This window comes from Roseateles chitinivorans (assembly GCF_002761755.1).
Lineage (GTDB): Bacteria > Pseudomonadota > Gammaproteobacteria > Burkholderiales > Burkholderiaceae_C > Roseateles > Roseateles chitinivorans.
The window spans coordinates 1-47,189 of sequence record NZ_PEOG01000045.1 but is presented as its reverse complement, the minus strand read 5'-3'; the positions used below and the strand labels follow the sequence as shown (position 1 = coordinate 47,189).

Sequence of the window (47,189 nt, the reverse complement as noted above, 5' to 3'; positions counted from 1 at the left end):
CGTCCGCTGACCCTGACCAACAGCGGCAACGCGGCGCTGCACATCGCCTCGCTGGCCATCAGCACGGCGCGCTTCACCATCGACACGAGCGGGACCGGCAGCTGCGGCGCGGCGCCGTTCACCGTCGCGCCGGGCGCCAACTGCCAGATCACCGTGCGCTGGCTCGGCGCGGGCGCCGCCGCCTCCGACGCCGCGGCCACCGACACCGCCACCCTCACGCTGCAAGGCGACATGTCGCCCGCCACGGCCACCGTCGCGCTCAGCGGCACGGCGGGCAATGCCGCGATGTCCAACAGCGGCGGCGGCGGTTGCACGATCGGCGCCGGCACCGGCGCGGCGGATCCGCTGCTGCTGCTGATGGCCGGTTTCTCCGGACTGGTCCTGTGGCGCCGCCGCGCTCGCCGCTGAACACGGCCGCGATCACTCTCCCCCAACGCCCTGGAGCCCCGATGCGCACCCTGCACTTCCCCCCTGCCGATGCCCGACGCCGCGGCGCGTCGTCGCGCCCCCTCACCGCGATGGCCTCGCTCGGCGCCGCGCTCTTCATGACGCTGTCGCCGGTCCATGCCGCCGACGTCGGCCAGCCGCTGCCGGTCGCGAGCGTCCCCGGCGCCGACGGCGCGCCGGTCACCCTGTACGACGGCAAGGCCAAGCTCACCTACATCGACTTCTGGGCCTCGTGGTGCGGTCCTTGCCGCGAATCCTTCCCGTGGATGAACCAGATGCAGGCCAAGTACGGCGCGCAGGGTCTGCGCATCGTCGCGGTCAACCTCGACGCCCGCCGCGACGACGCCCTGGCCTTCCTCAAGGAGGTGCCGGCCAAGGTGACGCTGGCCTTCGATCCGAAGGGCGGTTCCGCGCAGCGGGTCGGCGTGCGGGCGATGCCCAGCTCGGTGCTGCTCGGGCCCGACGGCCGCGTGTTGATGCAGCACGCCGGCTTCCGCGCCGAGGACGAGGCCGCGCTCGAGGCCCGCATCGCCGCCGCGCTGAAGGCGCCCTGAGCGGCGGCGCCTCCGGCCCCTGCGTCCTGATTCCCGTCTCGGGTCCTTGCGGCGCCTGCGCCGTGCCGTCCCGCCCACACCCTGGAGTTCCACGATGTCCCTGCCTCCGACGCCCCGCCGCCGCGCACCGATCGCGACGGCCGCCCTCGTCGCCAGCGCGACCCTGCTCGCGATCGCGACCACCGGCTGCGCGATCCAGCCGCCCCATCCCTGGGAGAAAGGGGCGCTCGCCCGTCCCGAGATGACGATGGGCGGCGACGTGCTCGGCGACCGTTTCGCCCAGCACATCTACACCAGCAAGGAGAACGCCTCCGGCGGCAACGGCGTGGGAGGAGGCGGTTGTGGCTGCAATTGATTCCGGCCTGAGCCTGGACAGCGCCCGCGGCGCCGAGGACGTCGATCGCGCCGACGCGAGCCGTGCCGCCCGTGCGGGCGCCGGCAGCTGGGGCGGCGTGCTGGCGGCGGCGCTGCTGTTGCCCGGGCTGCAGGCGCCTGCGCTGGCCGAGACCCCGCCCGAGCAGGCGGAACTGGCCGTCAAGCTGCTGTCCTACCGCGACCGCCAGCCCGGCTTCGATCGCATCAAGGTGACCGCGCCCTCGGTCTACCTGATGGTGCCGGTGGCCGGGCGCTGGTCGGTCGAGGGCTCGCTGGTGACCGACAGCGTCTCCGGCGCCTCGCCGCGCTACCACAGCGCCGTCTCGGGCGCCTCGCGGCTCGACGAGGAACGCAAGGCCGGCGACATCCGCGTGACGCGCTACAACGACCGCGACGCGTGGTCGGTCGGCGCCGCCTACTCGACCGAGCACGACTACCGCTCGCGCACGATCTCGGCCGACTACCGGCGCTCCAGCGAGGACAACAACACCACCTGGAACATCGGCGCCGCCTTCGGCGACGACTGGATCGGCTCCTCCAACGACCCGACGCTCAGCCGCGGCCGCAACACCACGCAGCTGACCGCCGGCGTCACCCAGGCGTGGACCGCGGTGGACCTGGTGCAGCTCAGCCTCGGCGCCAGCTGGGGCCACGGCATGTACTCCGATCCCTACAAGTTCCCGGACCGCCGCCCGGACCGGCGCGAGCAGTACACGGTGATGGCCCGCTGGAACCACCACTTCAGCGACTGGCGGGCGACGCTGCGCAGCAGCTGGCGCTATTACGCCGACAGCTTCGGCGTGCGCGCCAACACGGTCGAGGCCGCCTGGGTGCAGCCGCTCGCCGGCGGCTGGACGCTGACGCCGATGCTGCGTTACACGACACAGCGCGCGGCGAAGTTCTATTACGACCCGGTCTACGACCCCGCGCTCGGCGCGCCCTTCCCGCCCGGCTACACCGCGACCTCGCCGCAGTACCTGTCCGGCGACCAGCGCCTGTCGGCCTTCGGCGCGATCACCGCCGGCTTCAAGGTCGCCTACGAGTTCGCCCCGCGCTGGACCGCCGACGTCAGCCTCGAGCACTACGAGCAGCGCGCTTCCTGGCGCCTGGGCGGCAGCGGCTCGCCGGGTCTGGATCGCTTCCAGGCCGACTGGCTGCAGATCGGCCTCTCGCACAAGTTCTGAGGCCACCACGATGCTGCGCGACGCCGCGATCTCCTCGCTGCCGGCTGCCCCGGCGGCTCCCGTGCCGCCGGACGGTCCCGCCGAACGGGAGCATCGCCACGTCTTCACCGCGATGGCCTCGCCCAACGAGATCGTGCTGGCCGGCGTCACGCCGGCGCAGGCCGCCGACGCCTGCGCCTTCGCCGAGGCGGAGGTCCGCCGCATCGAGCGCAAGTACTCGCGCTACCGCGACGACAGCGTGATCTCGGCGATCAACGCGCGCGCCGGCCGCGGCGGCGTGACCGTCGACGCCGAGACCGCCCACCTGCTCGACTTCGCCGCCGAGCTGCATCGCCAGAGCGACGGCCTGTTCGACCTCACCAGCGGTTGCCTGCGCCGCGCCTGGGACTTCAAGGCCGGCCGCGAGCCCTCGCCCGACGCGCTGGCGCTGCAGCTCGCGCGCATCGGCTGGCACCGCGTGCAGTGGGACGGCCGGGCGATCGCGTTGCCGCAGGCCGGCATGGAGATCGACTTCGGCGGCATCGGCAAGGAGTACGCCGCCGACCGTGCCGTCACGGTGCTGCGCGAGCTCGGCTTCCGCCACGGCTTCGTGAACCTCGGCGGCGACCTGCGGGTGCTCGGCCCGCGTCCGGACGGCCAACCCTGGGTCTTCGCGGTCCAGCATCCGCGGCGCGAGCACGAGGTCTGCGCGCGCATCGCGCTGAGCAGCGGCGCCCTGGCCACCAGCGGCGACTACGAGCGCTTCTTCATCGCGGCCGACGGCCGGCGCTGCTGCCACATCCTCGATCCGCGCACCGGCCAGCCGGTGCGCCACTGGCAGGCCGTCAGCGTGGTGGCGCCGCTGTGCATCGCCGCCGGCGCACTGGCCACGATGGCGATGCTGATCGGCGCGCCCGCCGCCACGCGCTTGAGCACGCCGGGCGTGGGCTTCCTGCTGATCGATGCCGACGGGCAGCGCCACACCCACGATCCGGAGCAACTGCTCCAGACGCCCGCCGCGGGCCTCGCGACGCCGTCACCGATCGCCACCGCGATCACCGCCTCCCTGCGCGCGGAGCCGGGCCTCCCCTCCGCGTCGCTCCCTTCCTTCACTTCCTCCACGCCGTCATGAGATTCCTCGCCTCCTTCCTCGCCGGCGCCGCGACCGCGATCACGCTGGTCTTCGCCGCGACGGGCCCTGCCCGTGCCGCCACCGACCAGCCGCCCTTCCTCGACGTCGTGCAGGCCTTCCCCGGCCAGGCCCGCGTCGAGGACGCCGGACGTGGTCCGCTGGTCGTCCAGTTCGATGTCGCCCCCGGCTACCACCTCTACCGCGAGCGCTTCGCGATCGAGGCCGAGGGCGCGACCCTGCCCGCGCCGCGCCTGCCTGACGGCAAGGCCGAGTTCGACCCCAACTTCAAAAAGACGATGACGCTGTGGGCCGGCGCGGTCCGCATCGCGCAGCCGCTGCCGACCGGCGACCTGCCCCCGGCGCTGACGGTGCGCTTCCAGGGCTGCGCCGACCGTGGGCTCTGCTATCCGCCGCAGCAGGCGCTGGTGCACCTGACGCGCGGCGGCGACGGCGCGGTGACGGCCCGCTGGGAGTCGCAGCCCGACGCGCTGACGGCGCCGGTCGACGCGCCTGCCACGTCGGCCACGCCTGCCGCTTCGGCGTCGCCCGCGCCGTCCGGCGCCGCGACGACGACGGGCGCCACGCCGGCGACCGCGGCCACGTCGGCGGACGCGCCCATCGACCGCAGCGCCGCCGCGCTGCAGTCGGGCAGTCTGCTGCGGGTCATCGGCATGTTCCTGCTCGGCGGCCTGCTGCTGTCCTTCACGCCCTGCGTGCTGCCGATGCTGCCCATCCTGTCGTCGATCATCGTCGGCCAGGGTGCGCCGGTGTCGCGCGCCCGGGGCTTCACCCTGGCGCTGGCCTACTCGATGGGCATGGCGATGGTCTACACCGCGGCCGGCGTCGTCGCCGGGCTGCTCGGCTCGGGCTTCGCCGCCGCGCTGCAGAACCCGTGGGTGCTCGGTGCCTTCGCGCTGCTGCTGTCGGTGCTGGCGCTGTCGATGTTCGGGGTCTGGGAATTCCAGATGCCCGGCTTCATCCAGGACAAGGTCAACAACGCCTCCAACCAGCTCAAGGGCGGTCGCCATGTCGGCGTGTTCCTGATGGGCGGGCTGTCGGCGCTGCTGGTCGGCCCCTGCGTCGCCGCGCCGCTGGCCGGCGCGCTGGTCTACATCAGCCAGACCCGCGACGTGGTGCTGGGCGGCTCGGCCCTGTTCGCACTGGCCTGCGGCATGAGCGTCCCGCTGCTGCTGCTGGGCCTGTCCGCCGGCACGCTGCTGCCGCGCGCCGGCCGCTGGATGGAGCACGTCAAGACCTTCTTCGGCGTCGTGCTGATCGCCGTCGCGCTGTGGCTGGTGTCGCCGGTGCTGCCGACCGGCGCGCTGATGTTCCTGATCGGCGCCGCCGCGCTGATCCTGGCGATCTGCCTGGGCGCGTTCGAGGCCGGCAAGCCGCGCGCGCTGAAGGCGGGCGGCGCGCTGGTGGCGCTGTGGTCGATCGCGATGATCGGCGGCGCGCTCTCGGGCGGCGACAGCGTGCTGCAGCCGCTGCGCCACCTGGCGCGCGGCAACGGCGGCGCGCTGCCGATGGCCAGCGCGGAGGCCGCCTCCGCCACGCCCGCCTTCGAACGCATCACGACCGTCGCGCAGCTCGACGCGGCGCTGGCCTCGACCAACCGCCCGGTGATGCTGGACTTCTATGCCGACTGGTGCGTCGCCTGCAAGGAGATGGAACACCTGACCTTCGCCGATCCCGCGATCGCCGCCCGCCTGCGCCAGGCGCGCCTGCTGCAGGCCGATGTCACCGCCAACAGCGCCGAGGCCAAGGCCCTGCTCAAGCGCTTCCAGCTGTTCGGCCCGCCCGGGATCCTGTTCTTCGACGCCCAGGGCCGCGAGCTCGCCGCCGCGCGCACGATCGGCTTCCTGCCGGCCGATGAATTCGCCCAGCGCCTGGACCGCGCCAAGCTGTGAATCAATCGGACATCGCCATGAGCACCACGCCCCGACACACCGCCCTCCTGATCCTCGGCTCCGGCCCCGCCGGCTACACCGCCGCCATCTATGCGGCCCGCGCCAACCTCAAGCCGCTGCTGGTCACCGGCATGGCGCAAGGGGGTCAGCTGATGACCACCACCGAGGTCGACAACTGGCCCGCCGACGTGATGGGCGTGCAAGGTCCCGAGCTGATGCAGCGCTTCCAGCAGCATGCCGAGCGCTTCCAGACCGAGATCGTCTTCGACCACATCAACAGCGTCGACTTCTCCAAGCGCCCCTTCACCCTGACCGGCGACAGCGCCACCTACACCGCCGATGCGGTGATCCTCGCCACCGGCGCGTCCGCCCAGTACCTGGGCCTGCCGTCCGAGGAGTCCTTCATGGGCCGCGGCGTCAGCGCCTGCGCCACCTGCGACGGCTTCTTCTATCGCGAGCAGGAAGTCTGCGTGGTGGGCGGCGGCAACACCGCGGTCGAGGAAGCGCTGTACCTGTCCAACATCGCCAGCAAGGTTCACCTGATCCACCGTCGCGACAAGTTCCGCGCCGAGCCCATCCTGGTCGACAAGCTGATGGACAAGGTCAAGGCCGGCAAGATCGAGCTGCACCTGTTCCACACGCTGGACGAGGTGCTGGGCGATGCCAGCGGCGTCACCGGCGTGCGCATCAAGAGCACGCAGGACGGCACCACCACCGACGTCAAGCTGCAGGGCTGCTTCATCGCCATCGGCCACAAGCCCAACACCGACATCTTCCGGGGCCAGATCGAATTGCGCGACGGCTACGTGCTGACGCGCAGCGGCTCGGAGGGCTTCGCCACGATGACCAGCGTGCCGGGTGTCTTCGCCGCCGGCGACGTGCAGGACCATGTCTATCGCCAGGCCATCACCAGCGCCGGCACCGGCTGCATGGCGGCACTCGACGCGCAGCGTTTCCTCGAGCAGCAGGCCGGCTGAAGCGGCGCGGTCAGAAGGACCAGGCCACGCCGGCGATCCAGCGCTGCCGGGGCGGCACCGAGCTGTAGAGCCGCGACACGGTGAACCGCCAGGCGCCGGCGGTGTAGCTCAGCCCGCCGTTGGCGAAGCGGTAGGAACTGCCTTCGCCGCCCCAGGGGCTGACGATGCCCCAGCCCAGGTCGGCGGCGAGCGCCCCCCACAGGCGCCGGTGCCAGGTCAGCTCGACGATGGTCGCCCCGGGATGGCCGGCGGTATAGCCCCTCGACGACGACGCGGCCAGGTCCGGCGACAGCGAGATGGTGCCGCTCCACTGGCCCCAGGTGCCGCCGTCCCAGAGACTGCCGACGGAGACCTCGCTGTAGCGCAGGCGGCCCGCGCGGGGGCCGGCATAGTCGTAATAGGCGCCGGACAGCGTCAGCGTCCGGTGGTCGTCGATCTGCCACCAGCGCGTCGCCGACACAATGGCCTCCGCGGTCGCGCCGCCGTCGGGATTCAGCGTTCCGAGGCCAAGGCCCAAGGCCCAGTTGCGGTCATCGCGGTAGAAGAAGTCGGCCGTCGCGCCGGGATGGTCGCCGCTCAGGCCGAGGCCGCGCGAGACCCGCTCCGACACCACCGACAGCGTGCCGCCCCAAGTCTGTGCACCGGCCACGCCGGGCACCGCGGCGACAGTCGCCAGCGCGGCGATGCCCATCGCCAGGGCCCCGTCCAATGCCCGGTTTCTCCCTCTGACGGCCGGGGCGGTGAAGACATTTTTTTGGGGCTCGACAACCATCGGCGGCGATTGTGGCACCCATGAACGACACTTCTGCAGAATTCGTCGCCCCATGTTTCCATCTGTTCCCAATGAGGCGGACGCTGCCCTCGAGTCGCGTCTGCGCACCTGGTTGCAGGCCGCCGCGGCCGGCGATCGGTCCGGCTTCGAGCAGCTCTACCGGCATTGCCAGCCGCGGTTGTCGCGCTTCGTGCTGCGCTGCTGCGGACGGCCCGACCTGGCCGACGAGGTCGTCAACGATGCGCTCTGGATCGTGTGGCGCAGCGCCGGCAACTTCCGCGGCGAGTCGCGCGTCTCGACCTGGATCCACGGCATCGCCTACCGCTGCATGCTCAAGGCGCTGCGCGATGGCGTGGCGGCCGAGGAGATCAACGCCTCCGCCGTCCACGACGCGGAACTGGCCTCGGCCGAACCGGCCTTCAACGAAGCGGCCGACCGCGAGCAGCGCGACTGGGTGATGCGCGGCCTGGCGACGCTGCCGACGGAACAGCGGGTGACGATGGAGCTGGCGTATTACCTGGGCGAGACCTGCGAGGACATCGCCCGCATCATGAATTGCGCCACCGGCACGGTGAAGGCGCGCATGTTCCACGCGCGGGTCCGGCTGCGCAATGTGCTGCCCGAGCTGGGCGGCCTCCCCCGTCCCGCCAGCGGCACCGAAGGACAGCCATGAGTTCCCACGACACCCCCTCCGACGCCGGCAAGGCCACCGATCCGATCCAGGTGCAGCCGAACGAGCACCGCCAGGTCTGGGACACGATCGCCTGGGTCGTCGCGGGCACCGCGACGCCGGAACAGCGCCGCCAGGTGCTGGCCCACCTGCCGCATTGCGCGCATTGCCGGGACGAGCTCGCACTGCAGCAGCGCATCCATGCGGCGATGCAGGATCCGCCCGGTGCTGGTGCCGCGGCGGACGCGGGCGCGATCCAGGCCGGCCTGGATCGCCTCTGGGCGCGCGATCGGGAGGCCGGGCCCACGATGCCGGTCGAAGGCCCTCGCGGCCGGGCCGCCAATGAAGGCGGCCGCCTGACGCGCTGGCTCACCGCCGCGGTGGCGGTGCAGGCGGTGGCGCTGTGCGTGCTCGGCCTGCGGCTCTGGCCGGGCGAGCCTCCCTCGTCCGACTACGTCACGCTGAGCCAGCCGTCGACGCTGCCCTCGGGCGCGGTCGTGCGGCTGGTGCCGGAAGAACGGGTCGACATGGCCCGGCTGCGGCAGATGCTCACCCGCCACGGGCTGCGCATCGTCGGTGCGGACGAGGACGCGAGCAGCCTGCTGCTGGCTCCCTTGATGCCGGCGGCATCGGGCGCCTCGACGCCCGGGGAGGCGCTGGCGCAGCGGCTGCGCGAGGAACCCGGCGTGCTGCTGGCCGAGCCGGTCGCGACCGCGGAGCGCTGAGCGGTGGCACTGGGCTTCCCCCTTTCGCGGCGCGGTGGCTTCGCGCGCCAGCTCGCCGCCATGGCGGGGCTCGCCGTGATGGCAGCAACGGCCTGGGCGGCCGCGCCGGGCGACGCGGCGTCACCGCTCGCGCCGCCCTCGCCGCCCTCGCCGCCCTCGCCGCCCGCGGCGATGGTCGCACCGGCCGGTCCGACAGCCACCGCGAGCTCGCCACGGGCCGACACTCGCTACGTGATCCTGGCCGTCGAGGACCGGGGCGAACCCCTGTCCGGCGCAGGCGGATCGCCGCGCGGCGACTACCGCCGCATGGCGGGCTATGCCGGCAGTGCGCGCGCATCGGCGCTGTCGGAGGCGCTCGCGCGCGAATACCGGCTGCACGAGGAAGCCGCATGGACGATCGCGCCGCTGAACCTGCGCTGCATGCTGTTCGCGCTGTCCGGCGACGACGACGTCGATGCGTTGCTGGCGCGCGTGCGCGGCGACGCGCGGGTGAAGCTGGCGCAGCCGCTGAACGAGTTCGAGACGCTGGCTGGCGGTCCGCAGGGCGTCGAGGCCGCGATGCGGCCGGGCGCGTCGAGCGCGTCGAGCGGCGCGTCGACCAAACCGAGCGCGGCGTCAGCGTCAAGCGCAGCCGCAGCCGCGGCCCCGCTGAGCGCCACGTCGGGCTCGCCCTACAACGACCCCTACTTCGGCCTGCAGAAAGGCTTCCAGCAGATGTCCGCCGCCGCCTTGCAGCAGGTCAGCGTGGGCGCGCGGGTGAAGGTCGCGGTGATCGACACCGGCGTGGACGCGCGCCATCCCGACCTGTCCGGCCAGGTCGCGCGGCAACGTGACTACGTCTCCGGCGGTGGCGCCCTCGTCGAGGGCGTGCCCGAGCGTCACGGCACCGAGGTGATGGGCCTGATCGCGGCGCGCGCCAACAACCGCCAGGGCATCGTCGGCCTGGCGCCCGGCGCGGTGATCACCAGCTACCGCGCCTGCTGGACCGAGGCGCGCGTGGAACGGCCCGGGCCGGGCACCGCCCGCTGCAACTCCTTCACGCTCGCGCAGGCGCTGGGCGCCGCCATCGCGGACGGCGCCGACGTGATCAACCTGAGCCTGGGCGGCCCCAGCGATCCGCTGCTGACCCGCCTGGCACGTCATGCGCAGGCTCGTGGCGCAGTGCTGGTCGCCGCGGCGCCGCCGGAGCGGCTCGGCAAGGGCTTTCCCAGCGAGGTGCCCGGTGCGCTGGTCGTGGCGAGCGCCGGCGATGCGTCGGAAGCGGAAGCGGACGGCTGGCTGGTCGCGCCCGGACGCGCGGTGCTGACCACGGTGCCCAACGGCGGCTACGACATGGACACCGGCAGCTCGCTCGCTGCCGCGCATGTCACCGGCGTGGTTGCGCTGCTGCGCGCGGCCGATCCGGTCGCCGATGCGCCGCGCCTGCGACGCGCGCTGCTGGGCTCCATGAGCGCAACCGGCGGCATCAATGCCTGCGCGGCGGCTCGGACGCTTGGCGTGTCCGGGCTGCGCTGCGACGGCGACACCGCCGCCACAGCGGCCCGCTGAACGTGCTCGCGGCGCGAGGCACCGCGCGGCTCAAGACCCGGTGATCGCGGGCCGTTGATCGCGGGGCGTGGATCGCAGGCCATTGATCGCAGGCCATTGATCGCAGGCCATTGATCGCGGGCCGTTGATCGCGGGCCGTTGATCGCGGGTCGTGGATCGCGGGTCGTGGATCGCCGGCCGTTGATCACCGGTCGCTCGACCAAGGCCCGCCGATCAGGGCCGCGTCGGCTCGGGCATGGCGGACGAATGGTGATGCGCGATCAGCCATTGCCCATCGCGCCATTGGTACACGTAGGTGTAGCGGGCCTTCACCGTGGTGCCATCTGCGAAGCGGAAGGTGTAGGTGCCGACGTCCTGCGCCACATTGCAGTCGATCTTGATGACGCGCTTGTCGATCGTTCCCTGCGGCTTGTTCTTCAGGAACTTCACGAAGTAGTCGCGGATGTCGGCCGGCGTGGTGCGCGGTTCATTGGTGACGGTGGGCAGCAGCACCGCATCGGGCGCGTAGTTGGCGGCGACGCGGTCGGGGTTGCCGGTGGCCAGCGACGCATTCCAGCGATCGAAGAGCGCCGCGATCTGCGCCCGGTCCGCGCCGACGCAGCTGGCGGAGGAAGCGGCCCGGTCCTGGGCCGAGGCGGTGCCGACGGCGGCGCCGAGCATCAGCGCGGCCAGCGCGGGCACCCAGCCGGCGCGGGACACGCGCCCCGGGCTCGAGCGGACAACGGAGGCATCGCGGGGATGGACGGAGACGGTCATGAGGGAAGACTCCAGATCGATCGTTGAGACAGGCGCTTGCTCGGCGCCGCGCCAGGAGAGGTCCCGGCGCACGATCGATTCTGGAAAGCCCGCATGAACCCGCGGCGCACGGAAGATGAATCGCGGCAGCGCTTCCGATGAACCGCAGATGAACGGACCGGCTACTCGGCCGCGTCGTCCATCCGGTAACCCAGTCCCCGCACCGTCTTGAGCAGCGGCAGCGCATGCCCCTCGTCGATCTTGGCGCGCAGCCGGCGCACATAGACGTCGACCACGTTGGTGAGCGGATCCACCTGCGCCCCCCACACGTTGGCAAGGATCCGTTCCCGGCTGAACAGGCGCCCCGGCGCGCTCATCAGCAGCTCCAGGAAAGCGAGCTCCTTCGCGGTCAGCGTGATCGGCCGGTCGGCGCGGCGCACCTGCATGCGCTCGCGATCGAACTCGAGGTCGGCCACACGCAGCACGGCGGCCTCGACCCGCTGCTCGCGCCCGCGGCGCTGCAGCGCGACGAGCCGCGCGAGCAGTTCCTCGAAGTCGAAGGGCTTGACCATGTAGTCGTCCGCGCCCAGGCGCAGGCCGCGGACCTTGTCGGCGGTGCTGTCCATCGCGGTCAGCATCAGGATGGCCGCGTGCCGGCCCTCGGCGCGCAGCGTCTGGCACAGGTCCAGACCACCCAGGCCCGGCAGCATCAGGTCCAGGATGATCAGGGCCGCCTCGCCGGTGCGCGCGCGGGCCAGCCCCTCGGGTCCGGTCGTCGCCACCTCGACCACATAGCCCTCGGCGCTCAGGCCGCGGCGCAGGAAGTCAGCGATGCGGGCATCGTCCTCGATGAGCAGGATCCGTCGATTCATTCGTCGTGGGCACCGGCTGTCACCAGGGGCGCATCGTGGGAGTCGGGAAAGATCAGGTGAACGGTGGTGCCAGCGCCGACGCGGCTCTCGATCTCCAGGCTACCGCCGTGCGCGGCCAGGATGGAGCGGGCGATCGACAGGCCGATGCCGGTGCCGTCGGCGCGATGGTCACGGGCCAGCCGTCCGCGCATGAAGCGCTCGAACACCAGCGGCAGTTCGTCCTCGGGGATGCCGATGCCGGTGTCGATCACGCTGATCCGGTGCCGGCCGTCGCCGGCGGTCCAGGCGACGCGCACCGCGCTGCCCGGGCGGGAGTAGCGGATCGCGTTGTCGAGCACGATGACCAGAGCCTGGCGCAGCCGCGTCTCGTCGACAAGCACGTCGATCCCGTCCGGCACCGCGTCCACCGCCAGCGTCAGGCGATGGACCGCGGCCAGCGCCCTGGCCTGCGCGATCGCGCCGTCGAGCAGCGTCCCCAGCGGCAGCCAGTCGCGCGCGATGTCGAGCTCGTTCGCCTCGGCGCGCGCGATCAGCAGCAGGTCGTCGACCAGGCCGGTCAGTTGCTTGACGGCGGCGACGATGCGCTGGAGGGCGAGCCGGTAATCGTCGACGGACGGCGCGGCCGCGCGCAAGGCGACATCGGCCTCGCCGCGGATCACCGTCGCCGGCGTACGCAGCTCATGGCCCAGGTCGGCGAAGAGCTGTCGCCGGCGATGGTCGAGTTGCTGCAGCGACTGATGCGCGCGTTCGAGCTCACCGGTGCGGGCGCGGACCTCGTCCTCCAGGCCGCGACGCACCTTCTCGGCGGCCTCGCGGTGCTGCTGCACCTCCTGGACCATCGCGTTGAAGCGCCGGGCGACATGGTCGAACTCGTCGCCGTTGCCCACGGGGATGCGGTGATCGAGCCGACCGGCCTGGACCGCCTGGGCGCCCTCCAGCAGCGCATCCAGCGGCCGCTTCAGGCGCCGGCTCAGGTGCAGGCTGAGCAGGACCGCCAGCGCGAAGGTGATGCCGACCATCGCCACCGCCTGCAGCCGCAGGCGCTCGATGCCCTGCTCGGTGGCGGCGCGGGCGATCGGGACCGCCTTGCGCTGGCTCTCGATCGCGCCGTTGAGCAGGTCGCGCAGGTCGCGACCGTGGGTCATGTCGAAGACCTGGTTGAGCTGGCGCCAGACGGCCTCGAAGCCTTCGCGGTCCTGATGCGGCGTCAGCGCGCGCAGCTGGCGCCGCAGCTCGACGAGGCTATGGCCGAGCAGCGCGCTGATGTCCACCAGCTGCGTGGCCTCGGCCGGGACCGGCACGCCATCGCGCTCGGCGATGTCCTTCCAGGATTCGAGATGGCGGCGCGTCATCTCGTCGAGACGACGCACGCTGGCATCCATCGCGTCGAGCAGGCGCTCGCGCGCGGCGTCGGTGGCGCCGGCCCCCATCACCTGCTGGGCGGCCCAGTTGCGCAGGCGCTGCTTGTTGGCGGAGAGGTCCAGCAGCTCGGACAGCAGGTCGCTGGTCAGGCGACTGTGGCGCGCATAGCCGTCCACGCGCACCGTGCCGAGGTAGACGAAGCTGGCCTGGAGGCAGACCAGCGCCAGCATGGCGGACAGCGCGAGGGTGAGGCGGAGTCGGTACATGCGGCGCGATTCTAGAAAGCCGCCGAGGCGTCAGCGGTCGCGGTCCTTCTCCTTTTCCTTTTCTTTCTCGCGGTCCTGCTCGCGGGACCGATCCTGGCCGCGTACATGCGCCCGGTCGGCGTCACGGGCATCGCGGCGATGGTCGTCGGGGCGACCCGCCTCGCGCGCCGGCGGCGCGCTGGCCGGCGGTCGATGCGCCGCCGCATAGCCATCACGTGCGTCTTCCCGGCCCTGCTCACGCGACGGCGCCCGCTCCCATTGCTGACGCTGTTGCTGTTGCTGTTGCTGTTGCTGTTGCTGTTGCTGTTGCTGTCGCTGCTCCTGCAACTGTCGCTCGCGTTGCTGCTCCTGCTGTTGATGCACCTGCTGCTGGCCCCACTGCTGCTGGCGTTCCTGCTGATGGCGTTCCTGCTGCAGGCGCTCTTGCTGTTGTCGTTCTTGCAGTTGGCGTTCTTGCTGCAGGCGCTCCTGCTGTTGATGCTCCTGCTGTTGACGCTCTTGCTGTTGCAGGTCGCGCTCATGCTGCAGGACGGCGGGATCCGATGTCGGCCCGGTCGACGGCGGCAAGCCGGTCGCCGCTGGCGCCGGGACCGCATGGCCGGGCGGCATCGACGTCGGCACGGCAGCCTGCGGCGCGCCACCGAACGCGGCGGGACGACCGGCGTTGACGTTGGGCGGCAGCGGCGCGCTCACCGGCGGTGGCGTCGCCGCCCGGACATGCCCGAAGGTCGGCATGGCCGCGGCGAGGTGCGCCGCCGCCGGGACATCGCTGTGGAAGGCCTTGCCGTCGGCGGTCGATCCGGGCGGCGCCACGATCGTGACGTTGGTGATGTTGGTGACGTTGCGAACGTTGTTGACGTTCGTGGTGTTGTTCACCGTGTTGTTGATGACGGTGTGATTGATCTGCGTCGTGTTGTTCTGGATGCGCATCCCGATGTTGGTCACCGGCGGCGCGCTCACGACGACCGCCGGCGGCGTGCCGATCGGCGCCGGCACGATGAGGCCGGGACGCGAGCCGGGCGGTGGCGGCACGAACACGCCCATCGGGCCGACGGGACGGGTCCCTCCCCCGATCGCGACCTGGATCGAGAGATGCAGTCCCGGCGGCGGCGGCACGAAGGCCACACCGCGTGCCGCCCAGAAGCCGGCGACGAACACGACGGCGCCATCGCGATGCTCGTAATAGGGCTGGACCCAGACGTCATCGGTGCGCGGCGGCGATGCCCACCGACCGGCGCACCACACCCAGCGGCCCTGCCAGCCCCAATAGCCGCCGGTCCAGACGGCCCCGGGATAGGGCTGGGGCGGCGGCACCTCCACCAGCATCGGCGGCGGCGCGACGTCGACAAGGATGGGCGCCGGCTGCACCAATGGCGGCTCGACCTGGACGCTGATGACCGGCTCCGGAGGCGGTGGTGTCCAGACGGGCGGTACGCGATAGGAGGCGTCGGCGTGAACGACGGTGTGCGACGGCGCGACGCATCCGGCGAGGAGCGCGGCAAGCGCGGCGGTCGCCAGCGCTGTGAGACGGTAGGAGGTGCGCATTGGGAGGAGATCGAGGGTGACTGCGATGTCCCGCCAACGGGGGTTTCGCGCGCACCGTTGACCCTCGAAATGCCGTTTCGTATCGGGCTGTTAGCCAGATCAAGAGGGGGTCAAGCGAGGGTTGTGCAAGGCTCAGGAAACCGTCATGCGTTTGCGAATCTCACATCAACGAAGCGTTGATGAGCGCCTTCGCGCTCCACTGCATCGGGGTGCTGAATCGAGCGCGGATTTCCGAAGAAGCGGCTTGCGATTCCCATGAATGCCTGCGCGTTTTGGACCGACCGATCTCAGCAATCGACCGATGGAGCCCGTAGTCGACCGCGTTCATCATCACTTGGCGCGGCTCGATCCAGCCCGCGATCACCATGGGAGTGGAGATGAAAGATCGAGACATCAACGCTCAGCCCGAGCGCCAGAAGCCGGCCGCGGCGACGGCAACCCCACAGCTTCAACGCAGCGCTCCGGACGCGATCCAATCGCTCGCTGATCGCTCCCCTCGGGTGCTTGCCCAGCGCCGGACGCTTCAGCCGGCACTGGGATCGCCATCCTCGAACCGCTCCGTCGCGCAAGCGAAGCTGAATATCAGCTCAGGCGGTTTCACCTACGAGTATTTCCTCGGCAAGGACTTCCGCAGGGACCATGTCGGAGGCGCTGAACGAGCGATCGCAGTGCTGCGGCGACGCTACCAGGCGGACCACGACGACACCGCGCCCGTGACGACGCTCGACGATCTGGACGGCGATCACGACGCGACGGAGGTCGCTCCGGTGACCAGCAAGGGCAGTGGCGTCACTTACGACTTCTCGCTGTTCATGGACGTCTCGGGCCACACGGCCTATTGGGACGCATCGAACAAGCCGAAGACCTTCTCCATCAGCAGCGCGGTCCTGTCGGGCTACTTCCTGAATGGGGGTTCGAAGGGGCTGATCACGCACATCAGCTCGACGTCCTGAAGGGCGCGAGGCGCTGAAGTCGCCGCCGGTGCGGTGGCACACGCGGTGGGCCATCGTGCTGACCTTGCGATAAAGAGCCTGCTTGGTGCCGCGCATGAGGCGGCGGATAGCGGCCGGGTAAGGACGCGCTGCGGCGCGCCCTTCTCGCTCGACGTCTACATGAGCAATTGATGCCCTCAAGCTGGCCGTGACTTCGTCCGGAGCGTCAGTAGTGCGGACAGCATCGCGACCGGCACCAGGGCGATGAACAGCCCCAACCCGTAGGGCGCCAAATCAGCGAGCTCCGGTGCGTGAAGCTGACTGCCATCCGGGGAACTCCACACGTCGATTTCGGTGCCAGGCGCATGCCGGTCAACGAAGGCCTGCGCCCGTTCCAGGTCACGGTCGATGATCCGCATCGAGTGCTGGCCGTCGAGCGCGATGACCTCGAGCGCCCGAGCAACGGTGCCCTTGCCTGTGCCGAAGGCCCTTTCGATGTCGATCCAGTTGGACTGAATCAAATGAACCTTCCGAACCTTGAATGACTCCGACCGCGAGGCATGGAGGAACGCGACGATGGCCGCCATGCCAAGGACGACGCCGAGCAGGAATGCGAGCAGTCTTCGAAGCGGCATGGGATTCACGAACGGACCGCGCCAAGGCGGAGTAGGAACACGAGCGGCTGACTGTCGCCCGAAGAAGGGCGAGCACAAAGCAAAACGCCCGCGAGACTTGCGTCTTGCGGGCGTTTGCTTCTATTCGGTGGGGTGGCTGATGGGACTCGAACCCACGACAACCAGAATCACAATTTTAGCCAACATCCTAGCATCGGCGCGGCCTAGCGGCCGACTCTTGGGAACAAGCGGCGGTTGGGTGTTCATGACCGCCAGTTCGTTGCTGCCCGAGGCTTCGAGTTCCTCGTCGAGCATGCGGTCGTACTGGTCGCCGGGCGCCTTGCCGCGCACCGGCCGGGCGTCCAGGGCGTCACGCATAGGTTGCACCCTCCTTCTCCAGGCGGATGTCCTGCCCGGCGATCTGACGGCCGTCGGCCATCAGCTTCATCTCGCCCACCGCGGCCTTGATGAACTCCGATTCCGGCGCGCTGGGCATGCGCAGCAGATCCGGCAGCGTGTCGGTGATGATGGTGATCAGCCGGGCCCGATTGCGCATCGACGGCTCGATGCGAAGGATCTCGCAGGCGATGTAGGCCTGGCGGTTCGCATGCTTGAGCGCCTGATCGCGCTCGCCGCCGTCGATCGCGTTGATGTTCCAGAGGTAGGCCGCCGACTCCTCGACGATGTACCAGCCGGCGTCCTTGCGCAGCGCCGGGATCAGCACCAGCGCGCGGGTGTCGTTGACCCAGGTCTGGACGGCCACGATGTCGCCGTGGACGCGGGAGAAATGCGCCTTGCGCAGGTCGAGTTCAAGAGCCATGGCTACCCCGGAAAGTTCGCGGGGAATCTGCCATCCTTGGCACGGAAGCTCGAAGCGCGGCGGGCATGAAAAAACCCGGCGCTGGGCCGGGCTTCGAGGCGGGTGGAGATCAGCGATCGGGTGGCCGGGTCGGACCACCGGAACCACCACCGGGGCCGGGATTGCCGGTACCGGGCCCGCTGGGCTCGCGGCCCTTCTTCACGATCAGCGCGACGATACCGATCACGATCAGCAGGCCCAGCACAGCGCCGAGCGTCGTGGTGTGGCCGGCATCAGCGTCCTCGGCCAGCACCGCCTTCGCGGCGGAATCCGGCACCGTTGCGACGGCCTTGGGCGGGTCGGCGGCCTGGGCCACGGGCGCGGAAGCGAACGCGGCGACCGCCAGGGCGAGCGCCACCACCGGGCGCAGGAACAGGGAGCGATTCGACATGGGGAGCCTCTCATCGAGTTGATGGGTGAGGCCGCGCCGGCGGCGCACCGATCAGCCCCCCCGAACCTAGCGGCACGAAGCGCGGCGCGACCTCGGGCGGGAGGCTGCCATCCTTGGTACGTCGCTACAGTCAATGGATAGGAGGACGAGACATGTCGACATCACAAGTATTCGGACAAGACGAGTTGCAGCGCAAGCCATTTGCCGAGAGGGTCATCCACTTCGCAAAGGGCCTTTGTGATCAGGAGGTGCTTCCCGCGGGGCGGGTCCTTGCCATCGACGCGCCGTGGGGCAGCGGCAAGTCGTGGGTTGCCACGAGGCTCGTTGAGCAATTGCGTTTGGAATCCGAGGTGACTCCGATATACATCAACGCATTCGAGTTTGATTTTCACCATGACCCATTCTCTGTGCTGCTCTCCGCGATCTTGGACACCGTAAAAGGAAAGCGAGGACGTGGCGACGTCGTCAACGGGTTGAAAGCCGCTGGTACCGCGGTGCTATCTGCGGCCTCGCCAAAGGCGATTGCAGCTCTAGCGAGTGCCGCTGGATCTGTAATCGTGCCCGGGGCTGGGACGTTGGTGAACGCGATAAGTGACGGGCTTGGAGACGCATCGCGAGATGCGTTAAAGACTTACGCCGAGGTCAAACGTACCAGCGAAGCATTTCGCGAACAATTAAAAAAGGTCGCCAGCAGTTCGCAGAATCGTATTGTGATCGTCATTGACGAACTCGACAGATGCCGACCAACCTTCGCTCTTGAAATGCTTGAGCGCATCAAGCACCTTTTTGATGTACAGAACTTGGTCTTCATTCTGGCGGTGCACAAGCCTGCACTTGAGTCCGCAATCAAGCACACTTACGGCGACGGAGTCGTGCCAAGCCTCTATTTAAGGAAATTCATTTCTCTAGAGGTGGCATTACCGAATAGCTTAGGTCGCGCCAAATCACTTGAGGACCGATCTCATTATTACCGCGAATTTATGAATGCCCGCTTCGGCGACGTTGGCAATGATATCGATCTCGCTTTGCCACTTGTGGAACTAGCCCCATATTTCGATGCAACGCTGCGCGACTTGGAATACATAATTCTGCTATCAAAACTTGCGCCGAACGCGATGCATCGAGGATTTACTGCAGTGTACGCGCTGCTGCTATGGATGTTTGATCTGGAAAGCTTTGAAAATATTAGGCAAGGACGATCCGATTCATATCAGAAGGAGTACCAGCGTTTTGCCAAATTCGGAAGCAGTCACGGAAATGTCGGAACGCTCCTCGTGAGGGCGCTTGCATCACACGCCAGCGGAGTCAATATGACGACGGAGGACCAACAGATCGTTAAGGAGGTTCGTCTCTCGTGTAGAGACATGGATCTCGGGCTAGTGCGGCTCTAAAAGCTAAACCGCCATCGGCGAAGTCCAGCGCTTCCTGGCCGATGACTTCCCGCCCGCCGGCGCGATCGACATCGCGAACCGCTCCCCAGCCTCCAGTACCTGGCCGAACTGCCGGTAGGCGTCCGAGCCGTGGCTGTCGTCGTTGTGGACCGGCTCCGACGTGAAGCGCCCGTTCCGCTGGTCCCACTTCTTGCGGTAGTTGCTGAGCCGCGCGATCCCCTTGCCGCAGCCCTCCTCGCTGAACCAGCTTGAGGCGAACGCGGCCCGCGTCGCCTGGATGCACCTCATCGTCGTTGCCCTTCACGATGATCTTGTAGAGGTTGCAGAGCCGCCACATCTGGTCATCGAGGTTCGCGGCCAGCGGCGCGATGTCGACTGCTGCGCTCAAGCTGCGCCCCGCTTCTTGTGGCCGGCCCAGCGCCAGGACCAGACCTTGGCCTCGGGGTCGACAGGCGCGTCCGCCGGCAGCACGATGCAGTGCAGCGTCTTGCCGGCGACGCGCAGCACCTGGCACCGGCGGCCGGTGGACTCGACGACCAGCTCGTCGCCGCCGCCCGGGATCTCACCGAAGACGACGCGCAGCTTGGCCTCGGACCAGGCCGGCTTCGGCGCCATGTCAGGCCTGCGGCACGCTGAGCAGCGCCGCGATCAGCAGGATGGCCAGCACCACGGCCGCCACCAGCGACTGCCTGCGCCGCCTGCGCCGCCTGCGCCGCCGCTCTGCGGGCGACAGCGAGCACCAGGCGCAGGCGTCATGGCCCTCGCGGTCGACCGGGTCCCAGCAGTGCCGGCACGTGGAGCGGTAGCGGGCGCTCATCGGCCATGCTCCCCGGGCCGGCGACTCAGCCCGAACTCGCGCATCAGCGCCGGCACCATCTGTCGCGCGATCTCCTGCGCCATTCGGCCGGCGAGGTCGGAGCTGCGCATACCTGCATCGCTGCCGGACTGATGGCATAGAACAGGTCCGCGCCGGCGAACTGCACACGGGCGTGCAGCTGGCGTTTCAGCTGTCGCGGTCGACGTCGGTGAGCAGCACGTCGAGCGGGACGCGCTCGAAGCTGACGGCCTCCATCGGCATGGCGGCGTCGAACCGCTCAAGCGATGGCGACTCGTCGAAGAAGGGATCCGCGTACACCTGGTCGCGGCGCTCACCGCCGACCTTCATGGCCTGCGGGCGCATCAGCGCGGAGTGCCGGGGCAGCATCGCCTTCGCCGCCTCGATCTCCCGCGTCAGCGCGTGAAGGTGCTGCCCCCGCTCGATCGCGGTCTTCGTCGTGCAGGTCAGCGTCGAGCTGACCTGGTGCAGTTGCTCGATCAGCCGGGCCTGCTCTTCGCGCGCCCGGCGGCGTTGGTTACGGCCGAAGCGGCTGCTCATCGCGGCCCCCAGGTGTGCGGGGGGTCGAGCAGCAGGAGCGCGGCGAACGCCGTCGCCGTCAGATCGAAGCCGGCGCGGACAGGATGATGCAGCGGAATGATCGGCATGGGGCCTCCGGAGGGTAGAGGCGCCAATCTGTCATCCTTGGTACGACTTCCTCGCCCCTAGGGCTCGATTGGCTTATTGCCCGGCCGCCTTGACGGCCTGAAGGAGTTCGCTGCGAGCCAGGGCTACCCTTACAACCAAGTCTTCAGCAGCTTGCTCAATGAACGCATTTAGGGCATTTTGGAGTTCTGTACTGCGCCGCATATATTGTTCCGCCAGTCCTGTCGGCCACCCGTTAGCGTGCTGACGCCGGTAATAGATTTCGTGCCAGTTCAGGTCGAAGAAGGGGCCCATCAGCCGAAAAATTCGCTGGGACGTTCCCCTCATCACTCGCAGATCAAAGACTTCAAGCGCCTTCATCTCTGTGAACACGCTCTTCGAGATGTGCAGCTCGAAGGTACTGTCCTGATCGGGCAGTCCGGCAACATTTGCCCACACGGTAATTCGATCGTGCAGATCCGCCTGGAAAGCTGAGAGGGACCAAAGCAATGAGTGATATCGCTCAGCTTTAACCTGCAGCGCGTCTGCAATGTCCTTCCGCCGTGCGTGCTCTCGAGCAATCTGCTCGCGTTCCGCCGCAGCTTCCAGTGCTCTGGTGGTGGTTTTGATCGCGACCATGCCACCGATGACCGCTCCTAGCGCGGACCCTAGACCCGTCATCGCTAGCTGAAGTACCGGCAATGCCGAAGACCACCATGAACCGAATTCCTGCATTCCGACCCTCCTCCTGTTGTGACCGAAAGTATCGCGGAGGCCGCGTGCGAGCTACATTGCAGCCCGGATCGACAAGCGCTTCAAGGCCCAGCTGGCCCAGTTGGAGACGGAGGGCAACCTCAAGCTGCGGCATCTGCAATCTGAGATCGATCGCGCGCTGGACAGGTCGCGGCTTCTTCACAACAAGGAGTTCGAAGTCCTCGGCGGTGCTTGGTCCCGCCTTTATGACGCATATTGGTGGGCTCGACGTGCGACCTCGCTTTTGCAGCTCCGACCCTCCTTCCAGGGCATGTCGGCCGCTCATGCAGAGGCGTTCATTGGTGACCTTGAGCTGCCAACCTGGGCAAAGGATGAGCTCCGCGCGCTTGACGACTACAGAGAGCGGAACACGCGCCTCCGTGAATTCTCAGAAAGGTTCGATTACAACAAGGGCAACAACCTTCGCCTTCGTTGTGTGCGTTATGTCGAGAAGCGATCGGTCTATATCCGACCCGAGATCCGCACCGACATCTTGGCTCTGCTTCGCATCGTTGGCGAAGCGCTAATTGAACTGCAGCTGCGCATTGACCACGAGCCAGTGCATCCAATTGAGCGAACGCGAAGCGAGCGCCTAGAAGCGGAAGAGACCGGCCTGCTGACGAAGATCCAGGCGGCAATCCAAGACCGCATATGGGATGCGTCGGTTGCGCCTGCAGCCGACAAAAGCTGAATGTCCGGCTCTCCCCTCAGAATGCGCCTGGCGCCACCTGAAAGCAGGCCACGTCCTTGCTCCGCCACATCGCGACGACCTTATCGCGGTCATCGAACACGGCCACCAACCGCTTCCGGTCGTACTCGCTGAGCCCGTCGTACCAGCTCGCCTTGAGCTGCTCGTCGGGCGTGTAGTCGCCCTCGCGGCGCATGGTCAGACCGACCTCCTCCGGGTCGACCGATCCGTCGCCGAAGACGTGCTTGTGCAGCCATCCCAGCGTCTCGTTCATCACGACGGCGCTGCGGCCACTCCAGATCTGCACCTCGGCGCCGGAACGGATGAGCCCCATCATGGTCGCGATGACCGGCCAGTTCGGCAGGTCGTCGACGCAAGCGGCGAAGAATGCGGGCCAGTCCGGCGGCCGCGGCGCGCCGCTACAGACGAAGCACGTCGCGCCAGAATCGGTAACGCCGTTGTCGTCGCAGTTGGCGCACCGCTCCACCAGGTGCCGCCGGTGCTCGATCAGCGCCAGCGTGCCGTCGAGGTCGAAGATGGAGGGGGTCATCTGCCGCTCCTAGGCTTGAGGAGCGGGCAGACTGCCATCCTTGGTACGGACGCTCGCAATTGGAGACGACTAATTTATGACGTTCGCGGCTGGCCTCACTTGAAGCAGAGAGTATCGTTCTTATCGATTTTCCGGAGCGACGGCTCAGGAATGTTCATAAATTGATTGGTAACGCTCGACGTTTTGACAACGACGGCTGCGCAACGATCAGGCTCCACGACGAATCGTGCCCGGTATTTCGCACCGGCTTCTGGAGTGAATGCAACCGTGGAAATGCAGCTTTGGACGAAGTAGCCCTGAGGTTTCGCCGCCCCCATACTAAACATGAACTCGCGACCTGGAAGGAGCGGCAGCGGTTTTGCGTCGCCCCTAAATGGCTCATATTCCGGAGGCAGTTTCACAACTTTCGCACACCCAGGCTCACCTTCAAAGAAGTACATAAAATACTGATCGGCGTTCACGAACTCAATTGATGTGCCGGACATGCGCTCATCAACCCTATATAGGCTATGACAGGCTGACAAAAGAAAAGTGGCGACCGCTATCGCAGCAGATTGGGCGAAGGTTCTAGTCATTTGAAGGTTTGCAAGATGTATCGACAGTTGCGGAGATCCTCACTCCACACGGCTGTCGGTTTTCGCGGGCTCGTGACGTCCGCCGCGCCGTGTGAGCGCGACGAGATGCCACCTCGACCGGCGGCGATCCTACGCTGCGCGACAGCGCGCCGATTTCGTATTAGCCCTTCCCCTCCTGAGCCACCGGCCCGACGACGTTGCCCTTCAGCGCTCCCAGCAGCTCCGCCAGCGGGTCGGCCTTCTGCTTGTTGTCCAGCTCGAACAGGCCCTTGTGCTTGAACGGCCGCTCCATCGCGCTGTTCTTGTCCCAGAACACGTACTTGATGGCCCCGTCCTTGTCGATCTCGAAGGACTTGATCACGGCCGCGGTGTCGGCGTCCAGCTCGTGCGGCAGCATCAACCTGCCGTTGGGCTTGGTGATCTTGCGGATGTCGGAGAAGACGATGCGCCCGGCCTCGCGCAGCAGGTCGGCGACCTCGATGGTCAGCTCGCGCTCCACGCCGGCGGCCAATTCGGCCACCCTGGCCTTAACCCACCCGTCCCGCATCAGCTCCGAGGCCCGCTTGTGGATGGTGTCCGGCTTCATGCGGTCAGCCTTGAACGCGATGCGATAGGCCTCCGACTGGCTTGCGCCTCGGACGATCTCTTGGGCGAAGCGCTCCCGCTTCGGGGTGGATCCAGTGGTCATTTCTCGTTGAGGGCCAGCCAGAGGGCCAGGATGAAGGCGATCGGGGCCTCCGCGACCCCGAGGTGCGATGCGACGAGGCCGACGATCAGCGCGGCGATGCAGGCGACGTAGCGCATGGTCAGCTCCGGACTTCCAGGATCCCGATGCCGTGGCGCTCCAGCATCAGCTTGAACTCGGGGGTGACGACGCCCTTGACGTCTTCGACGACGACCTTGCCATCCTTGGTGCGGTAGACGAAGTCGGCGACGTAGGCAGTGGGCCGACGCTTCTTGCCGTCGGGCCCGACCGTGGCCGGGATCAGCTCGTACCGGACCCGGCGCTGCAGCTCGGTGATCTCGCAGGCCCGCTGCAGGACCAGCAGCTGATGCCACCGCCGGTGCTCTGCCTTCGAGTCGAACGTGAGATCGCCCTCCTGCACCTTGCGGTTCCCGTACTTGCTGCGGCCCTTGGGCGGCCTGGGCTGATCGCGGAGCTGCTGCTGCGTCGGCTGGCCGGCGACGCGGGCCTTGAGATCCAGGAAGTCGCGCAGCGACATCTGCACTGGGCGGCTCATGCGAGGCCCTCGAAGAGCTTGGCATCAAGAGCCGCAGGGCTGGCCAGGGGCGCGCAGCAGGCTGCAGGAGTTGCTGTTCGTGTTCTTGGAGGTCCCGCACTTCAGCACGACGGTGCTGGCCCGAAAACTCTCGAGCACCCGTCTCTGGACGTGGCGGCAAGCCTCGCAGGTCGCCCGCTGTTGGGCGAAGGTGAAGACCGGCAGCATCTCGGCGATCGTGGTCACATCCGCGGCTCCTCGGCCTTGATGACGCCGGCGTCGATCAGAGCCCATTTTTTTTGGTCGAGGGTGAGGCGGAGCTCTTCCCTCGCCCGCTCGGCGAGCCTGTAGGCCCAGTTCCGTGCGTTCCCGCCCGGTTGACTGCGCAGTCGGTCGGTGACTTCCGCGATGCGCTGCAATTCGCTGGCGACGCGCGAGCGGTCGGATCGGCTGTACGAGATCGCGGCGACGACCGGTCGCGGCGCGCTGCGGCACAGCGCCTTGAACTCGACCAGGTTGGGCGGCGCCGGCGGCAGGTGCTCCAGCGCCCAGGCGATGGCCTGCACCGTCTGCTCGCGGCCGTAGGCCCGCAGCTCCACCGCCCCGTGGCGACGCAGCTGCTGCGCGTACAGGGCCGGGTCTTGCCCGGGCGGGCACTCCCACTGGCGATCGAAGGCAGCGCCGTAGGTGCTGCGGAGCACGGAGAAGATCCGCGTTATCCAGTGGTCGGGCAGCGCCGCCGGCGCGGGCTCACGGGAGGAGTCGAGTTTCTGCATCGATGACCTCGACGGGCTGGACCGGCGGCGGTGCCGGCATCGGCTTGCCGGTGAGCGCCCCGGCGACGGCGAGCTGGCGCTGTCGGCGCTCAGCGAAGGCGGATTGCGGCTGTGACGGCATCGGCCCGTGGTGGACCTGCCGCATCAGCTGGGCGGCGCGGATTCGCTCGCCCTCGACGATGCCGAGCAGGTAGGCGAAGGGGTCCTTGGCGCTGAGCGCCTTGGGCACGGAGGCGACGAACTCCTCGGGCGTCGCACCGGCCCCGAGCAGCGTGGTGAGCCGCACGTTGCTCGGGTTGACGTTGCCGATGCCGAGCGCCTTGAGGCGACGGCACAGCATGCCGGCGACGCCCGGACCGACGGCAACCGTGGTCGCGGGTGGCGGTGGCGGTGGCGGTGGCGGTGGCGGTGGCGGCGCCTCGCGCGCGCCCGCGGGGGGAGCGTCGTTGGCGGGTGCTAATGCTCTGTATTCAGTATTCGGTATTCGGTATTCGGTGGTCGGTGCTGGATTCACGGTGGAATCCGGCTGGTGTCACGCGTGACACGTCAGTGACTTCAGCAGGTATGGGATCGGATGCCGGAGGCGCCGGGGTGGTCGGCGGGGGCGGTACCGGTGCGGGATCCAGAGCCGGGCTCGGCGCACCCTTCGCCGGCTTCTTCGAACGGTTCAGCGCCTGGCGATCGGCATCGCTGCGGCGGCGCCGCAGCATCTCCAGCACGCGCGCGGCGAGGGTCTCGTGGTACAGCCTGCCGTCGCTGGCTTCCCACTAGCCGCGCAGCATGACGCGGCGGTATTGCTGCCAGAGCTCGGCGGGCATGCCGAACTTCGCCGGCAGCACCTCCTCGTCGGCAGGCAGGCTGCCGCACGGCGCCTGGCGCCATGCAGCGAACCACATCATGAGCAGCCAGGGCTTGGCCCCCGGCGGTGCGAGGTCCCAGGTGTCGGACTGCTCGACCTGCTCGTAGTCGAGTTCGAAGCGCCAGCCCTTGGCCTTGGTGTCGGCAAGGTATGGCGGTGCGGGGTGGGACATCAGATCAGCTCCAACTGCTGGGCCACCGAGAGCGGGTCACCGCGCTTGCGTTCCCAGCTGTCGCAGCTGCTGGACCGCCTTGAGGCCATTCGAAGCGACCGCGAATGCCTTTACGTCTTCCCGACGCGCGATCGCAACCAGTACACGGCGGACGGCTTCAAGACGCTCTGGCAGCGCAGCGTGCATGCCGCCATGAAGGCCGGGGCACTGAAGGCCGAAGACCGGTTCACCTTCCACGACCTGCGCGCGTACTACGTGACGCTGCACAAACAGCAGACCGGGAAGCTGCCGGACATCCACAAGAACCCCGCCACGACGGCGCAGGTTTATGACCGCAACAAGGAGGTCCCGCGGTCGGCGAATTGACCGCGATTTCCCAAATTGGGAAATAAACCCATCATTCGCGGGTTTCACGGCGCCCAACGGAAAACGCCGACAAGACCTAAGTCATTGTCGGCGTTGTCTTATTCGGTGGGGTGGCTGATGGGACTCGAACCCACGACAACCAGAATCACAATCTTAGCCAACATCCTAGCATTGGCGCGGCCTAGCGGCCGACTCTTGGGAACAAACGGCTGTTGACGGCCCGCGCAGTTGTTCACTCTGCGGCCGACCGTTCCCACGCCACCGTCGCCCAAATACTGTATAAAGATACAGTATGTTTTGCCTCGCAACTCCCCTGTTCCGCCGCGGCCGCAAGGTGCCCACGGAACATCACGTCACGACCACGAAGGGCGGCCGCTTCAGGCTCACCGAAGGCTTCGACCCGACCTCCCGGCGGACAGTGCGCATCGCCCGCCTAGTCCCCCTGAACGGTGATCGCGGGCTTGACAATGACGAGCTTCGCCCGCTGTGGGATGCGACGGTGATCTTCGCCAGCGGTGCCTACTGGTCGGTCACCGGCATCGAACGGGAGGAGATCGACGGTACGGAGGTCTCGCTGCGGCAGAGCTGGGCCATGTGGGAGCTTCCGCCGGAGGTCTGTGAAGAGATCCAGTCGACGATCAACGTGGGGGGCCAAGCGTCGGTCCCGTTGACCCTATGGGGCAGGACCGGTGTTCCGGCTCCGCCGCCCGCCCGAGTCGATCCACGCGACCACGGCGCCCACAACCTGCACCGCTAGTCGGAAAACAGCGAGCTCCGAGTGCCATGAATTACGTCCTCCGAATGCACCAAGTCGCCGTGCTGGCGCGCGATCATGACGGCGCTGAGCGCACTATCCGCCGCGTGCTGGAGGAGCACCTCGGCGGGGGCGCCGGCGTGGTCGCGGCGTTTCTCGCCGCGGGCGGCCAGGCCTACGGCGTCGGCTCGCCGCCCAGCGCTGCGGCCCGGCCGTGGCGCGACGCCGAGCTGGCGGCCCTGGATGCGGCGCACCTGGAATTCCCGGCCCTGGTCTTGCGCCTGGACGGCGAGGACCTCGACGAAGCGCTGGCCGAGGAGTTCGTCAGCATCGAGCCCCTACAGATCACGGGCCCCGCGACGGCGGCCGATGCCACCGACCGTAGCCAAGGGCGGCAGTTGTAACGATCGCGCATTCGGAAAGCACGTAGAGCTACGATCCGCGCGTGTTCGCCGCCCAGCCCACCGTCATGCTTCTGGACGACTATCCGGACACAACGGAAGTCTTTGCGATTTGGTTCGCCTCCCAGGGATGGCGGCCGCTGAGTGCTGCGACAGTGAAAGAGGCCCTACTGCGACTGGAGTCCGAGCGCATCGACGCCGTCGTCATGGAGCCATACCTTCGAGCCGGCAGCGCCATGGCGGTTGCCGTGGCAGCACGCCGGCGGTACTCAGGGGAGATTCTGCTCGTGTCCATGTCGGCAAACGGCCGAACTGGCGACCACGTGGCCTACGAGCCGACGCTGTTCAACGCCAACTTGGTGAAGCCGGTACCCCTGGAGACCTTGATGCGCGTGCTGTCCAGGGCGCCAGTGAGGCCGTCCGGCACCGGCCTTGCTCGATCAGGGCATGGCGCCAACGTTGCTGCAAGCCCTCACGACTTGGCAAGAGGCCGAGTCCCACGCCCACCGACTTAGCCTCGAACTCAGCGCCGCTGTGGCGCAGCTCGACCGTCCGAAGGCGGAGCGGATGGCGCGCGAACTGCAAGACGCTCGGAACTATTCGGCCGAGATGCTTCGCACCACGCTCGAGCTGCTCGCGAGCCCCGAAGGTAAATGAGTGGCGCCGCCAGCCCGCGGTGCCACACCTTCGGCTTGTCCCAGCCGGGCAGTTGAAGGCGGGCGGTGGAGTCTTCGCGAGACGGGTCGCCGAAGAAAGAAGGCCTCGGCGCGTGGCCGAGGCCTGAAAGCCTTGCGCTGTCATCGCTAAGGCTCCTGCTCAGGGAGGAAACGCAGGGGGCTACAGCAGCGCTGCACGCCCAGATGCAGTCTACGGCCAATGATGAGCGGACAGCTCCCCCCAACTTGGTACCCCGCCGTTGGAAATCGCCTAGACGAGGCGGGCGAGCAGCTCATCGGTCTTGACCGCGTCGGCCTGGTCGAAGACCTCAACCGGCGCAGGCTGAATCAGCGCGCGAGCCTCGTCGACCGTCCCGGTCAGCCATGTCGCCCAATGCTCGGGCTCGACGTGGACCACGGCCCGCTTGTCCTGCTTGTCCGCCGGCAGCTTCGGGTCCGGCTTGTGCAAGCGGGCCAGCATCGGATGGTCGTCGCAGTTGCACGTCAACATGGTGAAGTTCGGCACGATCTCGCCGGTGGCCGGGTCGGTCCACGTGTTCCAGATGCCGGCCAGCATCCAGGGTAGGCCGTCGGCGCGGCGCAGCTGCCACCAGATGTTTTTGCCCGTCTCCCAGTTCGGTTCCTGGTACCAGGTTGCGGGGATCAGACAGCGCCGCCCCTCGTTCCAGGCCGCCCGGAAGGTCGGGCTCGTGGCAACGGTTTCGGTGCGGCAGTTGTTCGTGCTGCGCGGCCGCGGCGCCGGGGGCTTCTTACCTGGCACCGTCTTCGGCTGCATCATGTCCTTGCGCGTCGGCGCGCCGGGTCGGATCAGCCCCCACTGACCGAACTCACCGACCGCCCCACCCTCGCCGTCCGAGCGAAGGAACAGGCCTGTGTCGAACGGGCCCACGGTCGGCTTGATGCCCGCGGGCGCCGCCTCTGGGAGCCACAGCTTGCCAAGGTGCCGGCGCACGTAGATCTCGAAGTCGTCGCGCGGGCTCATGTGGTAGAGGTTGCACATGCCGCCGACTGTAGCGCGCCACTAGGTGCGCTCTTCGGCGCCGGCTCGGCCTCCGCTCAGCGCCAAGAAGCAGTACGAGGCCAGCAGCATCACCGCCGCGAAGACCGCGTGACCGAAGACGTCGCTGCCGCCACCTCGCCAATGAACGATCCCGAGTGCAATCACACTGCCTGCGATCACCGCGTGCGCCATTCCGACCAATCGCCAGATCACCTTCATCCCATCCCTCAGCTTATTTGTTTGTATCAGCACTGTAACGGCCTAGGAGTGGAGCCCCTATCGCGAGATTCGGGGGGTGTGAGCCTCGCGCCACGTCGCCCGACGCCCGTACTCGCGGGTGTCGCCGGCCTAGCCGCGCGGGTAGGATCGCGCCCATCGTCGCGCCGTGACCCGCACCCACATGACCGCAGCAGAACAAGAGGCCTCGACCGATCGCATCGATGCGATCGCGGAGTACTTCTCGTCGAAGTGGCGCGACTGCCCGCCGATCCATGTGGTGCCGACGGCAGCCGATCTCCCCTTTCCCGCGCCGAGCGACGCCGAAGGCGCATCCCGCCGCGGCGAGACGTTCCTCGTCGCTGGCGCGCTGGACCAGCGCCGAGCCGTCGAAGTCATCGCGCACGAGGTCGTCGGCCATCACGGCCTGCGCCGAACGCTGGGCGGCGCCTGGCGCTCGTTCCTGGCCAGCACGCTGGATGGCACGCGTCGGGATCCGGCGCTGCGAGCGACGCGGCAGCGCATCGAGCAGATCTATGCGGCAGACGGCGGCACCGTCGCACTGCCGCCGATGAAGCTGGCCGACGAGATCGCGGCCACGATCGCCGAACGCTCCATCGATCCGCGGACGGGGGAGATGGCAGTGGCGCGACCGCTTCAAAAGCAGGCCGCCGCCGTGGCCGGCCATGTCGCCCGCGAAGTGCTGCTGCTGGATCGGGCTGTGTGCGCCGACCAGTTGCAGGGCACGGTGCTGCTGGCGGAGCGCCAGCTCCGCGTCGGTGGGACTTTCCTCGGGTGGAGGCGACGCATCGCCGGCTGGTATGCTGGCTTCATGGCGTACAAGTTCGATCCCAACGCCCGTCCGATGAGCCTGCAAGAGGCCCAGGATCTGCTGCGCGCCGAGAACACGCGCCTGAAGAACAAGGACGAGAACGGCATCGTTCTGCAGGTCCTCGCCCTCGCCGCGATCGTGGTGTTCTTCGTCGGCTACCTGGCCTGGGCCGGCATCAAGACCTTCGGCTGGCTCCACTGAGCCGCCCCTACGCGGCGGCCCCTGCACTCGGGAACTGCTTGGCCTCTTCGAGCAGCTGATCCAGCGGCGCCGCAAACCTGATGACTCTCACCGGCGCCTCGTTCGCGAGTGCGGCGAGCCATTGATGGTGTCCATCCATGACGTGCCCATCAGACGAGATCAGGATCGACCTCTCCCCTCCCTCGCGGTTCGCCGCCTCGGCGACCTTGGCAGGCGACCATCGGGCCTGCGTTGGCTTCAGGTCTTCGGCGGCGATCTCGTCCTGCTCGTGAGGGATCCCGCGCGCCAGCAGGAACTGCGTCAGGGCGCCGCGGTGCTCGGCTCGAATCTGCGGCATGTCCTCGCGCGCGATGCCGCGGTGCCCGCTTTCGGCGGGGAAGTCCTGCCAGTCCTCTAGCCCGCCAGGCTCTCCGCCCGGTCCCTGATTGCGCGGATCACCGCCGCCATCGCGCGGCGCAGCCGCGGGTTCGATTCCAGGGTCGTCGCCAGCTTCTTGGTCTTGGCCAAGGTATCGCCGGACGGCGTCTTCTGCAGGTAGGCCATCGAGCACGCTCCTCGCCGCGGTCATGATGTCGCTGATCTCGTCCGGGCGGTCCGCGCTGTTCGCCAGGAACGAGAAGATGTCCTTGGTCTCCGGGCTGAGCCCGCCCTCGGCCTCGAGGTCGAGTTCGCCGCTTCCGATCGCCTGAGCCAGCTCGGTCGACGACTCGCGCATCGTCGGCACGAGGTCGACGTCGCCGAGCTTTCTGCCCACGGCAGCACGGTCCGTGGGCGTCGTCCGGACCCGGACCAGCACCGGCTTGCGCAGCTCATCGATAACGGCCGGGTCGATGCCCAGCGCTGGCGCTTGCTCTCGCAGGTACTGCCGGTAGTCTTCCGCCTTCTGGCCGTTGGCCAGGAAGACCCGCTGCAGCGCGATGGCCCGGGCGTTGCCGTCCTCGACGTGGCCGTCTTCGCCGACCACGGGAGCCCCCTCGGCTGCGGTCTCCGCTGCGCCGAGCTGGGCGGGGTCGAAGTTCCGCACGATGTTGCCGACACGCTGCTCAAGGTCCGCCCGCTCTCGGCCCTGAGTCGCGATGCCCGCGTCGTGTTCGTCGCGCGGCCGGAGATCGGCGTCGTGTGAGGCCGTGATGTCGCCAAGGTCGACGACAGCGAACTGGCCGCCCAGGCTGTCGCCGCCGGCATCGTTGAACCAGGTCACAGCGCCGGGCGCTCCGCCGGCTTGGGGTGCCGCCGGCGCGAACACGTCGGCGTCCGTCAGCACCTGGGGCGCGCTGGCGTCCACGCTGGGCTGCGCTGCACCGAAGACCTCGGCGTCGGTCAAGGGCTGCAGATCGCTCATCGCGCAGGCCCCCAACCGTTGCCGAGCCAGACGAAGCGACCGCGCGGGGTCATGTAGACCTCGCCGACGGCGCGCTCGCTGGGATCGAGGTCACCGGCGCTGTTCAGGCGGCTTGCCGCGCCAACGGCCACCGCGGGAGCACCGTCAGAGAGCTGCGTGCGACTGGCCGCCATCCTCAGGACCCTCGGCGAGGTCATCACGCGGGCCGCGAGGTTGGAGCCCACGATGGGCGCCGTCGCGGCAAGTACCGGCAGCACGTCGCCGGTGCTCAACGCATGGACCCCAGCCGTGCCAAGCCCGGACCCCACCGCGATCTGCGCGCCTGCGCCGGCGGTCCCGCTCGGATTCGCGAAGACCTTGCTGCCCTCCCGCCGGGTCTCCGAGATCTTCGCGATCTGACCGAGGCGCTTGAGCAGGTCGTCCGAACTCGTGGCGCCGAAGATCGTCTGCCGCGCCGGCGGACTCATCTTGGCCAGGCTGGTCAAGAACGTCTCGGGCGAGAAGGCGTCGCCCATGGCGTTCTGTTGGCCGGCGGTGGCGCGCCCCATGCGCTGGAGCACCGCGGCCGCGACCTGGTTGCGCTCCTCCAGCGGCAGCGCCGACATCACGCGCTTGATGATGGTGTCGCCCTCGGCAGTGCCTGCGATCGCGGCCGAAAAGACCTTCTCCGGCGCGTCGCGGCCAACGATGCCCGACAGCTCCTCGAGGCGCTGCATGTGCTTGGAGGTGTAGTCGTTGGCTTTCGCCCAGGCCTCCTCTGCTCGCGGCCCCGCGGCCTTGGCGGCGTCGCCGAGGTCTTCAGACAGCGCCCCATAAAGGGCCCGCCACTTCGATCGAGGAACATCCGACACCAGCGAGCCGTCGGTGATCTCCTTTCCCACCAGCGTGCGCAGCTTCTTGATGGCCTCGTAGGGCAGCGCGGGCGGTGGCGAAGCCATCGGCATCACGGAGCTCTGCCCGGGCACCTGGGTCGAAAGGTTGAGATCGTCGCCAAGCGCCTTCTCGATGCCTTGGATCTTGGCATTCTTGAACCACTTCGACAGGTTCGGAGCGCCTTCGATCCCTGCATTCATCTCGGCCAGCGCCTGACGCGTGCGATCGACCGCGATGGGTTGGCCCTTGGGCAGCAGTTCCCCGAGTTCTTCGTAGAGCCCGGCCTGCACTTCGTTGAAGCCGCGCTTGAACGTCTCGACACCCCGCTTGATGGCCTCGCCCGCGTTGACCGCACTGGCGCCGGGCGCGAGGTCATCGGACAGCTTCTGCACGGCGGCCTGCATGTCGTCGGCCTGGCGCTGCGCAAACTTGGAGATCACGCCGGCGCCGCCGGGAACCTTCGCGAGCCCGGACTCCAGAGCGGTCGCGACGCGCCCCTGCGTCGCCTGCGCGAGGCTCGGCGTCGTGCCCGCGGCCTCGTCGAAGAGCTGGACGGCCTGCTCGACGCGCTGGCGGCCCTCTTCGCCGCCGCGAAGCAGGCGCCGAGTCCCTTCGCGCGCCAGCGCCGGCGCGCCGCCCGGCAGCAGGGAGCCGATGACCCCGGCCGCGATCTGCGCGCCGATGCCGCCACCGTTCTCGCGAGTGACGCCGGCGGCGGTGCCGCCGCTGGCGGCGGCTGCGGTCTGGGCTCCCATGCCCTGCTGGAGCTTCGTGCCTACGTTGGCGGCAACACTGCTGGCCGACCCGGACAGGACCTTACCCACGGCCGCCGACGCGCCCGCGCCGGCCATCGCGCCGGCGGCATCGCCGACGACGCGCTCGGTCGCGGTCTCGGGTGCCGGCAGGCCCGCCGTGGTCATGTTCCGCTGCAGCGCCACTGAAGTCGGCAGGAAGCGGAACCCGTTGTTCTCGCCAGCGACGGCGTCGGCCGTCTTGTTGTACGCGGCGCCGAGGACGTCGGCCGCCATGCCCGGCAGCGCGGTGAGCCCAGCGATGCTGTGACGCACCGTGAGACCGAGCTGCCGCGCGATCTCCTGCCCGGTACTGCGCTGCGGAGCAGCCGGCGCCTGGACCTGCGAGCCGCCGATCCCGTACTCGGCATCGAATTGCGACCGCGCGGCGTCGACCTGGTCCTTGGGGACTTGAGGGGCGACAACCTCTGCGAAGTACTGAGCCCGCGCCGCCTCTTGGTCCTCAGGCTTCAGCGCGCGGAACTCAGGCGTCGCGATGACCTCGGCCCACTTCTTGGTCATGGCTTCTTGCCTCCCCAGAGGTTGCTGTAGTCCGTCGCCGCGCCCGAGGCGGCGGCCGCTGCCGGCGCCGCCGCGGGCTGCGAGGCGGCGCCAGCCGGCGCGGGCAGGTTGAACTCCCGCGCGATCGCGGCCTCGCGGCGGTCGAGCGCCTTGCGGACCTCGCCGAGCTGAGCGTAGAGACCGTCCCGGCCAAAGGAAGCGCCCTGGAACGACGTCGGGCTCGCCAGGGCCTTGTTGATGAGTTCGATGTCCGGTCCGGCCAGCGCACCCAGCGCCTGGGCTTCCTTGAACTGCAGTTGCAAGTCGGCGACCAGCGACTGGATCCGCGCGCGGGCCTCGGGCGAGACCTGATCGCCAGGGTTTCGCGGGTTGAAGCGCTTCAGCTCGGTCTCGTACTCGTTCAAGCCCTGCTTCAGTGAGCGCATCGCGATGTTCATCCGCTGCACCTCGCCCGGGATCTTGCCCGGGGCGCCGGCCTTGTCGCCCGGACCGCCCGGGATGGGCTCGAGGTGCCCGCTGCCGTCCGTCTTCCAGCGGTACCCCGTCGGCGGGTCCTTCTTGGCACCGAAGGCACCGGCGGTCACGGCGCCGAGCTTGGCGGAGATGTCGGCTCGTTCCTTCGGGTCGTCGGTGTTGCCCAGGCCGAGCTGCAGCGTCGCCACCGTGCTCGCGAGTTGGCGCTGCGGCGCCTGGGCGTCGAAGGCGGCCTGCTCCCTGCTGTTCGCGGCTGCGGCCCGGTTGTCGGCCCGGATGGCCAGGTTGTTCCGGAACTCGTTCTGCGCGTAGTTGTAGATCGCCATCGGATCCTTGAACGCGGTCAGCGCCGACGCGAGCTGGCCGGTGTCCTTCATCACCGTCGACGGCAGCTTGCGGCCGTCCGAGGTCTCTCGCTCGATCACGATCTGGCCGCCCTTGCCGCGCGTGACGCTGGTGACGTGGGCGCCGTCGGGGATGAAGCGGTTGTAGAAGTCCTTCACGCCGTCCAGGTCCCCGGCCGCCAGCGCAGCCGAGGCCTTGCCCAGCGCCTGCTCGCGCTCGGCACCCTCCATCTGCAGCTTGATCATCGACTGCGCCGCGTAGTCGCGGTAGACCTGGCTCGCCTCGTTGAGCCGGCCTGCCTCCGCCAGCTTCATCGCACGGAAGCTGGAGGCCGCGAGGTGGTCGTCCACCGTGCCCGCGCGGGTCGTTCCATCCTCGCCGCGCAGGCGGTTCTGCAGCCATTCGGAGGTCGCCGCGTCGGCGCCGCGAATGGCTTCCTCGTCCGCGTCGGCCTGGTCCGCCTTGCGCAGCGCTCGCTCATTGGTGGCCTGCTCCCAGCCGAAGCGCTGGTCATCGCGCAGCCCCTGCTTGATGCTGTTCAGCATCTGCATGCCGGCAAGGGGATTGGTGCGCGAGATCACGCCGGCCATGGCCTGCTGGCGCGCCGAGGTGACCTGGTCATCGGTCAGGGTCCCGGCGGTACGGTTGCCGAGGAAGTCGGTGACGCCGCGCTGCGCGACGGTGCCGCGCATCGACGGGTCCGCGGCCGACGCGACGTCATAGCTGCCGTCCTCGTTGGCGGTGAGCGTGTAGAGCGGCTTCCCGTCGGCGTCCTTCGCATTGGCGATGGCCTCGAGCTGCTTGCCGTCCTCAGCCGTGAAGCCCTGCGACTGCTCAGGCTTGGCATTCGCGATCTGAGCGAGCTGGATGTCGTCACCGACCCGTCGCGTCGTGTCATAGGCGAGCCCGAAGTTCCGAACGAAGTCCGAGAATCCGCTGCGTCGAGCCATATCGATCACCCCTTCTTTCCAAAGAGCCCGCTGCCGTACAGCGAACCGACGCCGGCTGCGAGACCGCCCAGGCCACCTAGCAGACCGCCAAAGCCTTCGCCCTGGTTGAGCTGGTCCTGCTGCGTCTTGTAGGAGGCCTGCTGGCCCCACATGCTCGTGGCGTTGGCACCCATCTGGGCAGCGATCTGCGCTGCTGAGCCATAGCCCGAGTTCTGCCCTGCGAGGGAAGCCGACGTCAGGCCGACGCCACTGCCGCCAAGCGCGGCGCCGGTGGTCGTTGCTTGCGAACTCATCGCTGGGTAGCCGGCCAGCGCGTTGACGGCACGGTCGGTCAGGGCGCGGCCCTCCTCTCGCGCCGCGGTGCGGGCGTTGTTCGCGGCACCGGCGCCGGCCACGGTCTGCGTGAGCTGCAGCTGCTGGTCCATAGCGGCGGCGCGGCCGCTGGCCGGATTGATGCCCATCCGCGCCATGCTGCGCGCGGACTGGTCGCGCGCACTCGATGCCGCGGCGTTGACGTCGGCCATGGCTTGGCCGGCGAGTTCCTCGCGGCGCGCGTCGGTGTTGAAGTCCTGGGCTTCCTTGACCAGCTTGTCCTGCATGCCCGACAGCTGGTCCCGGCGCGACAGCAGCCACTGCCGGTCGGACTGGGACTGCTCGTAGGCCGTCTTGCTGCTGTCCAGCGCAAACTGCAGCTGCTGCTTCTGCAGCGGCGCGAGTTCGTTGCTGTTGGCCAGCATCTGCTGAATCGCGTTGTCCTGGATGCCCATGGACTTGATCTGCGCCTCGACGAGACGCGGATCGGGAGCCGGCGCGCTGCTGCCTTTGCCGCCGCCCTCCAGGGTCATGCCGCCACGGCGGCCTGCCCGCGGCCGGAACGCGTGTTCCGGCAGCAGGTCGAAGTCAGTTCGGTGAAACCGTCCCATAGCGGCAATCCTCTCGACGCATCACATAGAGAATCACATCACCGCCATCCTCTGCGGCGCCCTTCAGGCGTGCCTCTTCCTTGAAACCGAGCGCCTCATCAAAGCGCCGCGCATCCGTGTTGCTGGCGTCCACGTAGCCCGTGATCCGCTGCACCCCACAGACCTCAAACGGGTAGCGGAAGCAGGCCAGCAGGTACTCCCGGGTCAGCCAGCGCCGGCCGGGCACCGCCGCGACGTGCATCCAGATGTTGGGCCCGTTGAACCCCTCGTAGATGACCCCGGCGACGATGACGCCGTCGCGGCGCAGGCCGATGGCCCGTGCCCCTTCGCAGAGGCGGAAGCCGGGCAACCGCGTCCGCATGAAGTCGGCGACCTCGGTGAGGTTGAAAACCAGCTCTGCGCTCATCGCGCCAGACTGCCATCCTTGGCACGCTGGCCCCGCATCAGGCCGACGGGTCTTGCGCCGTTGGCGGCGTCGGCGGCGGCAGGATCTGCGCGCCCTGCAGCGGCCCGCCGTTCAGCGCCCGCAGCAGCACCGTCCCCAGTTCCTGCGGGTCTCCGATGGAGACGACGGCGTGCGCGCGGTGCGGCGGCGATCCGGAGTCGGCCGCGGCCTGGCTGAACCAGGACTGCACGCGCAGCGACACCACGGCGCGCAGCAGGTCAACCTCCATGGTCTCGATTCGGTGGTAGGTCAGCGGCAGCCCGTTGAGGCTGATCTCTTGGAGCAGTTCCATTTCAAATCCCCGTGTGACGTGTGACGAAGAGTGGCGCGACGTACTGCAGGCTCGAGGTCTCGTTCGAGTCCGCGAGGTAGGAGAAAGTCGCGATCTCGTTGGAGACGAGGTTGCCGTCGCTGGACCGGTTGAACATCCGTTCCAGCTCGCGCATCCGCCATGTCGCGCCGGACACCGTGCCGGTCCTGCGGAAGCCGCCGTTCGGTCCGATCACGCCATAGGTCTCCGAGGCGTTGCCGACGGCGAAGCTCTGCGACCCGGCGGAAGCTGCGATGGTGGGCGTCGCAAGGGCGCCGAGCAGGACGTTCTGCCCGGCCATGAGGTCCCATGCCAGTTCACCGTTCTCTCGCTTCACGTAGCAGAACGGCGGGCCGATCGGCGACGTCCGGCGCCCGTAGCAAAGGATGCGCGGCGCCAACAGGGTCGCGAAGCCTGTGGCATCCGAGCTGGACTGATCGCAGCGCCGCGCCTTGAATCGGTACAGCGTCGAGGTCGGGCGCGTGACCTCGATCAGCTGGGTGTGGTAGCCCTGGAGCACCTCCAGCACCGGGATGATGGGCACCGACGAGGTGAACTCCAGCGTGTGATAGCCCATCGAGCCCGAGCCGGTGAGGAGCCCCGAGTTCGCCGTCGTGGAGACCACGGACGCGCTGCCGAGGTAGTAAAGCCCGGTGCCGCCTGGCGCGAGCACGATCGAGGTCTGGTCGGCCCGGGTCACCACGATCCCAGTCGGGGGCGTCAACGACGGCTTCGTCATCGCCCAGACGGTGACGGAATAGCGATCGCCGGCGACGGCTGGTGAGGTAACGCGCGGATAGCCCAGATCGTTGTCCACCGTGTAGCCCCAGGCCGTCGAACCGCGGGCGTCGAGGACGCGAATGGTGGAGCCGGTGTAGCCGGGGAAGGTCTGCGAGAACGCCACGCCCGCTGGGATGTCGAAGGCACCGAGGCACACCCCAGCCGTCGGCATCGTGTCGGCGTCGAAGATGATGTTCCCGCTGAGGTCGCGGCACCGAAACGTCATGATGAGATCCGCACGGCCTCCTGGTCGTTCCAGTAGAAAACCTGGATGAGGTTGTCGCGGATCTCGACCCGCGCGCCCGACGGCACGGTGCGCAGCACGCCGATCGTGGCCGACACCGCCGACAGACTGCCGATCGACGCGGTGTTGATGTGGACGAGGTTGACCTGCGCGTTGCCGATCTTGGCCGAGGTGATCGCCGCGTCTTGGATCTTCGCGTTGGTGATCTCGCCGTCGAGGATCTTGACGTGCGTGATTGCAGCGTCCTTGATCTTCGCGTTGGTGATCTGCGCGTCGCCGATCTTGACGGTGCTGATGGCGCCATCGGCGATCTTCGCGTTGTCGACGGCGAGGTTCTCGATCAGGGCGTTGCGGATGGCACCGTCCTGGATCGCTGCGGAGCCGACCGCGATGGCGCCGGCCGACAGCTTGCTGGCGATGATGGCGCCATCGACGATGAGGTCGGCGCCGATCGCTTCCTCCAGTCGAATGTCCTGCGCTGCCTGCTGCACGGCTCCGGTACCGTCGGAATACTGGAACCAGACCCCCACAGCGATTTCAACCACATCGGCAGGGATGGGTCGTGGAGTGTTCGCGCCAAAGAGCGCGCCTTGGCGGGTCCACACATTCGTCGGAGGCAGTCCACCGTAGACGTATCCAGACAGGGTTCCGCCCCAACCTGTATCGCCGCCACCGACCTCCGTGCCATTGGCACGCCACATCCGAAGGAACACATACATGTTCCGGTTGTTCCCGGCACCCGCGTAAAGGTTCGCGACGGCCTTGTAGGTCTTGTTCGGCGCCACCGGGACCCGCCGGGACCAGAACCACACATCTGTGGTGCCGCCGAACACAGTGACGTACCGCGAGCCGATTGCTCCGGCCGTCGTCGTGCCGTTCTCGAAGCGAAGAACCCCGCCAGTGCCGACGCTCATCGAGTGCGTGCAGTTCCAAGCAGAGATGTCTTGCACCGCCGGGTCATCGTTCAGGGCAGCGCCTCGTCCCGTCACCAGCAGCTTTCCCGTCGTGATTGCCCCGGCGGCGATCTCGCTGGCGCCGATCGCTCCGGCCGCGATCTGGCCGGCCGTGATGCTGTCGGCGACGATCTTGCTGGCGTCGAGCGTGCCGGCCTGGATGCGGTCGCCGCTGATCGAGTTCGCCGCCATCTTCGGCGTCGTGATCGCCCCGTCGGTGATCTGCGTTGCGACGATCTGGCCAGTGAGGTCGGTCGCCGGTACCGTCGCCGTGTAGGCGGTCCCGTTCCAGCGATAGAGCTTCCAGTCGCCGGTGTTGAAGACCAGCCGGGTGACGAAGCTGCCGGGCACGGCGCCGACGATCGTCGCCGGCTCGATGCCGCTAGCGAACTTCGTGAGGTCCACCGCCTGCGCGGCCAGCTTCGCGGCCGAGACGGCACCGTTGGCCAAGTTGCCGGCCTCGACGATCAGCGGGCCGAGGTCGCTGTTGCCGACCTTGCCCGTCGTGCGCGCGATGCCATTCGTGCCGCCGGCCGGGATCGATGACTCGACGCCGTCCTCGCTGACCCACTTCAACCAGATGTGCCACGTCGTGCCCAGCGTCGTCGGATGGGCGAACACGGTGCCGGTGAACTCGGTGATCAGCTCCGCCGACGAGAACGTCGGCAGCGGTCCGCTGACCCACTGCGCGCCATAGACGCGGGTGCGGGCGTGGCCGTGCCCCTGCGTGTAGGTCGGCAGGTCGTGCTCGATGATGAGCGTGTTGAAGGTCGGCGTGACCTGCGCGCCGGTGGGTGTCGGCGGCGGCGTCAGGTCGGGCTCCACGGACTCGCCGCCCCCGCCACCGATGCCTGGCGCGGGCCCTTTGATCGGCGCCTTCCCGCCGCTGCCGACCAGGTAGCCGGCATTCAGCTCGACAAGGCCGGCGTCGACGAGGTCGCGCACGGTGACGCCGCGATCGAGCTTGTCGCCGAGGTTGCCGAGGTAGGTCGACATCGCCTCCCGGACCTTCTGAAGGAAGTTCGGGCTGTTGACGGCCGGGATGTCCTTGCGGCGGTCAACCATCGCGGAGCTCCTCGAGCGAGTGCGCGATCGCGACGCCCTGCACCGCGCCGGCGGTCTCCACCTCGATCTGCGTGGTGAAAGTCCGGAAGCCGCAGGGCAGCCGCACCGGTGCCGTGCTGGGCACGCTGACGTCCGCCACGAGCCCGGTATCGGCGAAGACGCGCAGCGTCACCGGATAGGTGTCGGCGATGACCTTGGCGCAGCTGAAGCCGGGCACCGGGGCCATGTGGTCGAAGACCTTGCTGCGGAAGCGCGCGGAAAGCCCAGCGCCGGCATCCCAGCGCTGCACGCTGGTGCCGCTGAGGATGAACATCGCGTCTTGCAGGTCGTCGACATAGACCGCGTCGGCGCCGACGTCGGAGAAGAAGATCCCGTCCGGATAGGACGGGTCCACCATGAACGACGCCTGGACGCCCTCGGCCGGCGAGTAGAAGCCGTAGTAGCGGCCCTCGAAGAAGGCGCCGATGATGGTCTCCGGCCGCAGCGCCTGCCAGTCGTCGCGCGTCATCGACTGAGCTGTCAGCAGGCGCGGGCCTGCCGAACCGAGGTACGCCAAGCCGTCCGGCGAAGCCCAGGCGACGCCGTGCCCGACGCTGACCATGGACGCGGCTGCGACACAGGCCTGCAAGAACTCGACGGGCTGCTCGTCCATGCTGTCCGGCGTGCCGCCGGTGCACACCACCGGACGGCCGTTGGTGGCGACGACCAGCGTCTGACCGAAGGCGGCCAGCGCGATCGGCGTCACGTCCGACGGCGTCAGGCCGTACTGCATGGGCCAGGCCGACGCGGTGTAGGGCTCGCAGAAGCGGATCTCCTGGCCAGAGATCCCGGCCAGCATGCCGTTCCACAGCGGGGTCAGCGAGTGCAGCGGCGGTTCCGTCAGGTTCAGCGCCCCACCCTGCGGCACACCAGGTGCCGGCACCCAGGTCAGCGACGGCAGCACTTCGCCCAGCGCGCGGTTGTCGTCCGTCGTGCCGGTGGCCGTCGAGATGATCTCGCGCAGGAAGAAGAGCGACGTGCTGCCGGAGCTGCCGGTCTCGGTTCGATACACCCGGATCCGGTTGATGCCGTAGCTCCCGCCCGGCGCCGCCGACAGCGCGCTGAGCGTCACGGTGTCATCGGCCTTGCAGGTGATCGTGGCGCCGGGCGATGGAGCGCCCTCCTCCCCGATGTCGCTGACGTAGGTATAGACGTAGGTCCGGGTCTCCATCTCGGTGCTGGAGCCGCCGGCGGCGGCCAGCGTCGGCGCCGCGGCCGGTGCAGGCAGGCCCAGGGCCCGCCACGCCGTCGGTGGGTTCGCGCCCAGCGCCATCGTCGTGTCCGTCCACTTCGGGAATCCGTCGCCGGTGTAGTAGGTCCGCTCGCCGCTGTCGGCCGAGTTGAAGCCGCGCACCACGCTCGTCGGCGTCGCCCAGCTCAGCCAGTAGTTGGTGTCGCTGGCGACATCGCGGCCCATGCGATAGATCGACTTCCGTCCGGCGGGCACGACGGCGCGCGCGGCCGGAGCCTTCAGCGGCCGCAGGTCACCGCGGCCCGGCTTCTGGTTCTGCGAGACGACGCCGATCGCCTCCGGCAGCAGCTTCGGGTGAGGGGCCTTCGCGGCGCCGGCGAAGGTAGCGAGACGGATCCGCGCCATTCACTGCACCGCCATGCAGCGCTGGTGCCGCTCGAGCTGCCGCGTCCAGACGCCCATGCAGGTCTTGTTGCCGGGCGTGGAGCAATCGAACTTGTTGACGAAGCGGAACTCGAGGAGCTTGTCGCAGGCCTCGCGGTATCGACCGGCGTTGAGCAGCGGCGCCAGGTTGCGGCAGGTCGCGCTCATGCCGTACTGGTAGCTGAAGTCCAGGTAGAGGTCGAACTCCTCCTGGTGCAGCGGAGCCCGGACGCAGCCCTTGAAGCCGGCCTCTGCCTTCTGCGTGTAGGCCAGGGTCCGCTGCAGCGCCTTCACCGGCGTCGTCTTGTCGCCCATGCGCACCGGGTCGCCGCCCTCGTGCGTGGTGCTGCCGAAGCCGAGCGTCGGCACGTCGCCTTTGACCGGGATCACGGCGGTGTCGGTGTAGCCCTCGTGGGTGGCGAGCCCGACCAGTGCGGCCGCGCTGAGCGTCAGCGCGCCGATGGCGATGCGGAGCTTGCTCATTCGTCCAGCTCCATGTCGGCGGTGTCGGTTGCGACAGGCCTGCGCGAGAACCTGCGCTTGAGCTTCTGGCCCCAGTCCGATTCCTCGCGCCACCACTTCCGCAGCAGGTAAAGGATCTGCAGCACGACGAGGACGCCGGATCCCACGGCGACCCAGTTGACGTGCTGCCACCACGGCGCCGAGGCCAGCGTGAGCCCGCCAGCCGGTGCCGTGCGCGTCGCCAGCTCGGTGACGATGTCCTTCATCTCTTGCTTCATCTCAGCCCGCCTCCCCGGGTCGATTGGTCTTCGGTGTGACGGTCAGCGAGGCGCTGACCTCGATGCCGAGCGTGTTCGCGAAGGCGCCGTAATGGGCCTGCGCGCGTGCGCCGTTGCCGGCGTATTCGTTGGCCTTGCTGTAGGAGCGGTAGAGGACGTAGTCCACCAGCGCGGACTGGTAGATGTCGGCCACGGCGATGTTTCCGGCGACGTCGTTCCAGGTCTGGCCCGGGTTCGGGACGACGATGTCCGTCGGGTAGATCGAGACCAGCGCATCCACCGAGGCGCCTGCGGCGGCCGCCGGCGGATAGACCTCGAAGAGGCGCGGGGCCCTCGGGTCGTGCATGAAGTGCTGGATCACGGTGACGCCGGCGAGCTGGCGCCAGCCCGGTTCGATCTCGTCGAGCTCGCGGCGCTCGGTCTGGCGGACCGGGCCGCCGTCGGTATTGCAAGGGATGTCCAGCAGCTTCACGGCGGTCGCCGGCAGCGCCTGGCGGAAGCCGGCGACGAGCGGCAGCGCGATGACCGCGGCGGTGGCGTCCGGGCGCTGGATCACGATCTCGCGCTGGCCGTCGTTGAGCCATCGCACGAGTTCGTCGACCTGCCATGCCACGGACCCGACGTCGACGAGGATGTCGACGACGCGCCGGATGACTTGCTTGGCTGCGACCGCCATGTCAGCACCACTGCGGCCGCTGGCGCGGCGTCGCGTTCGTGAAGTTGCGGAAGACCTGCGCCTGTGTGGCGCCGATCGCGGCCTCGTACTCGCCGGCGGCGATCGACGCCAGCTCGGGGCTGAAGTAGTCGGCCTTCGGGTTCAGCAGCAGCCGCTTCTTGGCGCCGCTCACCAGCGCGTCGCGGAACTGGATCGCCATGTCGTCGGCGATGCCCGTCGCGGTGTCGCCTGGCTTGAGCGAGGCCTGGAACTGCAGCTTGGCGCCGGCGCCGTAGTCCGTGGCCGTGAGCACGTTGACGCGGTCGCGCGAGGCGACGCCGGCGTCGAGGCTGGGATGCAGCTCCGGGTCGGCCTCGAAGCAGTTGAAGTTGAGGACGTCGATCGGGCTGCCGTTGAGCGTGGCGCGCTCCAGGCGCTCAACGACGGCCCCGGCCGGCAACGTCAGCGCGTAGGTCCGCTGGCCCGCGATGGTCACGATCTCCGGCAGCCACGGGCGCCAGGCCCGCGTCCGCTTGAAGAAGTCCTGCGCCGCGAGCCGCAGGGCCCGCGCGATGGTCGGCTCCGCCGCCCCGGTGACGTGGGGCAGCAGGTCCGGCAGGAAATAGGACCACTGGGCCATGCGGGCCTCAGGTGCGGCGGCGCGACTGGCGGACGGCGGCCTGGGCGGCAGCGCCCTCGATCGGCGCGGACGGCAGCTCAGCGGCGCCCTCGACCGGCGCGGCGTTCTCGTCGCCCTCGTCGTCGGGCTCATCCTCGCCTTCACCGGGCGGCGAGCCCTCGGGCGTGTGGCCGACAGCATCCAGGGCGCTGTCGAGCAAGGTGCCCACGGGCGCAACCAGCGTCGAGGCGGCCTGGAAGTCGGCCGGGTCGATCGGCCCGAAGTCCTCGGAGTTCAGCAGCCGCTCCAACAGCGCGGGGTCGTCGACGTCGCAGACGAGATCGCCGAACGAGTCGGGTGCGAAGGTGAACGGCTGGCCGTTGGCGCCGCGGACGATGACGGTGCCATCGCGACGCGGCTTGATCGTGGTCTGGAGCTTCATGGTCGGGGTCCTTCAGGGTCGGGAAGAAAAAGGGGAAGCGCGCAGCCTCCCCCGGTGTGGCGATCGGCCGGAGGCGACCGAGTCAGTCGGCCTCAGGCGGCGCGGTAGAAGACGGTGACGCCGAGGGTGCCGGCGGCGGCGGCCGTCGGCGCGGTGCTGACCTTCAGGCCGATGCGGCGATCGACGGCCGACGGCTGCACGTTCGCCAGGGCGTTGCCGTTGAAGGTCAGACGCTGCTGGAAGTCGGTGTTGGCGGCCACGGTGGAGCCCCAGTTCTTGCCGCCGTCGGCGGCGTCCGTCGACAGGTCGGTGCCGGCCGCATTCAGGATGCCGACCTGCAGGACCATTGCGGCGGCGCCGGTGTCGACGTCGGTACCGTCGACCTGCACGTCCACCGGAATGCAGCCCGCGGGCAGGATGCCGATCTGGCCGGCGTTGTTCAGCGCCAGGTCGGCGGCGAGCACCGCCAGCGGGAAGCGCACGGCGACGATCTCGGCGCCGGCGGGATAGACCACCGGCTTGCGGCCGGTGATGTAGTCGTTGCTGTTCGTGAAGGACACGTTGATCTCCTAGAAGGTTGGGTCCTGTTGAAGACCGACCGCTGAAGCGGCCGGTGTCCGATCAGCGGTTGGCCGCCGCCGTGTCCAGCGCGAAGACGCCGAAGTCCTGGTCGCCCTGACCGTCCACCGTGAACCGGACCTTCTTGACGCCGAAGATCGAGGACGTGGTGATCACGACCTTGTCGCCGTTGTCGCGGGTCTCCTCGTTCCAGGTGAAGCGCATGTTGGTGCCCGGGGAACCGAAGGCCACGACCGCGGCCTGCGAGCCCAGGAACAGCGCACGCGCCGCCTCGACGTTGCCGCCCGCACCCGCGTTGTTGAAGCGGATGACGTTGCGGTGGCTGTGCAAGATGCAGCCGCGGTACATGCCCAGCGAGCCCTTGAACAGCGGGCTGTTGCGGCCCTCGGCCGAAGCCGCCGCCTTCTGGATGTCCATCCACTGGCCGGTCGACGTGTTGGCGCGCAGGTCGTCTTCCTGGAAGGTGTGCATCACGCACACGAAGGTTTCGTTGCCGTCGATCTTGCAGGGCTGCAGGACCGGGATGCCGGTGGCGCCGCCGCCCTGGCTGTCGGCACGGGTCTTCGCGCGGTCGACCAGGCGCAGATCGAACTTGTCGTTCGCGTCGATGTTGTTGAACGCGGTGGCGTCGTTGCCGAACAGCTGGTGGTTGGCGTCGGGCGCGAACAGCGCGTTGTTGGCGCGGCCGGCGTAGTTCAGCGGCAGCAGGAAGTTGGGGTTGATGCCCCGGTTGCCGGACAGGTAGATGAACAGCAGTTCGTCCTGCAGGCGCGCCCACCAGTTGGACTGCTGACGCTTGGCCTTTTCACGCAGGTTGTGCAGCGTGCGCTTGCGGGTCATGCGACCGCCGGTGTTCACACCGCACCGGGCCTGATCGATGTAGATCTGGTCGGTGTAGAACTTCTGCGCTTCTTCCTTGCCCTCGAGGGTGTCCTCGCCCTCGACCGGCGCCATGCGCAGCTCAGCCAGCAGGTCATAGGTGATCTGCTCACCGGCATCCGACTCGAGGTCGGTCAGGATCTGGATGGGGACCTCGGCCTCGGCGCCGCGCGCCATGAAGCGCTGGTTCCAGTACGAGGATTGCGAGGTGTCGAGCGCCAGCATGCCGCCGAATCGCTTGACGGCCTTCGGGTCGTTGACGCCAACGATGGTACGGGCCATGGAGATACTCCTTCAGGTTTGAAAGAGCACCTCCTGCGCTCGGGCTTGACGTTGCGGCTTGTTCAGCCGTGATCGGATTGCGCCATCCTTGGCACGACTTCGGCAAGGTCGCCGTCGCGACGTTTCTCGATCTTGAGATCGACGGGGGCGGTGACGCGCAGCCGCGCGACACGCCCGCTCTTGTGGACGACCTGGACCATCGCGCCGGCGAGCACGAGGGCCTCGCCGGGCTGCAGGTCCATCACGAGCGACGACTTGCGGTTGGTCATCAGGTCCCCGCGAGGTAGCGCGAGCGCTGGTCCGGCGTCATGCGGGCCAGCTTGGCTTCGAGCTTGTCGCCGTCCAGCGAGTCGAGCTCGGCGAACTCGTCGCCGGTGTCGCCGGGGTGATCGCCGCCGGGCACATGGGCGAGCGTGGTCGGGGCGGCGGCGACAGGCGGGGTACGCGCTGCAGGAGCCGCAGCGGCGCGCTCAACGAGATCGAGTACTCGGAGTTCGTGCAGAAGATCCAGGCCTTCGCCGACGGCATCGGCGCGATGCCGGAGTTCCCCGACATGCTGGACGTGGTGGCGCGGGCGCGCGAG

61 protein-coding genes and 1 pseudogene are annotated in these 47,189 nt (G+C 68.6%); 19 read left to right on the top strand and 43 right to left on the bottom strand.

All coding sequences use genetic code 11. From position 1 onward, the window contains the following. The 7 genes from CS062_RS26245 to trxB all read left to right on the top strand — a co-directional run. The coding region (locus tag CS062_RS26245) for a JDVT-CTERM domain-containing protein (protein ID WP_233218100.1) at window positions 1–408 on the top strand (408 nt) is incomplete at its 5' end. 41 nt (window positions 409–449) lie between these two features. Continuing rightward, window positions 450–1,001: a TlpA family protein disulfide reductase gene (locus tag CS062_RS16530; protein ID WP_233218099.1), complete on the top strand. Its 552-nt coding sequence runs from the start codon at window positions 450–452 to the stop codon at window positions 999–1,001. A 94-nt stretch (window positions 1,002–1,095) separates the two neighbouring features. Continuing rightward, window positions 1,096–1,356 carry a DUF4266 domain-containing protein gene (locus CS062_RS16525; RefSeq protein WP_099862693.1) on the top strand — a complete coding sequence of 87 codons (261 nt, stop codon included), beginning with the start codon at window positions 1,096–1,098 and terminating at the stop codon, window positions 1,354–1,356. Continuing rightward, window positions 1,343–2,560, top strand: a complete 1,218-nt coding sequence (locus CS062_RS16520) for a DUF3570 domain-containing protein (RefSeq protein WP_233218098.1) — start codon at window positions 1,343–1,345, stop codon at window positions 2,558–2,560. Before CS062_RS16525 ends, CS062_RS16520 begins: the two co-directional genes overlap by 14 nt. A 10-nt stretch (window positions 2,561–2,570) precedes the next feature. Next, complete coding sequence (locus tag CS062_RS16515) at window positions 2,571–3,671, top strand: FAD:protein FMN transferase (protein WP_099862692.1); 1,101 nt, start codon at window positions 2,571–2,573, stop codon at window positions 3,669–3,671. Continuing rightward, window positions 3,668–5,581 (top strand): protein-disulfide reductase DsbD, encoded by a 1,914-nt coding sequence (gene dsbD / locus CS062_RS16510; protein WP_099862691.1) that lies wholly within the window; start codon window positions 3,668–3,670, stop codon window positions 5,579–5,581. Before CS062_RS16515 ends, dsbD begins: the two co-directional genes overlap by 4 nt. Before the next feature lie 17 nt (window positions 5,582–5,598). Continuing rightward, window positions 5,599–6,558: a thioredoxin-disulfide reductase gene (gene trxB / locus CS062_RS16505; RefSeq protein ID WP_099862696.1), complete on the top strand. Its 960-nt coding sequence runs from the start codon at window positions 5,599–5,601 to the stop codon at window positions 6,556–6,558. Window positions 6,559–6,568: 10 nt separating this feature from the next. Here trxB and CS062_RS16500 read toward each other — a convergent pair whose 3' ends face one another. Next, complete coding sequence (locus tag CS062_RS16500; protein WP_143742381.1) at window positions 6,569–7,267, bottom strand: hypothetical protein; 699 nt, start codon at window positions 7,265–7,267, stop codon at window positions 6,569–6,571. A 115-nt stretch (window positions 7,268–7,382) separates the two neighbouring features. Between CS062_RS16500 and CS062_RS16495 the strand changes: the two genes are divergently transcribed. From CS062_RS16495 to CS062_RS16485, 3 genes are read left to right on the top strand one after another with little or no spacing between them, the layout of a single operon-like run. Beyond that, window positions 7,383–8,003, top strand: a complete 621-nt coding sequence (locus tag CS062_RS16495) for an RNA polymerase sigma factor (RefSeq protein WP_099862689.1) — start codon at window positions 7,383–7,385, stop codon at window positions 8,001–8,003. After that, a complete protein-coding gene (locus CS062_RS16490; protein WP_099862688.1) occupies window positions 8,000–8,725 on the top strand; it encodes a zf-HC2 domain-containing protein in 726 nt (241 codons plus the stop codon). The genes CS062_RS16495 and CS062_RS16490 overlap by 4 nt, the downstream gene beginning before the upstream one ends. A 60-nt stretch (window positions 8,726–8,785) precedes the next feature. Then, window positions 8,786–10,273 carry a S8 family peptidase gene (locus CS062_RS16485; protein ID WP_143742380.1) on the top strand — a complete coding sequence of 496 codons (1,488 nt, stop codon included), beginning with the start codon at window positions 8,786–8,788 and terminating at the stop codon, window positions 10,271–10,273. Between the two features lie 213 nt (window positions 10,274–10,486). Here the strand turns inward: CS062_RS16485 and CS062_RS16480 are convergent, their stop codons facing one another. The 5 genes from CS062_RS16480 to CS062_RS16460 all read right to left on the bottom strand — a co-directional run bounded on the left by CS062_RS16480 (window position 10,487) and on the right by CS062_RS16460 (window position 15,420). Continuing rightward, window positions 10,487–10,933, bottom strand: coding sequence for an SgcJ/EcaC family oxidoreductase (locus CS062_RS16480; RefSeq protein WP_099862695.1), 447 nt, complete (start codon window positions 10,931–10,933; stop codon window positions 10,487–10,489). Between the two features lie 257 nt (window positions 10,934–11,190). Continuing rightward, window positions 11,191–11,880: a response regulator transcription factor gene (locus tag CS062_RS16475; RefSeq protein ID WP_099862686.1), complete on the bottom strand. Its 690-nt coding sequence runs from the start codon at window positions 11,878–11,880 to the stop codon at window positions 11,191–11,193. Next, on the bottom strand, window positions 11,877–13,508 hold the full coding sequence (locus CS062_RS16470) for a sensor histidine kinase (RefSeq protein WP_099862685.1): 1,632 nt from the start codon (window positions 13,506–13,508) through the stop codon (window positions 11,877–11,879). The genes CS062_RS16475 and CS062_RS16470 overlap by 4 nt, the downstream gene beginning before the upstream one ends. A gap of 30 nt (window positions 13,509–13,538) precedes the next feature. Next, window positions 13,539–15,053: a hypothetical protein gene (locus tag CS062_RS26240; RefSeq protein ID WP_158238813.1), complete on the bottom strand. Its 1,515-nt coding sequence runs from the start codon at window positions 15,051–15,053 to the stop codon at window positions 13,539–13,541. Window positions 15,054–15,213: 160 nt separating this feature from the next. Next, window positions 15,214–15,420 (bottom strand): hypothetical protein, encoded by a 207-nt coding sequence (locus tag CS062_RS16460; protein WP_099862684.1) that lies wholly within the window; start codon window positions 15,418–15,420, stop codon window positions 15,214–15,216. Window positions 15,421–15,430: 10 nt separating this feature from the next. On the opposite strand from CS062_RS16460, the gene CS062_RS25880 reads away from it, so the two are divergent. Then, window positions 15,431–16,006, top strand: coding sequence for a hypothetical protein (locus CS062_RS25880; RefSeq protein ID WP_143742378.1), 576 nt, complete (start codon window positions 15,431–15,433; stop codon window positions 16,004–16,006). A gap of 176 nt (window positions 16,007–16,182) precedes the next feature. On the opposite strand, the gene CS062_RS16450 is transcribed toward CS062_RS25880, so the two are convergent. From CS062_RS16450 to CS062_RS16435, 4 genes are all read right to left on the bottom strand, one after another. Further along, complete coding sequence (locus CS062_RS16450) at window positions 16,183–16,629, bottom strand: hypothetical protein (protein ID WP_143742377.1); 447 nt, start codon at window positions 16,627–16,629, stop codon at window positions 16,183–16,185. A gap of 111 nt (window positions 16,630–16,740) precedes the next feature. Next, window positions 16,741–16,977, bottom strand: coding sequence for a hypothetical protein (locus CS062_RS16445; RefSeq protein ID WP_099862681.1), 237 nt, complete (start codon window positions 16,975–16,977; stop codon window positions 16,741–16,743). Next, window positions 16,970–17,419, bottom strand: a complete 450-nt coding sequence (locus CS062_RS16440; protein ID WP_099862680.1) for a hypothetical protein — start codon at window positions 17,417–17,419, stop codon at window positions 16,970–16,972. The genes CS062_RS16445 and CS062_RS16440 overlap by 8 nt, the downstream gene beginning before the upstream one ends. Window positions 17,420–17,528: 109 nt before the next feature. Beyond that, entirely contained in the window at window positions 17,529–17,849 is a 321-nt protein-coding gene (locus tag CS062_RS16435) for a hypothetical protein (RefSeq protein WP_099862679.1), read from the bottom strand. A gap of 152 nt (window positions 17,850–18,001) precedes the next feature. Here CS062_RS16435 and CS062_RS16430 point away from each other — a divergent pair, with 152 nt between their 5' ends. Next, on the top strand, window positions 18,002–19,240 hold the full coding sequence (locus tag CS062_RS16430) for a KAP family P-loop NTPase fold protein (RefSeq protein ID WP_099862678.1): 1,239 nt from the start codon (window positions 18,002–18,004) through the stop codon (window positions 19,238–19,240). Window positions 19,241–19,243: 3 nt separating this feature from the next. Here the strand turns inward: CS062_RS16430 and CS062_RS16425 are convergent, their stop codons facing one another. From CS062_RS16425 to CS062_RS25875, 5 genes are all read right to left on the bottom strand, one after another. Then, window positions 19,244–19,528 (bottom strand): hypothetical protein, encoded by a 285-nt coding sequence (locus tag CS062_RS16425; protein WP_099862677.1) that lies wholly within the window; start codon window positions 19,526–19,528, stop codon window positions 19,244–19,246. A 96-nt stretch (window positions 19,529–19,624) separates the two neighbouring features. Further along, window positions 19,625–19,855 (bottom strand): hypothetical protein, encoded by a 231-nt coding sequence (locus CS062_RS16420; RefSeq protein ID WP_099862676.1) that lies wholly within the window; start codon window positions 19,853–19,855, stop codon window positions 19,625–19,627. Window position 19,856: 1 nt separating this feature from the next. Beyond that, on the bottom strand, window positions 19,857–20,057 hold the full coding sequence (locus CS062_RS16415) for a hypothetical protein (protein ID WP_099862675.1): 201 nt from the start codon (window positions 20,055–20,057) through the stop codon (window positions 19,857–19,859). 186 nt (window positions 20,058–20,243) lie between these two features. After that, complete coding sequence (locus CS062_RS16410) at window positions 20,244–20,615, bottom strand: hypothetical protein (protein ID WP_099862674.1); 372 nt, start codon at window positions 20,613–20,615, stop codon at window positions 20,244–20,246. Window positions 20,616–20,795: 180 nt separating this feature from the next. Further along, complete coding sequence (locus CS062_RS25875) at window positions 20,796–21,434, bottom strand: hypothetical protein (RefSeq protein WP_143742376.1); 639 nt, start codon at window positions 21,432–21,434, stop codon at window positions 20,796–20,798. Window positions 21,435–21,534: 100 nt separating this feature from the next. Here CS062_RS25875 and CS062_RS16405 point away from each other — a divergent pair, with 100 nt between their 5' ends. Further along, entirely contained in the window at window positions 21,535–22,143 is a 609-nt protein-coding gene (locus tag CS062_RS16405; protein WP_099862673.1) for a hypothetical protein, read from the top strand. Between the two features lie 16 nt (window positions 22,144–22,159). Here the strand turns inward: CS062_RS16405 and CS062_RS16400 are convergent, their stop codons facing one another. The 8 genes from CS062_RS16400 to CS062_RS16365 form a co-directional block, all read right to left on the bottom strand. After that, a complete protein-coding gene (locus CS062_RS16400) occupies window positions 22,160–22,690 on the bottom strand; it encodes a phosphatase domain-containing protein (RefSeq protein WP_099862672.1) in 531 nt (176 codons plus the stop codon). A 95-nt stretch (window positions 22,691–22,785) separates the two neighbouring features. Next, window positions 22,786–23,175, bottom strand: coding sequence for a hypothetical protein (locus CS062_RS25870; RefSeq protein ID WP_143742375.1), 390 nt, complete (start codon window positions 23,173–23,175; stop codon window positions 22,786–22,788). Between the two features lie 250 nt (window positions 23,176–23,425). Further along, window positions 23,426–23,953: a terminase small subunit gene (locus tag CS062_RS16395; protein WP_099862671.1), complete on the bottom strand. Its 528-nt coding sequence runs from the start codon at window positions 23,951–23,953 to the stop codon at window positions 23,426–23,428. Between the two features lie 118 nt (window positions 23,954–24,071). Continuing rightward, window positions 24,072–24,506 (bottom strand): DUF1064 domain-containing protein, encoded by a 435-nt coding sequence (locus tag CS062_RS16390; RefSeq protein ID WP_233218097.1) that lies wholly within the window; start codon window positions 24,504–24,506, stop codon window positions 24,072–24,074. 24 nt (window positions 24,507–24,530) lie between these two features. Continuing rightward, window positions 24,531–24,731, bottom strand: coding sequence for a hypothetical protein (locus CS062_RS16385; protein WP_099862670.1), 201 nt, complete (start codon window positions 24,729–24,731; stop codon window positions 24,531–24,533). After that, window positions 24,728–25,261, bottom strand: a complete 534-nt coding sequence (locus CS062_RS16380) for a hypothetical protein (RefSeq protein WP_099862669.1) — start codon at window positions 25,259–25,261, stop codon at window positions 24,728–24,730. Before CS062_RS16380 ends, CS062_RS16385 begins: the two co-directional genes overlap by 4 nt. Next, window positions 25,236–25,601: a hypothetical protein gene (locus CS062_RS16375; RefSeq protein ID WP_099862668.1), complete on the bottom strand. Its 366-nt coding sequence runs from the start codon at window positions 25,599–25,601 to the stop codon at window positions 25,236–25,238. Before CS062_RS16375 ends, CS062_RS16380 begins: the two co-directional genes overlap by 26 nt. A 427-nt stretch (window positions 25,602–26,028) precedes the next feature. Continuing rightward, a complete protein-coding gene (locus CS062_RS16365) occupies window positions 26,029–26,292 on the bottom strand; it encodes a hypothetical protein (RefSeq protein ID WP_099862667.1) in 264 nt (87 codons plus the stop codon). Between CS062_RS16365 and CS062_RS16360 the strand changes: the two genes are divergently transcribed. The 4 genes from CS062_RS16360 to CS062_RS16345 all read left to right on the top strand — a co-directional run bounded on the left by CS062_RS16360 (window position 26,284) and on the right by CS062_RS16345 (window position 28,470). After that, window positions 26,284–26,658 carry a site-specific integrase gene (locus CS062_RS16360; RefSeq protein ID WP_233218096.1) on the top strand — a complete coding sequence of 125 codons (375 nt, stop codon included), beginning with the start codon at window positions 26,284–26,286 and terminating at the stop codon, window positions 26,656–26,658. The genes CS062_RS16365 and CS062_RS16360 overlap by 9 nt on opposite strands. Window positions 26,659–26,950: 292 nt before the next feature. Continuing rightward, window positions 26,951–27,415 carry a hypothetical protein gene (locus CS062_RS16355; protein ID WP_099862666.1) on the top strand — a complete coding sequence of 155 codons (465 nt, stop codon included), beginning with the start codon at window positions 26,951–26,953 and terminating at the stop codon, window positions 27,413–27,415. A 26-nt stretch (window positions 27,416–27,441) separates the two neighbouring features. Beyond that, complete coding sequence (locus CS062_RS16350; protein ID WP_143742374.1) at window positions 27,442–27,816, top strand: hypothetical protein; 375 nt, start codon at window positions 27,442–27,444, stop codon at window positions 27,814–27,816. 456 nt (window positions 27,817–28,272) lie between these two features. Beyond that, a complete protein-coding gene (locus tag CS062_RS16345; RefSeq protein WP_143742373.1) occupies window positions 28,273–28,470 on the top strand; it encodes a hypothetical protein in 198 nt (65 codons plus the stop codon). Between the two features lie 270 nt (window positions 28,471–28,740). Here the strand turns inward: CS062_RS16345 and CS062_RS16340 are convergent, their stop codons facing one another. Together CS062_RS16340 and CS062_RS16335 are read right to left on the bottom strand one after the other, a co-directional pair. Next, window positions 28,741–29,490: an SOS response-associated peptidase gene (locus CS062_RS16340; protein ID WP_099862663.1), complete on the bottom strand. Its 750-nt coding sequence runs from the start codon at window positions 29,488–29,490 to the stop codon at window positions 28,741–28,743. A gap of 21 nt (window positions 29,491–29,511) precedes the next feature. Then, window positions 29,512–29,709 carry a hypothetical protein gene (locus CS062_RS16335; RefSeq protein WP_099862662.1) on the bottom strand — a complete coding sequence of 66 codons (198 nt, stop codon included), beginning with the start codon at window positions 29,707–29,709 and terminating at the stop codon, window positions 29,512–29,514. Window positions 29,710–29,875: 166 nt separating this feature from the next. Between CS062_RS16335 and CS062_RS16330 the strand changes: the two genes are divergently transcribed. Beyond that, window positions 29,876–30,739 carry a hypothetical protein gene (locus CS062_RS16330; RefSeq protein WP_143742372.1) on the top strand — a complete coding sequence of 288 codons (864 nt, stop codon included), beginning with the start codon at window positions 29,876–29,878 and terminating at the stop codon, window positions 30,737–30,739. A gap of 7 nt (window positions 30,740–30,746) precedes the next feature. On the opposite strand, the gene CS062_RS16325 is transcribed toward CS062_RS16330, so the two are convergent. From CS062_RS16325 to CS062_RS27195, 18 genes are all read right to left on the bottom strand, one after another. Then, window positions 30,747–32,081 (bottom strand): hypothetical protein, encoded by a 1,335-nt coding sequence (locus tag CS062_RS16325; protein ID WP_143742371.1) that lies wholly within the window; start codon window positions 32,079–32,081, stop codon window positions 30,747–30,749. After that, window positions 32,078–34,267: a hypothetical protein gene (locus CS062_RS16320; RefSeq protein WP_099862659.1), complete on the bottom strand. Its 2,190-nt coding sequence runs from the start codon at window positions 34,265–34,267 to the stop codon at window positions 32,078–32,080. The genes CS062_RS16325 and CS062_RS16320 overlap by 4 nt, the downstream gene beginning before the upstream one ends. Then, window positions 34,264–36,036: a hypothetical protein gene (locus tag CS062_RS16315; RefSeq protein ID WP_099862658.1), complete on the bottom strand. Its 1,773-nt coding sequence runs from the start codon at window positions 36,034–36,036 to the stop codon at window positions 34,264–34,266. The genes CS062_RS16320 and CS062_RS16315 overlap by 4 nt, the downstream gene beginning before the upstream one ends. A 5-nt stretch (window positions 36,037–36,041) precedes the next feature. Next, on the bottom strand, window positions 36,042–36,959 hold the full coding sequence (locus CS062_RS16310) for a hypothetical protein (RefSeq protein WP_099862657.1): 918 nt from the start codon (window positions 36,957–36,959) through the stop codon (window positions 36,042–36,044). Then, a complete protein-coding gene (locus tag CS062_RS16305; RefSeq protein ID WP_099862656.1) occupies window positions 36,937–37,365 on the bottom strand; it encodes a GNAT family N-acetyltransferase in 429 nt (142 codons plus the stop codon). Before CS062_RS16305 ends, CS062_RS16310 begins: the two co-directional genes overlap by 23 nt. Window positions 37,366–37,402: 37 nt before the next feature. Beyond that, window positions 37,403–37,696: a hypothetical protein gene (locus CS062_RS16300; RefSeq protein WP_099862655.1), complete on the bottom strand. Its 294-nt coding sequence runs from the start codon at window positions 37,694–37,696 to the stop codon at window positions 37,403–37,405. Window position 37,697: 1 nt separating this feature from the next. Next, window positions 37,698–38,720: a hypothetical protein gene (locus CS062_RS16295; RefSeq protein WP_099862654.1), complete on the bottom strand. Its 1,023-nt coding sequence runs from the start codon at window positions 38,718–38,720 to the stop codon at window positions 37,698–37,700. Continuing rightward, window positions 38,717–40,756 (bottom strand): hypothetical protein, encoded by a 2,040-nt coding sequence (locus CS062_RS16290; RefSeq protein WP_099862653.1) that lies wholly within the window; start codon window positions 40,754–40,756, stop codon window positions 38,717–38,719. Before CS062_RS16290 ends, CS062_RS16295 begins: the two co-directional genes overlap by 4 nt. Next, the gene (locus tag CS062_RS16285) at window positions 40,749–42,392 is read right to left on the bottom strand and encodes a hypothetical protein (protein WP_099862652.1); all 1,644 of its coding nucleotides are present in this window, start codon (window positions 42,390–42,392) and stop codon (window positions 40,749–40,751) included. Before CS062_RS16285 ends, CS062_RS16290 begins: the two co-directional genes overlap by 8 nt. Beyond that, entirely contained in the window at window positions 42,393–42,893 is a 501-nt protein-coding gene (locus CS062_RS16280) for a glycoside hydrolase family protein (protein ID WP_099862651.1), read from the bottom strand. After that, window positions 42,890–43,150 carry a hypothetical protein gene (locus tag CS062_RS16275; protein ID WP_099862650.1) on the bottom strand — a complete coding sequence of 87 codons (261 nt, stop codon included), beginning with the start codon at window positions 43,148–43,150 and terminating at the stop codon, window positions 42,890–42,892. The genes CS062_RS16280 and CS062_RS16275 overlap by 4 nt, the downstream gene beginning before the upstream one ends. Window position 43,151: 1 nt before the next feature. Next, on the bottom strand, window positions 43,152–43,826 hold the full coding sequence (locus CS062_RS16270) for a phage adaptor protein (RefSeq protein ID WP_099862649.1): 675 nt from the start codon (window positions 43,824–43,826) through the stop codon (window positions 43,152–43,154). Between the two features lies 1 nt (window position 43,827). Continuing rightward, entirely contained in the window at window positions 43,828–44,445 is a 618-nt protein-coding gene (locus CS062_RS16265) for a hypothetical protein (RefSeq protein ID WP_099862648.1), read from the bottom strand. A 7-nt stretch (window positions 44,446–44,452) separates the two neighbouring features. Then, a complete protein-coding gene (locus tag CS062_RS16260) occupies window positions 44,453–44,866 on the bottom strand; it encodes a hypothetical protein (RefSeq protein WP_099862647.1) in 414 nt (137 codons plus the stop codon). Window positions 44,867–44,958: 92 nt separating this feature from the next. Then, a complete protein-coding gene (locus tag CS062_RS16255; protein ID WP_099862646.1) occupies window positions 44,959–45,426 on the bottom strand; it encodes a hypothetical protein in 468 nt (155 codons plus the stop codon). A 61-nt stretch (window positions 45,427–45,487) separates the two neighbouring features. Beyond that, the gene (locus CS062_RS16250) at window positions 45,488–46,606 is read right to left on the bottom strand and encodes a N4-gp56 family major capsid protein (protein WP_099862645.1); all 1,119 of its coding nucleotides are present in this window, start codon (window positions 46,604–46,606) and stop codon (window positions 45,488–45,490) included. Window positions 46,607–46,668: 62 nt separating this feature from the next. Then, a complete protein-coding gene (locus tag CS062_RS16245) occupies window positions 46,669–46,875 on the bottom strand; it encodes a hypothetical protein (RefSeq protein WP_099862644.1) in 207 nt (68 codons plus the stop codon). Further along, window positions 46,875–47,009, bottom strand: a complete 135-nt coding sequence (locus tag CS062_RS27195; RefSeq protein ID WP_259373112.1) for a hypothetical protein — start codon at window positions 47,007–47,009, stop codon at window positions 46,875–46,877. Before CS062_RS27195 ends, CS062_RS16245 begins: the two co-directional genes overlap by 1 nt. Between CS062_RS27195 and CS062_RS16240 the strand changes: the two are divergent. Beyond that, a pseudogene (locus CS062_RS16240) lies at window positions 47,010–47,189 on the top strand (cell division protein FtsZ); the annotation flags it as partial.

What these genes read in the sequence shown, in the direction of transcription:
- CS062_RS16335 (WP_099862662.1), bottom strand. Translation starts at nt 29,709, where the DNA reads ATGAAGGTGATCTGGCGATTGGTCGGAATGGCGCACGCGGTGATCGCA.
- CS062_RS16285 (WP_099862652.1), bottom strand. Translation starts at nt 42,392, where the DNA reads ATGGCGCGGATCCGTCTCGCTACCTTCGCCGGCGCCGCGAAGGCCCCT.
- CS062_RS16420 (WP_099862676.1), bottom strand. Translation starts at nt 19,855, where the DNA reads ATGGCGCCGAAGCCGGCCTGGTCCGAGGCCAAGCTGCGCGTCGTCTTC.
- CS062_RS16515 (WP_099862692.1), top strand. Translation starts at nt 2,571, where the DNA reads ATGCTGCGCGACGCCGCGATCTCCTCGCTGCCGGCTGCCCCGGCGGCT.
- CS062_RS16480 (WP_099862695.1), bottom strand. Translation starts at nt 10,933, where the DNA reads ATGCTCGGCGCCGCCGTCGGCACCGCCTCGGCCCAGGACCGGGCCGCT.
- CS062_RS16475 (WP_099862686.1), bottom strand. Translation starts at nt 11,880, where the DNA reads ATGAATCGACGGATCCTGCTCATCGAGGACGATGCCCGCATCGCTGAC.
- CS062_RS16525 (WP_099862693.1), top strand. Translation starts at nt 1,096, where the DNA reads ATGTCCCTGCCTCCGACGCCCCGCCGCCGCGCACCGATCGCGACGGCC.
- CS062_RS16275 (WP_099862650.1), bottom strand. Translation starts at nt 43,150, where the DNA reads ATGAAGCAAGAGATGAAGGACATCGTCACCGAGCTGGCGACGCGCACG.
- CS062_RS16340 (WP_099862663.1), bottom strand. Translation starts at nt 29,490, where the DNA reads ATGTGCAACCTCTACCACATGAGCCCGCGCGACGACTTCGAGATCTAC.
- CS062_RS16390 (WP_233218097.1), bottom strand. Translation starts at nt 24,506, where the DNA reads ATGAGCCGCCCAGTGCAGATGTCGCTGCGCGACTTCCTGGATCTCAAG.
- CS062_RS16440 (WP_099862680.1), bottom strand. Translation starts at nt 17,419, where the DNA reads ATGGCTCTTGAACTCGACCTGCGCAAGGCGCATTTCTCCCGCGTCCAC.
- CS062_RS25880 (WP_143742378.1), top strand. Translation starts at nt 15,431, where the DNA reads ATGAAAGATCGAGACATCAACGCTCAGCCCGAGCGCCAGAAGCCGGCC.
- CS062_RS25875 (WP_143742376.1), bottom strand. Translation starts at nt 21,434, where the DNA reads ATGCAGGAATTCGGTTCATGGTGGTCTTCGGCATTGCCGGTACTTCAG.
- CS062_RS16430 (WP_099862678.1), top strand. Translation starts at nt 18,002, where the DNA reads ATGTCGACATCACAAGTATTCGGACAAGACGAGTTGCAGCGCAAGCCA.
- CS062_RS16375 (WP_099862668.1), bottom strand. Translation starts at nt 25,601, where the DNA reads ATGCTGTGCCGTCGCCTCAAGGCGCTCGGCATCGGCAACGTCAACCCG.
- CS062_RS16245 (WP_099862644.1), bottom strand. Translation starts at nt 46,875, where the DNA reads ATGACCAACCGCAAGTCGTCGCTCGTGATGGACCTGCAGCCCGGCGAG.
- CS062_RS16300 (WP_099862655.1), bottom strand. Translation starts at nt 37,696, where the DNA reads ATGGAACTGCTCCAAGAGATCAGCCTCAACGGGCTGCCGCTGACCTAC.
- CS062_RS16280 (WP_099862651.1), bottom strand. Translation starts at nt 42,893, where the DNA reads ATGAGCAAGCTCCGCATCGCCATCGGCGCGCTGACGCTCAGCGCGGCC.
- CS062_RS16410 (WP_099862674.1), bottom strand. Translation starts at nt 20,615, where the DNA reads ATGAGCAGCCGCTTCGGCCGTAACCAACGCCGCCGGGCGCGCGAAGAG.
- CS062_RS26240 (WP_158238813.1), bottom strand. Translation starts at nt 15,053, where the DNA reads ATGCGCACCTCCTACCGTCTCACAGCGCTGGCGACCGCCGCGCTTGCC.
- trxB (WP_099862696.1), top strand. Translation starts at nt 5,599, where the DNA reads ATGAGCACCACGCCCCGACACACCGCCCTCCTGATCCTCGGCTCCGGC.
- CS062_RS16260 (WP_099862647.1), bottom strand. Translation starts at nt 44,866, where the DNA reads ATGAAGCTCCAGACCACGATCAAGCCGCGTCGCGATGGCACCGTCATC.
- CS062_RS16445 (WP_099862681.1), bottom strand. Translation starts at nt 16,977, where the DNA reads ATGCGTGACGCCCTGGACGCCCGGCCGGTGCGCGGCAAGGCGCCCGGC.
- CS062_RS16490 (WP_099862688.1), top strand. Translation starts at nt 8,000, where the DNA reads ATGAGTTCCCACGACACCCCCTCCGACGCCGGCAAGGCCACCGATCCG.
- CS062_RS16325 (WP_143742371.1), bottom strand. Translation starts at nt 32,081, where the DNA reads ATGAGCGATCTGCAGCCCTTGACCGACGCCGAGGTCTTCGGTGCAGCG.
- CS062_RS16460 (WP_099862684.1), bottom strand. Translation starts at nt 15,420, where the DNA reads ATGGTGATCGCGGGCTGGATCGAGCCGCGCCAAGTGATGATGAACGCG.
- CS062_RS16470 (WP_099862685.1), bottom strand. Translation starts at nt 13,508, where the DNA reads ATGTACCGACTCCGCCTCACCCTCGCGCTGTCCGCCATGCTGGCGCTG.
- CS062_RS16355 (WP_099862666.1), top strand. Translation starts at nt 26,951, where the DNA reads ATGTTTTGCCTCGCAACTCCCCTGTTCCGCCGCGGCCGCAAGGTGCCC.
- CS062_RS16265 (WP_099862648.1), bottom strand. Translation starts at nt 44,445, where the DNA reads ATGGCCCAGTGGTCCTATTTCCTGCCGGACCTGCTGCCCCACGTCACC.
- CS062_RS16320 (WP_099862659.1), bottom strand. Translation starts at nt 34,267, where the DNA reads ATGACCAAGAAGTGGGCCGAGGTCATCGCGACGCCTGAGTTCCGCGCG.
- CS062_RS16250 (WP_099862645.1), bottom strand. Translation starts at nt 46,606, where the DNA reads ATGGCCCGTACCATCGTTGGCGTCAACGACCCGAAGGCCGTCAAGCGA.
- CS062_RS16270 (WP_099862649.1), bottom strand. Translation starts at nt 43,826, where the DNA reads ATGGCGGTCGCAGCCAAGCAAGTCATCCGGCGCGTCGTCGACATCCTC.
- CS062_RS16290 (WP_099862653.1), bottom strand. Translation starts at nt 40,756, where the DNA reads ATGGTTGACCGCCGCAAGGACATCCCGGCCGTCAACAGCCCGAACTTC.
- CS062_RS16425 (WP_099862677.1), bottom strand. Translation starts at nt 19,528, where the DNA reads ATGAGGTGCATCCAGGCGACGCGGGCCGCGTTCGCCTCAAGCTGGTTC.
- CS062_RS16295 (WP_099862654.1), bottom strand. Translation starts at nt 38,720, where the DNA reads ATGACGTTTCGGTGCCGCGACCTCAGCGGGAACATCATCTTCGACGCC.
- CS062_RS16350 (WP_143742374.1), top strand. Translation starts at nt 27,442, where the DNA reads ATGAATTACGTCCTCCGAATGCACCAAGTCGCCGTGCTGGCGCGCGAT.
- CS062_RS16305 (WP_099862656.1), bottom strand. Translation starts at nt 37,365, where the DNA reads ATGAGCGCAGAGCTGGTTTTCAACCTCACCGAGGTCGCCGACTTCATG.
- CS062_RS16495 (WP_099862689.1), top strand. Translation starts at nt 7,383, where the DNA reads ATGTTTCCATCTGTTCCCAATGAGGCGGACGCTGCCCTCGAGTCGCGT.
- CS062_RS16435 (WP_099862679.1), bottom strand. Translation starts at nt 17,849, where the DNA reads ATGTCGAATCGCTCCCTGTTCCTGCGCCCGGTGGTGGCGCTCGCCCTG.
- dsbD (WP_099862691.1), top strand. Translation starts at nt 3,668, where the DNA reads ATGAGATTCCTCGCCTCCTTCCTCGCCGGCGCCGCGACCGCGATCACG.
- CS062_RS16315 (WP_099862658.1), bottom strand. Translation starts at nt 36,036, where the DNA reads ATGGCTCGACGCAGCGGATTCTCGGACTTCGTTCGGAACTTCGGGCTC.
- CS062_RS16485 (WP_143742380.1), top strand. Translation starts at nt 8,786, where the DNA reads ATGGCGGGGCTCGCCGTGATGGCAGCAACGGCCTGGGCGGCCGCGCCG.
- CS062_RS25870 (WP_143742375.1), bottom strand. Translation starts at nt 23,175, where the DNA reads ATGTCCGGCACATCAATTGAGTTCGTGAACGCCGATCAGTATTTTATG.
- CS062_RS16380 (WP_099862669.1), bottom strand. Translation starts at nt 25,261, where the DNA reads ATGCAGAAACTCGACTCCTCCCGTGAGCCCGCGCCGGCGGCGCTGCCC.
- CS062_RS16530 (WP_233218099.1), top strand. Translation starts at nt 450, where the DNA reads ATGCGCACCCTGCACTTCCCCCCTGCCGATGCCCGACGCCGCGGCGCG.
- CS062_RS16310 (WP_099862657.1), bottom strand. Translation starts at nt 36,959, where the DNA reads ATGGGACGGTTTCACCGAACTGACTTCGACCTGCTGCCGGAACACGCG.
- CS062_RS16365 (WP_099862667.1), bottom strand. Translation starts at nt 26,292, where the DNA reads ATGTCCCACCCCGCACCGCCATACCTTGCCGACACCAAGGCCAAGGGC.
- CS062_RS16400 (WP_099862672.1), bottom strand. Translation starts at nt 22,690, where the DNA reads ATGACCCCCTCCATCTTCGACCTCGACGGCACGCTGGCGCTGATCGAG.
- CS062_RS16395 (WP_099862671.1), bottom strand. Translation starts at nt 23,953, where the DNA reads ATGACCACTGGATCCACCCCGAAGCGGGAGCGCTTCGCCCAAGAGATC.
- CS062_RS16415 (WP_099862675.1), bottom strand. Translation starts at nt 20,057, where the DNA reads ATGAGCGCCCGCTACCGCTCCACGTGCCGGCACTGCTGGGACCCGGTC.